Origin of the sequence: Sulfuriferula thiophila (assembly GCF_003864975.1) — a bacterium.
GTDB classification, from domain to species: Bacteria; Pseudomonadota; Gammaproteobacteria; order Burkholderiales; family Sulfuriferulaceae; genus Sulfuriferula; species Sulfuriferula thiophila.
Window position 1 is genome coordinate 57,672 of record NZ_BHGL01000033.1, and the last position, 57,671, is coordinate 115,342.

The 57,671-nt window shown below is 53.3% G+C and carries 49 protein-coding genes, 1 tRNA gene and 1 pseudogene (2 of these 51 cut by a window edge); 28 read left to right on the top strand and 23 right to left on the bottom strand.

The features are described 5' to 3' along the window. The 5 genes from EJE49_RS10095 to EJE49_RS10115 all read left to right on the top strand — a co-directional run. On the top strand, positions 1 to 196 hold the 3' portion of the coding sequence (locus EJE49_RS10095) for a hypothetical protein (RefSeq protein WP_124950416.1). Its footprint begins 728 nt before the window's first position; the window shows 196 of its 924 coding nt (coding positions 729-924); its start codon lies off the left edge, out of view; its stop codon occupies positions 194 to 196. A gap of 11 nt (positions 197 to 207) precedes the next feature. After that, entirely contained in the window at positions 208 to 3,483 is a 3,276-nt protein-coding gene (locus EJE49_RS10100) for a type VI secretion system Vgr family protein (RefSeq protein WP_189941829.1), read from the top strand. 76 nt (positions 3,484 to 3,559) lie between these two features. After that, the gene (locus EJE49_RS10105) at positions 3,560 to 4,012 is read left to right on the top strand and encodes a hypothetical protein (RefSeq protein WP_124950420.1); all 453 of its coding nucleotides are present in this window, start codon (positions 3,560 to 3,562) and stop codon (positions 4,010 to 4,012) included. Between the two features lie 35 nt (positions 4,013 to 4,047). Next, the gene (locus tag EJE49_RS14370; RefSeq protein ID WP_124950422.1) at positions 4,048 to 5,646 is read left to right on the top strand and encodes a TIGR02594 family protein; all 1,599 of its coding nucleotides are present in this window, start codon (positions 4,048 to 4,050) and stop codon (positions 5,644 to 5,646) included. Next, positions 5,646 to 6,158 (top strand): hypothetical protein, encoded by a 513-nt coding sequence (locus EJE49_RS10115; RefSeq protein ID WP_124950424.1) that lies wholly within the window; start codon positions 5,646 to 5,648, stop codon positions 6,156 to 6,158. Before EJE49_RS14370 ends, EJE49_RS10115 begins: the two co-directional genes overlap by 1 nt. Before the next feature lie 43 nt (positions 6,159 to 6,201). Here EJE49_RS10115 and EJE49_RS10120 read toward each other — a convergent pair whose 3' ends face one another. The 7 genes from EJE49_RS10120 to EJE49_RS10150 form a co-directional block, all read right to left on the bottom strand. Next, positions 6,202 to 7,665 carry a BatD family protein gene (locus EJE49_RS10120; RefSeq protein ID WP_124950426.1) on the bottom strand — a complete coding sequence of 488 codons (1,464 nt, stop codon included), beginning with the start codon at positions 7,663 to 7,665 and terminating at the stop codon, positions 6,202 to 6,204. Next, positions 7,659 to 9,551, bottom strand: a complete 1,893-nt coding sequence (locus EJE49_RS10125; RefSeq protein WP_124950428.1) for a vWA domain-containing protein — start codon at positions 9,549 to 9,551, stop codon at positions 7,659 to 7,661. Before EJE49_RS10125 ends, EJE49_RS10120 begins: the two co-directional genes overlap by 7 nt. Beyond that, on the bottom strand, positions 9,470 to 10,459 hold the full coding sequence (locus EJE49_RS10130) for a VWA domain-containing protein (protein ID WP_124950430.1): 990 nt from the start codon (positions 10,457 to 10,459) through the stop codon (positions 9,470 to 9,472). The genes EJE49_RS10125 and EJE49_RS10130 overlap by 82 nt, the downstream gene beginning before the upstream one ends. Further along, the gene (locus EJE49_RS10135; protein WP_124950432.1) at positions 10,453 to 10,902 is read right to left on the bottom strand and encodes a hypothetical protein; all 450 of its coding nucleotides are present in this window, start codon (positions 10,900 to 10,902) and stop codon (positions 10,453 to 10,455) included. Before EJE49_RS10135 ends, EJE49_RS10130 begins: the two co-directional genes overlap by 7 nt. Then, positions 10,899 to 11,870, bottom strand: coding sequence for a DUF58 domain-containing protein (locus EJE49_RS10140; protein ID WP_124950434.1), 972 nt, complete (start codon positions 11,868 to 11,870; stop codon positions 10,899 to 10,901). The genes EJE49_RS10135 and EJE49_RS10140 overlap by 4 nt, the downstream gene beginning before the upstream one ends. Positions 11,871 to 11,895: 25 nt before the next feature. Then, on the bottom strand, positions 11,896 to 12,852 hold the full coding sequence (locus tag EJE49_RS10145) for an AAA family ATPase (RefSeq protein ID WP_124950436.1): 957 nt from the start codon (positions 12,850 to 12,852) through the stop codon (positions 11,896 to 11,898). Between the two features lie 121 nt (positions 12,853 to 12,973). Continuing rightward, positions 12,974 to 13,405, bottom strand: a complete 432-nt coding sequence (locus EJE49_RS10150) for a hypothetical protein (protein ID WP_124950438.1) — start codon at positions 13,403 to 13,405, stop codon at positions 12,974 to 12,976. An 81-nt stretch (positions 13,406 to 13,486) separates the two neighbouring features. On the opposite strand from EJE49_RS10150, the gene EJE49_RS10155 reads away from it, so the two are divergent. The 7 genes from EJE49_RS10155 to EJE49_RS10185 all read left to right on the top strand — a co-directional run bounded on the left by EJE49_RS10155 (position 13,487) and on the right by EJE49_RS10185 (position 19,723). Then, a complete protein-coding gene (locus EJE49_RS10155) occupies positions 13,487 to 14,020 on the top strand; it encodes an RNA pyrophosphohydrolase (RefSeq protein WP_124950440.1) in 534 nt (177 codons plus the stop codon). After that, complete coding sequence (locus EJE49_RS10160) at positions 14,021 to 14,632, top strand: hypothetical protein (RefSeq protein ID WP_124950442.1); 612 nt, start codon at positions 14,021 to 14,023, stop codon at positions 14,630 to 14,632. A 31-nt stretch (positions 14,633 to 14,663) separates the two neighbouring features. Then, entirely contained in the window at positions 14,664 to 15,752 is a 1,089-nt protein-coding gene (gene apbC, locus EJE49_RS10165; RefSeq protein ID WP_124950444.1) for an iron-sulfur cluster carrier protein ApbC, read from the top strand. A gap of 2 nt (positions 15,753 to 15,754) precedes the next feature. Continuing rightward, the gene (dcd, locus tag EJE49_RS10170; protein WP_124950446.1) at positions 15,755 to 16,321 is read left to right on the top strand and encodes a dCTP deaminase; all 567 of its coding nucleotides are present in this window, start codon (positions 15,755 to 15,757) and stop codon (positions 16,319 to 16,321) included. 124 nt (positions 16,322 to 16,445) lie between these two features. Beyond that, positions 16,446 to 18,686 (top strand): arginine/lysine/ornithine decarboxylase, encoded by a 2,241-nt coding sequence (locus EJE49_RS10175; protein WP_124950448.1) that lies wholly within the window; start codon positions 16,446 to 16,448, stop codon positions 18,684 to 18,686. A gap of 29 nt (positions 18,687 to 18,715) precedes the next feature. Further along, entirely contained in the window at positions 18,716 to 18,937 is a 222-nt protein-coding gene (locus EJE49_RS10180) for a hypothetical protein (RefSeq protein WP_124950450.1), read from the top strand. Between the two features lie 42 nt (positions 18,938 to 18,979). After that, positions 18,980 to 19,723, top strand: coding sequence for an HPP family protein (locus tag EJE49_RS10185; RefSeq protein WP_223246914.1), 744 nt, complete (start codon positions 18,980 to 18,982; stop codon positions 19,721 to 19,723). Here the strand turns inward: EJE49_RS10185 and EJE49_RS10190 are convergent. Then, a complete protein-coding gene (locus tag EJE49_RS10190) occupies positions 19,720 to 20,619 on the bottom strand; it encodes a DMT family transporter (RefSeq protein ID WP_124950454.1) in 900 nt (299 codons plus the stop codon). The genes EJE49_RS10185 and EJE49_RS10190 overlap by 4 nt on opposite strands. Before the next feature lie 97 nt (positions 20,620 to 20,716). On the opposite strand from EJE49_RS10190, the gene gcvA reads away from it, so the two are divergent. Both gcvA and EJE49_RS10200 read left to right on the top strand, forming a co-directional pair. Next, on the top strand, positions 20,717 to 21,607 hold the full coding sequence (gene gcvA, locus EJE49_RS10195) for a transcriptional regulator GcvA (RefSeq protein WP_124950456.1): 891 nt from the start codon (positions 20,717 to 20,719) through the stop codon (positions 21,605 to 21,607). Between the two features lie 194 nt (positions 21,608 to 21,801). Then, the gene (locus EJE49_RS10200; protein WP_124950458.1) at positions 21,802 to 22,794 is read left to right on the top strand and encodes a sensor domain-containing diguanylate cyclase; all 993 of its coding nucleotides are present in this window, start codon (positions 21,802 to 21,804) and stop codon (positions 22,792 to 22,794) included. 86 nt (positions 22,795 to 22,880) lie between these two features. On the opposite strand, the gene EJE49_RS10205 is transcribed toward EJE49_RS10200, so the two are convergent. Continuing rightward, on the bottom strand, positions 22,881 to 24,377 hold the full coding sequence (locus tag EJE49_RS10205) for a helicase HerA-like domain-containing protein (protein ID WP_124950460.1): 1,497 nt from the start codon (positions 24,375 to 24,377) through the stop codon (positions 22,881 to 22,883). 148 nt (positions 24,378 to 24,525) lie between these two features. Between EJE49_RS10205 and grxD the strand changes: the two genes are divergently transcribed. Beyond that, positions 24,526 to 24,834, top strand: coding sequence for a Grx4 family monothiol glutaredoxin (grxD, locus tag EJE49_RS10210; RefSeq protein ID WP_124950462.1), 309 nt, complete (start codon positions 24,526 to 24,528; stop codon positions 24,832 to 24,834). A 183-nt stretch (positions 24,835 to 25,017) separates the two neighbouring features. Here grxD and EJE49_RS10215 read toward each other — a convergent pair whose 3' ends face one another. The 5 genes from EJE49_RS10215 to EJE49_RS10235 all read right to left on the bottom strand — a co-directional run bounded on the left by EJE49_RS10215 (position 25,018) and on the right by EJE49_RS10235 (position 33,283). Beyond that, complete coding sequence (locus EJE49_RS10215; protein ID WP_124950464.1) at positions 25,018 to 26,481, bottom strand: hypothetical protein; 1,464 nt, start codon at positions 26,479 to 26,481, stop codon at positions 25,018 to 25,020. A gap of 2 nt (positions 26,482 to 26,483) precedes the next feature. Continuing rightward, a complete protein-coding gene (locus EJE49_RS10220; RefSeq protein WP_189941831.1) occupies positions 26,484 to 27,773 on the bottom strand; it encodes a ParA family protein in 1,290 nt (429 codons plus the stop codon). Between the two features lies 1 nt (position 27,774). Beyond that, complete coding sequence (locus EJE49_RS10225) at positions 27,775 to 28,182, bottom strand: SAM-dependent methyltransferase (RefSeq protein ID WP_124950468.1); 408 nt, start codon at positions 28,180 to 28,182, stop codon at positions 27,775 to 27,777. Positions 28,183 to 28,539: 357 nt separating this feature from the next. Further along, positions 28,540 to 31,110: a cyanophycin synthetase gene (gene cphA / locus EJE49_RS10230; protein ID WP_124950470.1), complete on the bottom strand. Its 2,571-nt coding sequence runs from the start codon at positions 31,108 to 31,110 to the stop codon at positions 28,540 to 28,542. 19 nt (positions 31,111 to 31,129) lie between these two features. After that, positions 31,130 to 33,283 carry a cyanophycin synthetase gene (locus tag EJE49_RS10235; protein WP_124950472.1) on the bottom strand — a complete coding sequence of 718 codons (2,154 nt, stop codon included), beginning with the start codon at positions 33,281 to 33,283 and terminating at the stop codon, positions 31,130 to 31,132. A 138-nt stretch (positions 33,284 to 33,421) separates the two neighbouring features. On the opposite strand from EJE49_RS10235, the gene EJE49_RS10240 reads away from it, so the two are divergent. The 4 genes from EJE49_RS10240 to EJE49_RS10255 all read left to right on the top strand — a co-directional run bounded on the left by EJE49_RS10240 (position 33,422) and on the right by EJE49_RS10255 (position 38,451). Then, the gene (locus EJE49_RS10240; protein ID WP_223246915.1) at positions 33,422 to 35,695 is read left to right on the top strand and encodes a cyanophycin metabolism-associated ABC transporter; all 2,274 of its coding nucleotides are present in this window, start codon (positions 33,422 to 33,424) and stop codon (positions 35,693 to 35,695) included. Then, positions 35,676 to 36,140, top strand: coding sequence for a cyanophycin metabolism-associated DUF1854 family protein (locus EJE49_RS10245; RefSeq protein WP_124950474.1), 465 nt, complete (start codon positions 35,676 to 35,678; stop codon positions 36,138 to 36,140). Before EJE49_RS10240 ends, EJE49_RS10245 begins: the two co-directional genes overlap by 20 nt. A gap of 132 nt (positions 36,141 to 36,272) precedes the next feature. Then, positions 36,273 to 37,460, top strand: a complete 1,188-nt coding sequence (locus tag EJE49_RS10250; protein ID WP_124950476.1) for an S-methyl thiohydantoin desulfurase domain-containing protein — start codon at positions 36,273 to 36,275, stop codon at positions 37,458 to 37,460. After that, positions 37,432 to 38,451, top strand: coding sequence for a sensor domain-containing diguanylate cyclase (locus EJE49_RS10255; RefSeq protein WP_189941833.1), 1,020 nt, complete (start codon positions 37,432 to 37,434; stop codon positions 38,449 to 38,451). Before EJE49_RS10250 ends, EJE49_RS10255 begins: the two co-directional genes overlap by 29 nt. 17 nt (positions 38,452 to 38,468) lie before the next feature. On the opposite strand, the gene EJE49_RS10260 is transcribed toward EJE49_RS10255, so the two are convergent. The 9 genes from EJE49_RS10260 to EJE49_RS10300 all read right to left on the bottom strand — a co-directional run bounded on the left by EJE49_RS10260 (position 38,469) and on the right by EJE49_RS10300 (position 47,578). Further along, positions 38,469 to 39,296 carry a PhnD/SsuA/transferrin family substrate-binding protein gene (locus tag EJE49_RS10260; protein ID WP_189941835.1) on the bottom strand — a complete coding sequence of 276 codons (828 nt, stop codon included), beginning with the start codon at positions 39,294 to 39,296 and terminating at the stop codon, positions 38,469 to 38,471. A 10-nt stretch (positions 39,297 to 39,306) separates the two neighbouring features. Then, positions 39,307 to 40,584 carry a sensor domain-containing diguanylate cyclase gene (locus EJE49_RS10265; protein WP_124950482.1) on the bottom strand — a complete coding sequence of 426 codons (1,278 nt, stop codon included), beginning with the start codon at positions 40,582 to 40,584 and terminating at the stop codon, positions 39,307 to 39,309. Positions 40,585 to 40,819: 235 nt separating this feature from the next. After that, complete coding sequence (locus EJE49_RS10270; protein WP_124950484.1) at positions 40,820 to 41,809, bottom strand: 2-hydroxyacid dehydrogenase; 990 nt, start codon at positions 41,807 to 41,809, stop codon at positions 40,820 to 40,822. Positions 41,810 to 41,931: 122 nt separating this feature from the next. After that, positions 41,932 to 43,635 (bottom strand): ABC transporter ATP-binding protein/permease, encoded by a 1,704-nt coding sequence (locus EJE49_RS10275; protein ID WP_124950486.1) that lies wholly within the window; start codon positions 43,633 to 43,635, stop codon positions 41,932 to 41,934. Further along, positions 43,632 to 43,826: a hypothetical protein gene (locus tag EJE49_RS10280; protein WP_124950488.1), complete on the bottom strand. Its 195-nt coding sequence runs from the start codon at positions 43,824 to 43,826 to the stop codon at positions 43,632 to 43,634. Before EJE49_RS10280 ends, EJE49_RS10275 begins: the two co-directional genes overlap by 4 nt. A gap of 233 nt (positions 43,827 to 44,059) precedes the next feature. Continuing rightward, positions 44,060 to 44,593 (bottom strand): GNAT family N-acetyltransferase, encoded by a 534-nt coding sequence (locus tag EJE49_RS10285; RefSeq protein ID WP_124950490.1) that lies wholly within the window; start codon positions 44,591 to 44,593, stop codon positions 44,060 to 44,062. A gap of 7 nt (positions 44,594 to 44,600) precedes the next feature. Continuing rightward, entirely contained in the window at positions 44,601 to 45,758 is a 1,158-nt protein-coding gene (locus EJE49_RS10290; protein WP_124950492.1) for a DUF1501 domain-containing protein, read from the bottom strand. Positions 45,759 to 45,776: 18 nt separating this feature from the next. Further along, positions 45,777 to 47,225 (bottom strand): DUF1800 domain-containing protein, encoded by a 1,449-nt coding sequence (locus EJE49_RS10295; protein WP_223246916.1) that lies wholly within the window; start codon positions 47,223 to 47,225, stop codon positions 45,777 to 45,779. 8 nt (positions 47,226 to 47,233) lie between these two features. Then, the gene (locus EJE49_RS10300; RefSeq protein ID WP_124950494.1) at positions 47,234 to 47,578 is read right to left on the bottom strand and encodes an EF-hand domain-containing protein; all 345 of its coding nucleotides are present in this window, start codon (positions 47,576 to 47,578) and stop codon (positions 47,234 to 47,236) included. A gap of 159 nt (positions 47,579 to 47,737) precedes the next feature. Here EJE49_RS10300 and EJE49_RS10305 point away from each other — a divergent pair, with 159 nt between their 5' ends. The 9 genes and pseudogenes from EJE49_RS10305 to EJE49_RS10350 all read left to right on the top strand — a co-directional run. Continuing rightward, the gene (locus EJE49_RS10305; RefSeq protein WP_124950496.1) at positions 47,738 to 49,126 is read left to right on the top strand and encodes an FAD-binding oxidoreductase; all 1,389 of its coding nucleotides are present in this window, start codon (positions 47,738 to 47,740) and stop codon (positions 49,124 to 49,126) included. Positions 49,127 to 49,202: 76 nt separating this feature from the next. Beyond that, positions 49,203 to 49,278: transfer RNA gene (locus tag EJE49_RS10310), tRNA-Ala, on the top strand. 259 nt (positions 49,279 to 49,537) lie between these two features. Further along, positions 49,538 to 50,185 (top strand): GTP-binding protein, encoded by a 648-nt coding sequence (locus EJE49_RS10315; protein WP_124950498.1) that lies wholly within the window; start codon positions 49,538 to 49,540, stop codon positions 50,183 to 50,185. Between the two features lies 1 nt (position 50,186). Then, a complete protein-coding gene (locus tag EJE49_RS10320; protein ID WP_189941837.1) occupies positions 50,187 to 51,428 on the top strand; it encodes an ATP-binding protein in 1,242 nt (413 codons plus the stop codon). A gap of 68 nt (positions 51,429 to 51,496) precedes the next feature. Continuing rightward, a complete protein-coding gene (locus EJE49_RS10325) occupies positions 51,497 to 53,731 on the top strand; it encodes an ATPase, T2SS/T4P/T4SS family (protein ID WP_124950502.1) in 2,235 nt (744 codons plus the stop codon). Between the two features lie 326 nt (positions 53,732 to 54,057). Further along, positions 54,058 to 55,860: pseudogene (locus EJE49_RS10330) on the top strand (putative bifunctional diguanylate cyclase/phosphodiesterase). Positions 55,861 to 55,880: 20 nt separating this feature from the next. Continuing rightward, on the top strand, positions 55,881 to 56,684 hold the full coding sequence (locus EJE49_RS10340) for a response regulator (protein ID WP_223246931.1): 804 nt from the start codon (positions 55,881 to 55,883) through the stop codon (positions 56,682 to 56,684). Between the two features lie 29 nt (positions 56,685 to 56,713). After that, the gene (locus EJE49_RS10345) at positions 56,714 to 57,565 is read left to right on the top strand and encodes an HDOD domain-containing protein (protein WP_189941839.1); all 852 of its coding nucleotides are present in this window, start codon (positions 56,714 to 56,716) and stop codon (positions 57,563 to 57,565) included. Positions 57,566 to 57,580: 15 nt separating this feature from the next. After that, a protein-coding gene (locus EJE49_RS10350; RefSeq protein WP_124950510.1) for an ATP-binding protein crosses the window boundary here: on the top strand, positions 57,581 to 57,671 show its start. 1,325 nt of this gene lie beyond the right edge of the window; the window shows 91 of its 1,416 coding nt (coding positions 1-91); its start codon is at positions 57,581 to 57,583; its stop codon lies beyond the right edge, outside the window.

Consider the following 57,671-nt stretch of genomic DNA (forward strand, 5'->3'; position numbering starts at 1 on the left):
CAGCCGTAATCAGGATGTGGTTGAACGCAAGCCAGGTGACAGCACCGCAGGTCTGCTTAAGCGCTGCAAAAAACTTGGCATTATTGAAGGTGAACTGTGCCGCTGGCGTATCTGTTCCGAGCGCTGGGATACCGACCTGGCGTGCAAAGCCAATGCCCAGCCAAAATCACCCGCAGCAGATAACACCCCCCAGTAATGGTGCCAGATATGACGAACTTTATCGAATCCATGTCCACGCAGATGGCGGATAGCCTAACAGCCTTTACCGGCTACGGCAGTGACACCCGTTTATATGAATTCACTCTCAGGGACAGCGACGACCTGACCCTGTGGTTTAATAAAGGCAGCCTGCTGGTAGAGGCATTCAGTAGTCAGGATGGCCTGCATCAGTTGGCGCACACCGATGTGCTGGTATTATCCCGCCGTCCCGACCTGCCCATTGCCAAACTAATGGGGCGCAATGCCAGTTTGCATATCAGTCAGGCCGACGCCAGCCGTACCCGCATCACCGGTATCATCAGCCATGCCCAAAGTCTGGGCAGCGATGGCGGCCTCTCGCGTTATCAGTTGCGTATCAGCCCATGGCTGGGCTTGCTTGATCAGAATGCACACAGTCGCGTCTGGCAGGAACAACCTATAGAAAGCATCATCGACAGCATCCTTACCGACTACGCCCCGCACGCCCACTGGCAATGGAGCGAAGACACCCACAGCCTGCTGCAGCAACTCCCCGCACGCAGCTACTGCATTCAGTACCGCGAAACCGACCTCGGCTTCATCAGCCGCCTGCTCGCCGAAGACGGCCTGAGCTGGCGCATGGAACAGGATGACCCCAATGCGCCGGACGGCCACAGTCTGGTGATCTTCGCCGACAGCACCCACACCAGCGCCTGCCCGGCCAACCCCGACAACGGCGCCACTGGCCTGCGCTACGCCGGCACCGGCTCGCAACAGCAAACCGACAGCATCACCGCACTCAGCGTCGCGCACAGCCTGCAACCCGCACGCCTGACCCTGGCCAGCTATGATTACAAAGCCAAAGCCATCACCACGGCCAGCACCCCCACCGACCTCAAACTCGGCGGCCAGCACTACAGCCAGCTACCTCCGGTCGAGCATTATGACCACCCCGGACTATACGCCTTTACCGATAATGACCAGGCCACCCGTCATGCCGCCTTGCGCATCCAGGCCCATGAACTCCGCCACCAGTATTGGCAAGGGCAAAGCACTGTACGCAGCCTGCGTGCCGGCCAGCGTTTCCAGATCGACGGCAACCCGCGGCTGGAAAGTGAAGCCACCCCTGACACTTTCATCACCAGCCACGTCACCCAGCTCGGCATCAACAACCTGCCTGACACCGTCGCCGAGCACGCCACCCTTGCCTTTGGCCGTCTCAGTGACTGGCTGCGCAGCACCCTGAGCCAGGCGCAAGCAGACAGCGACCCGCTCACCACCCGCCCAGAGCAGCTGGATAAACTCATCGCCACCACTGAACGCCTCGGCTATGCCAACGCCTTCACCGCCATCGACGCCACCCGCCCATGGCGCCCGGCACAGACTCAACAGCTCAATCATCGCCCCACCGAATACGGCAGCCAGACGGCCCGCGTCGTTGGCTTTGACAACAACCACAGCGACAACCCCGAGCAACTCGGCAACGACGAAATCTGCACCGACCAGCTAGGCCGCATCCGCATCCGTTTCCACTGGCAAGACCCGCTCGACCAGACCAATAGCCGCGCCAGCTGCTGGGTACGCGTCGCCCAGCGCAGCGCAGGGGGCGGCATGGGCAGCCAGTTCCTGCCGCGCATCGGCCAGGAAGTGCAAGTGCAATTCCTCGAAGGCGACATCGACCGCCCTGTCATCATCGGCGCTCACTACAACGGCCAGGGCGAAGCCGGCACCGCCGCCAGCCCCAACGGCCAGCAAACCGACAGCGACACCAGCGCCTTTACCCAGTCCAGCGACACCCGCGCCAGCGCGCAGAGCAACCTCACCGCCGGCAACGCCCCCGTCTGGCACGGCGCCAGCAGCGCCACGGACGAACACAACAACGCCGCCGCCCAATGGGGCATCCGCAGCCAGGAATACAACGGCAGCGGCTACAATCAGCTCGTCTTCGACGACAGCGACAGCCAAGGCCGCATCCAGCTCAAAACCACCCAATCCGGCACCGAACTCAACCTCGGTCACCTTATCCACACCGCCGACAACCGCCGCGGCAGCTATCGCGGCAAAGGCATCGAACTGCGCACCGACGCCTGGGGCAGCCTGCGCGCCGGATCCGGCTGGCTCATCACCAGCTACGGCGTCAGCCACAGCCAAAGCCAGCGCCAACCCGCAGGCGACCTGCCCGCCAGCTACGGCCTGTTGCACACCGCCAATAAACTCGGCGCCAGCCTCAGCCAGCTTGCCGACAGCCACCTAAGCGTCGGCATCGCCGCCCTCAAAGGCAGCAGCAACGCCAACGCCAGCAGCCTCAATGACAGCGCCGCACCGATCCCCGCATTAAGCAAAGTCATGCAAGGCATGGTCAACGCCAATCAGCTCGACGCCGCGCAAGATGACGCAAGTACCCAAAACACGCAACCATCAGACCAGCATCTGCCGCACCACACCGACCCCATCATCAGTCTCATCGCCAAAAATGATTTAAGCCTAACCGCAAGGCAAAACATACAATTCAACACCGGCGAAACCCTCAACCTGCTCAACGCCGCAGACAGCCAGCACAGCACTGGCGGCACCTGGCGCATCCACAGCGGCCAGGCCATCGGCCTCACCGCTGGTGGCATGCAAAAGAACGCCACCGCAGGCTTGCAACTCATCGCCGCTCAGGGCGACACCACCCTTCAGGCACACAGCGACAGCATCAGCCTCAAAGCCAAAGACAACCTCGACATCAAAAGCGCGCAAGACAGCATCGACTTTGCCGCCGCGACCGACATCACCCTGCGTACCGCGGGCGGTGCCAGTATCAAGATAGCGGGTGGTAATATTACGGTGCAGTGCCCGGGCAAGATACTGGTGCAGGCGGGGCAGAAGAGTTTTACGGGTGGGACGAGTATGAGCTATCCATTAGCAACATTACCTACCGCAGAATGGATTAACAAACAGAGTGTGAGATTCTGTTTTGCAGGAAGCGATGAGCTGGTAGATGATATGGCGCTGGTTGATAAGGCATATCGGATTGTTGATGCTGAAGGTGCAGTGCTGGCGGCAGGAAATATACCTAAAGATGGGCGATTGCCTCGGATAGTGACCGATAGCAATAAAGCTGTGAATATCGAAATAGGCGAGAATAAGTGGCAACGATCTTTCTCAGTGGTTAGCCAATCAAGAGACAGTGAATTCACCAATGATAATGTTTCTGTTGAATATGACCCTTATATAGCCAGATTACAAAAAGACCAAAATGAAGCTTTTTTAAATAAAGAGCAGTTGTTGAAACTGATTGGTAACATCCAAGGAGAGGCCTAAAATGTTTTCTATTTTCATTAAGTTAGATTATTTATTACGTTTGGTAATAATGTTTGGTTTCATGAGTTTACACATTATGACCGCACAAGCTGAGGAATACTCTACAGGTTCACATAATGTCAAATCTGAGCAAGGTACTCTGTCCATTAATGTAGGTCATGTAAATCATTTTAATGACCATGATTTTTATGTATACAGTTTTTTATTCCAGCCTAAAGGCAGTAATGATTGGAATCAAGTTCCTAGAATAGAAAAAGCAGACGATCCTAAAATGCTGTTTACGGTTCAAACAAAACATTCGGCTGATTTACAGTTCTTTGATGCAAAAATAATTAATGATAAGAAGATGCAATTGATTACAGTCAATATGGAAACGGGTGAAACCTTGGCTGATAAAGGTCCAATAACTGTAATTACTTATACGTTGGTTAAGCTTGATGATTATGATAGATGGGTTTTTTTACGTACAAATGTTAAAAAAATTGAGTCCAAGTTAACCGTTGAGCAGATATTGAAAAACACAAAATAACCCAACAAAAAGTCATTTTAAGGAAATGGTTTACCATGACTAAATTTATAAATGCTATTTACTATCCTGATATATTGACCGTAGAGTATATCGCGGATAATGGTGATCATCTTTTACGCTCAGGTGGAACGATCGCGTGGCGTTTTAACAATCCAGGTAATTTACGACCAGGTTCAAAATATACTTTGCAAATTGGCAAGGGGAAAACTAAAAGCGGTGAATTTTTAATTTTCCCAACAGTGGAGGCCGGTCGTGCTGAAAAAAAAGGCTTGTTGTTACGCAAATATAAAGGTGACACCATAATTCAGATGATGAAGCAGTACGCACCGCCTAGCGAAAATGATACTGCTAAATATACAGATTACATCACTACAAAATCAGGATTAAGCAAAGATTCAATAATTGGTGACTTGACTGAAGCGCAGCTTGATTCATTGATGAACTCAATGGAACAGTATGAAGGCTTTAATGCGATGATTGATACTCGTAAAGAAAAATGGATCAAAACAACAATAATAACCTTGTCTGATGGCGCTCGCCCAATAGCAGAACATGAAGTCATAATTAAACAAGATGGAAATGAAGTAAAGCACAAGACAGATCACTATGGTCAATTACCAGCAATACCTCACCTGAAAAAAAATGATGAGGTTGAGCTATGGGTAATTAATGCCAAACAAAAACTTGAGAAAATAGATAGTTTTATACTTGGCAACGTATCGCAATCATTTAATTATTTCACCGATTTTTTTAGTGCTAATGCCGCTACACAACCACATGTTGCTTTAGTAAAACAGGACAAGAAAAAACCAGAGCCATACTCCTATGTAATACAGCCAGGCGATACATTGGGGAAAATTGCCAAAAAATTCAAAACAAGTGCCGATAAAATTCAAAAGGAAAATCAATTACGCGACCCTAACAAAATCCTTCCTGGACAACGTTTATCTATTAATGGCTCAAGTTCAGCGCCAACTGGCATGCCTACGGTAGCTAAAGTTCACAGTAATAAATCAACAAAAATTGCAGCCATTCCAACACGAAGTAAGGAGGCTCAAGGACAGCCCTTAGCTGTGATGCCATCAGACCAAAAGCGTGCACCTTGGATGGAAGTGGCAATTAAAGAAGCAATTAAATGGGCTGGTAAAAAAGAAACCATAATTACCAAAACTGATAATTTTCATGAAGAAATCGGACTTGGCGGCGATTTAGGGAATACGCCATGGTGTGCGTCATTTGTTAATTATTGTCTGATGGAAAGCGGAAATCCATATGAGCGTTCTGCTAGCTCGCAATTTGCAACACATAGTAAAAAATTTACCAAGATAAATTCTCCAATCTATGGCTCAATCATTGTTTGGCAAAAAAGTGGAAAAGGTCATGTCGCCTTTGTATATGGCAAAGATTCTATTTCCTTAAAGACTATTGCCTTAGGCGGAAATCAAAATGACAAAATTACGTTCATGTTAGAAACGGATACCACGAAGACTCTGGTTGGTTATTTTGTACCAAATACATATCTTGAATTTAGCAAAAAAGAAAATGTACTTTCAGAATTTGATGTGGTTAATCTGAACCGAAGTATTGGCAATACTGCCTACAGTAGAAAAAAACAAATTATTAAGGATCGTTAATGGACTTACGCACATATTTTATTTTTTTTATTGCGTTGTTTGTGTGTAGTGAATCAGCATACTCAGGTAATAGAGGGTATAAAGTCGTTTTTTTTGACAGTAATAAAGTCTTCCAAAACAAAACATTATTTAAAAAATATCGGAATCAGTATGGTTTTGATACATTGGGTTCGTGTTGGAAAGAGCGTAATGGGAATTGGATTGACATAGCTTATATAAATAAATTGCCTACCGGTATAAACGAAAAATTAATTTACGATGTGCAGCATCAGTTGCCTGGCGCGATTGGAAAATTAAAATATATCCTTAGTAATTATAAAGATGATGAAATCGATAATGGTTTTGATGGTATCTATATAGCCGAAAATAAAAATAACACTCTAGTCATTCAAGGTATTTCAAGTTCTGGAGAATCTGTTATTACTAACAAACAACTACCCATTTCTCTTAAACAGTTTGATCTACTTATTTGTAAAGCGAGTAAGGCTTTTGATAAAAAATTCAATCCATAGCTTCTTGGATAATCCCCCGTTTGCAGTTCCTGGCTACGCGATTTTACTTAGCGATAGTCTGCATTTCCCGTATTAGCGCTTGTTGCAAATTCTCCCAGCCAGACTTCTTATCTATCGGGTCATAGCAGGCTGATTCCAGCTGCTGCACCAGCTGATTTAGCGCGGCGTGGTTACCATGACTATAGTCCAGTTTGCTTAGCCACGCTCGCAGGGTGTTGGCTGGTAGCGGACCGCTGCCCCAATCGAAATCCAGCAAAGCCCGGCTTAACTGCTGTGGCGTCGTGGCCGCTGCCATGCGTTGCAGCGATGCCTGGCGGATGCGTTTGCGTCGATACAGGCGCAAGCTGATTTGGGCTAACCAGGCGATTAAAACCAGGCTGGCAGTGATGGTGATAAGTTTAATCACGGTGTGCCATAGCGGGTTGGTTACGGTACTGACGGTTGATGCGGCTGTGGCTGATTCAATAAGGCCGGTGGCCGGGTTGTAGTAGGGCAATATAATTTCAGGCAGCTGGACAGAGCCCGCGCGTAGGGGCTGGAATGGTAACGTCACCAGTAAGGTTTGTTCCAGTGATTTGTCATTTCCATCGGCAAAACGTATTTGCGGCGGATAAAAATGCACTGAGTCACTACCCATCATTTCCGGCAGCAGTTTGCGCAGCCCTTCTGCACTGATGCCGGTGCCGCGCACGATCAGATTCCAGTTGGCGGGGCGATTCAAGATCAGTTCGCCTGTGGGCGGTTGCGAGCTTACGCTGAGTTTGCCGATGGGGACATATACCGGCAGGTAGCGTGGTGCCGGGGTGGCTGCAAATTGCAGCGGCGGCACCGCATAGCGTAAGCGATTGCCAAATTTGACGGCGTTCATTATTGGGAAAGTTAGCGTCATGTTACCCGAATTTAACGGCATGATAGCCCAGGTCATGCGGTGAACGGTAAATGCGCTGCCGTTGAGCGTGGTGTCCCACTGGGATTGCGCCAGTTCACGGACATAAGTTCCGGCGGGGGTGGGTAATTTCGGGGGTGTCCACTGCAGGCTGCCGTCGTCGTAGATATCCAGGCTCAAGGTGGCCACTTCGCGGGTAAGCGGGTGCGCCGGAGTCAGGCTGGGCTTGAATATGACTTGCGGTGTCTCGGCGTCGGAATCATGCACGGTGATGCTAACTGGCCGGCTGGTGCTCGTGCCAAAGGTGAAGGCAGGTAGTTGCATCTGTCCGCTACGCAACGGGTAGAGGATCAAGTTTGTCGTTTCGATGGTGCTGAGTTTGCCTCTGACCAGTTCAGTTTGCTTGCTGCTGGAGCGGCTGTAGATATCAAAATCCGGTTTGAGCGCATCGAGATTAAGCGTGTCCAGTGCGGCGTCGGTATCCTGGGCACGGATAGTGACGGTAATGGCGGCGCCGAGGGCGATATCGTGTTTATCTGCCGTTACGCTGAGTTGTGGCTGCGCCCAGGCTACAGTGCTTAGCAGGGTCAGCCACAATGCGATCAGCAAGCGCCTTACCATGACAGCATCTCCCCAGTTTCTGCGCCGTTACGCGGCACATCCAGTTTAAGCATTTCCTTTTGCAGTTGGGCGGGCTTGTCGGTTGTTAGCTCGAGTTTTTTTAGTGCTGCACGATAAGCCAGCTCGGACTGGGTAGCGTTGGCAGATGGGGGGCTGACCTGGCTGCGCAGGCGGGCTTGATCAACGGCTAACTGGCGGTTGGACAGATCAATTTGCGGGCCGCCCTGTTCTTGTGATTTTTCCATGGAGACGGGCTGGTTGTTGATGTCCTGATTCAGATCGCCGCCCACCTGCGTGCCGCGCCGTCCGGGTATGCCCGCGCTGCTGGCGTTTGGTTTTCTGGCGGCGGCGAGACGTCCTGCGGTCAGCGCCAGATTGGCAAGTGCATTGGCATCGCGTGGGCGCTGTTTGAGCACGCTCTGATAGGCATCAGCCGCGCTGAGGAAATCACCGGCGGCGAAATAGCTGTTGCCCAGGTTGTACAGTGCATCGGCACGTTGCGCAGGGGTAGGCGCTGTGAGCATGGCCGCCGTGAACTGGCTAACCGCATCGGCATAATGGTGGCGCCGATAGGCTGCGGCCGCGCTGCCCATGCGCGCTGCGTAGCCGGGCAGGCGCTCATACAGCGCTTGTGCTTCGATGTAATTGCCTTGCCGATATGCGCTATAAGCGGCTTGTGCCAGGTTGTCGTCAGCGGCGTGAGCAGTCTGGATGCCTGCGTGGTAGATCAGCACACCTGCCAATAACCAGCCGGCCACCTCCGGGCGGATACTGCGGCGCGTTAGCGGGAAATGGACGTAAAGCAGCAGTAGCCATGCCGGCAACAGGCACCATGCATACAGTTCATGCCATGCCTGTGCGGGTTCGGCGGTATGCGGATTGCCGGGCAGGGTCAGGATACCGTGGTCATACAGCGCTTTCAAGTCAGTGTTGCCATCTGCTACGTGGGCATAGCTGCCGGCACCCAGCTGTGCCAGCCGCTTGAGCAGTTTGGCGTCGAGTGCGCTGGTGATGGCGCTGCCATTGTTGGTGAGCGTGCCACCCTCAGCCAGCGGGATAGTGGCACCCGCTGATGTGCCGACGCCGAGTACATAGAGAGGCAACCCAGCCTGTGCGAGTTTGTGTGCAGCGGTTTGAGCGGCAGATAGCTGCGCTGCAGAAAGTGCGCTGCTGTCACCATCACTGAGCAGCAGTACTGCGCCGTGTCGGGTGGTAGTGGCTGGCGTGAGCAGGGTCTGCCGTGCCAGTTCGAGTGCCGCAGCCAGATTGGTGCCGGGCGTGTCAAACAGGCGCGGTTCGGCGAGCGTCAGATAATACGGCAGCGCAGCCTGATCACTGGTTAATGGCATCAACAGGCCGGCATTGCCGGAAAACGCAATGAGGCCGATGCGCTCGCCGTGCAGGCGTGGCAACAGGTCGAGCAGTTTGAGCTTGGCGCGTTGCAGGCGCTGGGGGGAGATATCCTCCACCAGCATGGAGGGCGACACATCCAGCACGATCATTAGGTCCAGATCATGGCGGGCTACGGTGGCTGGCTGCTCCGTTGTGGTGACCAGAGGCAGGCGCGGTCCGGCGGCAGCGCAGGCGAGCAGCAGCCAGGCCAGGATGTTGGCCAGATTGCGCCACTTGCCGGATGTGGCATCCAACGTGCCGCGCAGTACCCACGGCAGCAAATGCGCATCGGCATAGTGGTAGACCTTGCTGCGGCGCAAGCGCAGCAAACCCAGCATCAACCAGGGTTGCAGCGCCAGCGCCAGCCACCACGGGTTGCGCCAGTCCAGCTGCGTCAGTTCGGTCAGGCTGATCATGTTGCCATCCTGCGTAATTGATAGAGGCGGCTGATGCTGAGCAATGCGCCAGCCAGCAACAGTGGCAGCAGATACCATTCCTGCACCTCGCGGCGCCGGGCGGGTCGCACCACGGTTTTTTCCAGCTGGCCGATATCGCTGATCACCTGCTGCAGGGCTTTGCGATTATCGGCCTGATAATAATGCCCACCGGTGAGGGCGGCAATCTGTGCCAGGCCGGGTTCGCTAACCTGAATCGTGGCTGTTGTTGGTCGCCCGGCGGCAAACAGGTCGCCGCCTATCTGTACGGTGTAGATGGATACGGCCATGTGTCTGGCCAGCGCCACGGCTTCGGTGGGCGTCATGTCACCCGCTGTACTGTCGCCATCGGTAAACAGGATCAGGGCAGGGCGCAGGCGCTGCTGCTGGTGCAACTGCTTGAGGGCGAGGCCGATAGCATCGCCCAGTGCAGTATCGTCTCCGGCGATGCCGATCTGCATACGCCTGAGCATGCTGTTGACCAGCTCGCGGTCGAAGGTGGGCGGTACCAGCGTGCCGGCGCTGCTGCCAAATGCAATCAGGCCGAAACGGTCGCCCTGGCGTCCGGTTACAAAGCGGGTGACGAGGTCTTGCAGGACGGCGAGGCGTTCCACCGGCTGGCCATGCACTTCGAAATCGCTGATGCTCATGCTCTTGGAGGTATCCACCAGAAGCATGATTTCGCGGCCTTGCGGCGTTTCCGGTATCCAGTTGCCCAGCCATTGCGGTTGCGCCAGCGCCACGACCAGGCAGCTTAGCGCCAGTAAATCCAACCCGGGAACCAGCCGGGAGTTGGTGGGTGCGGCAGCTTCGCTGTGCGCGAGCTGGTCGAGGTTGGGGTGCAGCAGCGACACTTGTGCAGTGTCATGCGTCGCGCCTGTGCTGGCTCTGCGCCGCCAGAACACGAGGGCGAGTACCGCCACTAGTGGTAACAGGGCGAGCCAGCCGGGCTGGGCCAGCGTCAGCATGGGCCGCTCCGGCGCAGGCAGGTGTCGGCCACGGCGAACAGTTGTGACCAGCTGGCGGTATCCATGCTGGCATCTGCCTGATAGCGCAGCTGATCCAGGGTGTTGAGCAGGGTGGTCCAGTCTGCATGCAGGGTTGGTGGCAACAGCTGTGGCGGCTGCTCGGCCTGCAATTGCCGGAGCCGGTAAGCCTGAGCCAGTTCGTTTGCCAGTGCATAGGCGGCTTGTTGCTGACTGGTGTTGCCGGTCTGCAGGTTGTGTTGCAACTGGTGCAGTCGTTTACGTGCGGCACGCTGGCAGCGCTGGCGTCGCCACGATATCGCGCCGCTGATCAGCAGCAGCAATGCCAGTGCCGCCGCCAGCCAGATGTAGGGCAGGTTGCTAGTGCTGACTAGCGGAGCCGTGGGCTCAATAATGTCGATCAGACCACTGGTGGCATCGTTCATGCTTGCGCCATTTCCTGCAGCAGGTTGAATGGATCAGCATCGGTCATGCATTGCAGCAACGGGATGCCGCAGCGTCTTAATTGGGCCTGAAGGTCGCTGTGCTGGCGTGCCGCCTGTTGCTGATAGTGGGTGCGTACCGCGCTGCGGGCAGTATCGACCCAGCGTGTCCGAGTGGAATCGGTATCCTGAAAGCGCATCAAGCCGACGTCAGTGAGTGTGATTTCGCTCGGATCGAGCACTTGGATTGCCTGGACGTGATGATGGCTGGCAAGGCGCAGCAACAGCGTGGCGTCGGCGGGCTGCAGATGGTGGAAGTCGCTGATCAGCACCACTCTGGAGCCGCGCGGCAGCAGGGTGTCGAGCTGTTCCAGCACTTCGGCAAATGGGTGCATGGTCTGTGCCGGCATCAACGGCGGACAGGGTGTGATCGCCGCCTGTATCAGTTGCATCGCGCCGGTTTCGCCGTTGCGACAGGGCAGGGTGTAGCCATCGGGTTGCCACAGCGTGCCGCCGATACAGGTGTTGCTGGTCGCGGCGCTCAGGCTCAGGATGCTGGCGATGCGGGCGGCTTGTGTCACTTTTAGCTGGCTGCGGGTGCCAAAGCGCATGCCTGGGCCGCGGTCGATGACGATATGCATTGCGGGCTGATGTTCTTCGCGATAAATTTTGATGTGCGGTTTGTTGGTACGCGCCGTGGTGCGCCAGTCCATGTCGTGCACATCATCTCCCGCCTGATACAGCCGCGCTTCCTCGAAATCCAGGCCGCTGCCCAGATAGGGTGAGCGCAGGTCGCCGGCATGACGCTGGTAGGCTTCCCTGAAGTAGGGCATGTTCTGCAGCGAGCGGGTGCGGCGCATGAGCTCGGCCAGTTGCGCGCTATCCAGCAACGGGGCTAGTGTTGTGGCTGGCGCTGGCTGCACAGCAGCGCCAGCAAGCCATTGCTGCCCGCGTGTGAGCAGTTTATGCAATGACGGTTTCACTGCGTTCAGCGGTTCACGGCACCGGTACCACGGCCAGCAAGGCCAGTATCAGGTCGTTGCGGGAGAGTTTTTCCATGCGCGCGTTGAAGCTGAGGATGATGCGGTGGCGCAGGCAGTCTGCGGCGATGGCGAGAATGTCGTCGGGGATGACGTAGTCGCGGCCCTGCAAGTAGGCATGGGCGCTGGCGGCATGGGCAATGGCGAGTGAAGCGCGCGGGCTGGCGCCGACTTCCAGCATGTTGGCATGATCCGGCAGCCATGCCCCGATATTGCGGGTAGCGCCCACCAGCGTCACGATGTAGCGTTCCAGTTCGGTGCTGATATGCACTTGCTTCACTTCGGCGCGTGCCGCCAGTACGCTGTGGACATCGATACCGGGTGCTGCGGTAGTGCCATTGGTATGGCCGGTGCGATCACGTTGCAGGATCAGCAGTTCTTCTTCCGCAGAAGGGTAATCCAGTTCGATATGCAGCAGAAAACGGTCGAGCTGTGCTTCCGGCAACGGGTAGGTGCCGGATTGTTCCAGCGGGTTCTGCGTGGCCATCACCATGAACAGCGGCGACAACGCGCGGGTCACGCCGCCGACGGTGATCTGGTGTTCCTGCATGGCTTCCAGTAACGCCGACTGCACTTTGGCGGGTGCGCGGTTAATCTCGTCGGCGAGGATGATGTCGTGGAACAGTGGCCCTTCTATGAAACAGAAGCTGCCGGCCTGCGGGTTGTAAATGTCGGTGCCGGTCAAGTCGCCAGGGAGTAAATCAGGGGTGAACTGGATGCGCTGAAAGCTGGCATGCACGCTGTTGCTCAGCGCTTTCACCGCCGTGGTCTTTGCCAGCCCGGGCAGACCTTCCAATAAGATATGCCCGCCGGTGAGCAAACCGATTACCAGCCGGTCCAGTAATGCGGTCTGGCCGACAATGGCATCTGCCAGCGAGCGGCGCAATTCGATGATTTTCGGCTGATTCAACATTATCCTGGTCCTGATGGCGGGTTATCGATTTGTGGTCATGATCGTTTAGCGCAGTATAAAGAGCGCACTGGAAATTCAGTATGGTTGATATGAACCAAGTTGCTGGCGCTGGATGTCAGTATTATTTAATGACCAGTGTTTGCCCCGGACGTTGACGGTATTGGGTTTCTTTCGGGCCTTTGCCAGCGGCGCGTGCGACCAGTGGATCGATATCCTGCAATAATTGCTGGCGCTGTGCTTCGGTGATTTTCGGATTGCGTGAAATGGCATGCCGGACGTTAGGGTCACGGTCATTGACACATTGCGCGATCATTTCTGCGGTCAAATCCGGGCGTTTGGCAATGCATAAGCGAATGACATGATCCTGGTCTTCAATCAGCGCGCTGATTTCGGCTAAATTTAGGTCAGCGCGACGGGCAAAATAACATTTAATTACCATCCATTGTTCACGCACCATGAATGGGCGGTAATCCAGCGGCAATGCCTCACTCAGGGCTAAATCCAACCGTTCCGCCAGCGGTAAGGCTTTATATTGTTTTTCTAAATCAGTCATTCTCTAAATCCCGGCTTTCCAATATGAACGAACTATGAAAAAATGCACCTAATTGTAACGGATTAAACTTGGGTGGCGAATATGATCGACAAGGACGGGTATCGGCCCAATGTCGGCATCATTCTTTGCAACTCCCGAAATGAAGTGTTTTGGGGCAAACGGATACGGCAACATTCTTGGCAGTTCCCGCAGGGCGGCATTAACCACGGTGAAAACCCGGAGCAGGCGATGTACCGGGAATTAATGGAAGAAGTCGGCCTGGAACCGCAGCATGTGCGGATTTTAGGGCGTACACGAAACTGGCTGCGTTATGATGTGCCGCGTCACTGGTCACGTCGTGATTGCCGCGGTCATTACCGTGGACAGAAACAGATCTGGTTTTTGTTGCGCTTGACGGGACGGGATTGCGATGTGTGCTTGCGTGCATCGACGCATCCGGAATTTGATGCTTGGCGTTGGAATGATTACTGGGTAGCGATGGAGACGGTGGTGGATTTTAAACGCGAGGTTTATCGCGCGGCACTGTCGGAACTGTCGCATTATTTGGATCGCGATCAGGCGCATCGTCAAGGTGCGCAGCGTGAGCACGGGGTTACCCTGCAAGTGAGTAAATAAATGCAGTTATTGTTTGAATCGTTCGATAGAGCGGTGTATTACCTGCCGGGCAGCCGCCCGGCGGTTTTTTTTCTGGCGGATAAGGAAGGTGGCGGTATTCTAATCAATACCCCTGTTTATACTCCTGAATTACTGGCGGAGATTAACGCCATCATGCCGCTGAAATTTATTTTTTACCCCAGTTATTTCGGGGCGACGGATGTGAATGCCTGGCGTGACGCCAGCGCTGCACAGACCATGGCTTATGGCCATGAAACGCGGCGTATCAATGGCACAATAGACCTGGTGCTGGATCGCGAGAACAGGTTTTCACGCACTATCGATTTTTTACCGATGTCGGGACGTACCGAAAGCAGTTGTGCATTGCGCTGCAAGAACAAACCCGGCATGGTGTTTTTCGGGCCGATATTGTCGATGGGTGAATCGGGCTGGCCTACACTGACTGAACAGAGCGACGATTATTCATTCGAAAACCGTCTGTTTGGCACGCTGGGGCTGCAGGATGTCAAATTCGAATATGCATTTACTGATGACTTTGACCCGAAAGTCAGTCAATTTGGACCAGGAGCTGATGTTGCTATTCAGCGCGAACTCGCAACCGTGTTCGATTAACTCAGCCTTCTACAGTTAAAGGAAATACCTAATGGCAATCTCGGAATTACAAGTACAAACAGCTTTAAAAGCCGCAATCGATCCTAATACACATAAGGATTTTGTTACCAGCAAAAGCATACGCAATATCCAGATCAGCGGCGATGATGTGTCGCTGGAAGTGATGCTGGGCTACCCTGCGCAAAGTCAGGCCGCCATTATTCAGCAGATTGTAACTGCTGCGCTGAAGACTATCTCCGGCATCGGCCGCATTGAAGTAAAGGTCAATTTCAAGATCGTGTCGCATAGCGTGCAGCGCGGCGTGAAGCTGATTCCGAATGTGAAAAACATCATTGCTGTTGCTTCTGGCAAAGGCGGCGTGGGTAAATCCACTACCGCCGTGAATCTGGCGCTGGCGCTGGCTGCAGAAGGCGCCAAAGTCGGCATGCTGGACGCGGATATCTATGGCCCGTCACAGCCGACCATGCTGGGTGTGCAGGGTCGTCCGGAATCACGTGACGGCAAGAGCCTGGAGCCGATGGAAGCGCACGGACTGCAGATCATGTCGATCGGCTTCCTCATCGATGCGGAAACGCCGATGGTGTGGCGCGGCCCGATGGTCACGCAGGCGCTGGAGCAATTGCTCAACGATACGCGCTGGCGCGATCTGGATTATCTGGTGGTGGATTTACCGCCGGGTACCGGCGACATTCAGCTTACCCTGGCGCAACGTGTGCCGGTGACCGGTGCGGTGATTGTGACCACGCCGCAGGACATCGCGCTGATCGACGCGCGCAAAGGCTTCAAAATGTTCGAGAAGGTGGGTATTCCTATCCTCGGTATTGTCGAGAACATGAGTATTCATATCTGCAGCAAGTGCGGTAATGAAGAGCACATTTTCGGTGAAGGTGGTGGCGGTAAAATGGCCAGTGATTACGATGTCGAATTCCTCGGCGCGTTGCCGCTGGATATCCGCATTCGCCAGGAAGCCGATGCTGGCGCACCTACCGTAGTGACTGCGCCGGATAGCCGTATTTCCGAGATTTACAAACAGATCGCCCGTCGTGTTGCCGTCAAAGTCGCCGAGCAGGCGCAAGACCATAGCAATGCTTTCCCTAAAATCGTGATTCAGAATACCTAAACATGAGCATTAAAGCCGATAAGTGGATACGTAAAATGGCGGAGCAACACGGTATGATCGAGCCGTTTGAGCCGGGTCAGGTACGTGAAGTCAATGGCAACAAGATCGTGTCTTACGGCACATCAAGCTATGGCTACGATATACGTTGCGCCAACGAATTCAAGTTGTTCACCAACATCAATTCCACGATCGTTGATCCGAAGAACTTTGATCCCAATTCGTTTGTGGACGTGACTGGCGATTCCTGCATCATTCCGCCTAACTCGTTCGCGCTGGCGCGCACCGTCGAATATTTCCGTATTCCGCGTAATGTGCTGACGATCTGTCTGGGTAAATCCACTTATGCGCGCTGCGGCATCATCGTGAATGTCACGCCGTTTGAGCCGGAGTGGGAAGGCTATGTCACGCTGGAATTTTCCAATACCACGCCGTTGCCTGCGAAAATTTATGCCAACGAAGGCGTCGCGCAAGTGCTGTTCTTCGAAAGTGACGAGGTATGCGAAACCTCGTATCGCGATCGCGGCGGTAAATATCAGGGCCAGAGTGGTGTCACATTACCTTCTATGTAGCTTGGTATGATGTAAGTAATGACGAAGCCGCCAAGACAACAATGTCATCAAGTTTGTCTTGGCGGTTTGTATTTTTTCAGGATGTTGTCCATGCCGCCCAAAAGTCGGCGTTGAGGAGTATGCAATGAAATTCCGTTTTCCTATCGTAGTGATTGATGAGGATTACCGTTCTGACAATGCCAGCGGGCTGGGTATTCGTGCCCTCGCCAAAGCGCTGGAGGATGAAGGCAGCGAAGTGCTGGGTGTTACCAGTTACGGCGATCTGTCCAGTTTCGCGCAGCAGCAGAGTCGCGCTTCGGCCTTCATTCTGTCGATAGATGATGAGGAATTTTCGTCACCGGTTGCCGCCGATCAGGCGGTGGCGCAATTACGCAGCTTCGTCGAAGAAATCCGCTTCCGCAACAGCGAGATCCCGATTTTCCTGTATGGCGAGACACGTACCTCGCGGCATATTCCCAATGATGTGCTGAAAGAGTTGCACGGCTTCATCCACATGTTCGAGGATACCCCAGAGTTTGTTGCTCGCCACATTCTGCGCGAGACCAAGACCTATCTGGATTCACTGGCGCCACCGTTCTTCCGTGCGCTGACCCATTACGCTTCGGACGGCTCCTATTCCTGGCACTGCCCCGGTCACTCCGGCGGTGTCGCATTCCTGAAAAGCCCGGTCGGGCAGATGTTCCACCAGTTTTTCGGTGAAAACATGCTGCGTGCCGACGTCTGTAATGCAGTGGAAGAGCTGGGTCAGTTGCTTGACCATACTGGGCCAGTAGCGGCTTCCGAGCGCAATGCGGCGCGTATTTTTGGTGCAGATCATCTGTTCTTCGTTACCAACGGTACATCGACTTCCAATAAAATCGTGTGGCACTCTACCGTGGCGCCAGATGATATCGTGGTGGTCGACCGCAACTGTCACAAATCGATATTGCACGCGATTATCATGACCGGCGCGATACCGGTATTCCTGACCCCGACCCGTAACCACTACGGCATTATCGGGCCGATTTCGCTGGACGAGTTCAAGCCGGAAAATATCCAGAAAAAGATCGACGCCAATCCGTTTGCGCGCGGTGTCAAAACCAAACCGCGGGTGCTGACTATCACTCAGAGCACCTATGACGGCGTGCTGTATAACGTCGAAACTATCAAGGAGTTGCTCGACGGTCAGATCGATACCTTGCATTTCGACGAGGCCTGGCTGCCGCACGCAACGTTCCATGATTTCTATCAGGGTATGCATGCTATCGGCCGTGATCGTCCGCACTGCAAGGAATCCATGCTGTTTTCCACGCAATCCACCCACAAGATGCTGGCGGGCCTGTCACAGGCGTCGCAAATTCTGGTGCAGGATTCAGAGACGCGCAAGCTCGACCGCGATGTCTTCAACGAAGCCTTCCTGATGCACACCTCCACCAGCCCGCAATATGCCATTATCGCCTCGTGCGACGTGGCTGCCGCGATGATGGAGCCGCCTGGTGGTACTGCTCTGGTGGCAGAATCGATCATGGAAGCACTGGATTTCCGCCGAGCCATGCGCAAGGTGGATGCAGAGTTCGGCGATTCGTGGTGGTTCAAAGTGTGGGGTCCGGATCATCTGGCAGAAGAGGGTATAGGCGAGCGTGACGACTGGGTGTTGCGCGCCAACGAGCGCTGGCACGGTTTCGGCGATCTGGCACACGGTTTCAACATGCTCGATCCGATCAAGTCCACCATCATCACCCCGGGGCTGGATGTGGATGGCGACTTTGCCGACAGTGGTATGCCGGCAGCCATTGTCACCAAATATCTGGCTGAACACGGCGTGATCGTGGAGAAAACCGGGCTGTATTCGTTCTTCATCATGTTCACCATCGGCATCACCAAGGGCCGCTGGAATACCATGCTCACCGCATTGCAGCAGTTCAAGGACGAATACGACCGCAACCAGCCGTTATGGCGGGTATTGCCGGAGTTTGTGATCAAATACCCACGCTATGAGCGCATGGGGCTGAAAGATCTGTGTGACGCGATTCATGGCATCTACAAAGCCAATGACATTGCCCGCCTCACTACCGAGATGTATCTGTCCAACATGGAGCCGGCGATGAAGCCGACCGATGCGTTCGCCAAAATGGCGCACCGCGAGATTGACCGCGTGGAAATTGACAAGCTGGAAGGTCGTATCACCAGCGTGCTGTTAACCCCATATCCGCCGGGTATCCCGTTGCTGATCCCGGGCGAGCGTTTCAATGCCACCATCGTGCGTTACCTCAAATTTGCTCGCGATTTCAATGAGCGCTTCCCCGGCTTTGAGACTGATATTCACGGTTTGGTGAAAGGCGAAGTGGACGGCAAAGCGGTTTATTATGTGGACTGCGTGCGCTAACTGGCTGGCGCAGGAGAGAGGATAAAGATATGAACGCAGTAAAACTTGTCGCAATCGTGCTGATTGCTGCAGGCACTCTGGGCCTGGCTTATGGCAGTTTCAGTTATACCAAAAATACCGACGCAGTTAAATTAGGCCCGGTTGAGTTTACGCTCAAGGAAAAAGAGACAGTAGACATTCCGGTCTGGGCGAGTATTGGTGCCATCGTGGCAGGCGCAGGTTTGCTGCTGTTTGCAGGTAAGAAAAATTAACCGCTGGTGCTGCGGGAATAGCACAGTGCTGCTGGGATGAAAATGTTACGGAAATTATTAGCCATTGCGGGCGTAGACTTTACCCCGATAAGCCATGCTGAGCGCTGGATTTCAATCAGCGGTGCGTTTGTCGGGATATTTTTTGTCTACTTATGTTCGAGTTATTTTTTGCATGGACAGAACGTGCCGCTGGTCGTCGCCTCGATGGGGGCATCCGCGGTGCTGTTGTTCGCCGTGCCGCACGGGGCGTTGTCGCAGCCCTGGGCGCTGGTCGGTGGTCAACTGATTTCAGCATTGATTGGCGTAACGTGCAATGAACTGATTCCGCAGGCGCTGATTGCCGTGCCGCTGGCAGTCGCACTGGCGGTGGGGGCGATGCATTATTTGCGCTGCATACATCCTCCCGGCGGGGCAACTGCACTGGTTGCAGCCATGGGTGGTGCAGATATGCATGCACTTGGTTACGGCTTTGTGCTGGAGCCGGTCTTGCTGAATGTGGTGATTATCCTGATCGTTGCAGTGGTGTTCAGCTGGATGATCCCGTGGCGGCGTTATCCGGCGTACCTGTCCGAGGATAAAGTCGAGACGCCGAGTGAAGTGATAACCGCATATCCCGCCATTTCACATGAAGATTTTCTTTATGCACTAAAGCAGATCGATTCGTTCATCGACGTCAACGAGCATGACCTGATGCGGATTTATCAGCTGGCGACCAAGCATCATACGCTGGGCGCCGAGCTGGCATCCACGTCCCGTAAAAAAACACGGCTGTTCATAAGCACTTAATCGCGGGCAACTGTGCTGGCCTTGCTGCGCGGCAGCATTGCCAGGCTCACGCCACCGATCACCAATATCCCGCCGATGATTTGCACCAGCGTAGGCATGGTGCCCATGATGGCGGCCGTCAGCATTGCAAATACCGGTACCAGATTAAGGAATAAAGCCGTGCGTCCCGCACCCAGATGGGCGATGCCGGTATTCCAGAACAGGTAGGCAAGCACGGTGCCAGCCGTGACCATGATGGCCAGTGCTATGGCGGCATGTACGCCGGGCATGGTCAGCTGTTCGCCACTGCTGATGGCCACTATCAGTAATAACATCGCGCCGGCCGACATCACCAGCGTGGTGTTGGTGAGTGCCGGCAGTTTCGGCATCGCGCTGCGGCTTAGCACGTTGTAAGCGGCCCATGCAACATTGGCGCCGAGCATGAGCAGGTCGCCGCGCACATCTTGTAAATGAGCCAGTTTGCTCATGTCGCCGCCGGTGACCACTACGAATACGCCTGATAATGCCAGTGGCAGCGACAACAGCAGGCGTCCGCCAGGGCGCTCGCCCAGCGTCACGGCAGCAAGCAAGGTGGTCATTAACGGGTTGGTCGCCATGATCAGTGCCGCATTGCCTGCCGAAGTGGTTTGCAAGGCATAGAAAAACAGCAGATTAAAACCGCCAATGCCAATCGCGCCAATCAGCAGGTAAACACCGGCATGGCGCCGTGCTGGCGCAATGAGGCTTTCACCGCGCCAGCTGACGAAGGTGATCATGATAAGCGCGCCCAGTGTAAAACGCAGTGCTGCGGCCCATAACGGCGCAACGTCATGTAGTATCGGCCCGGCCAGCGCGAAATTCGCCCCCCAGAACACGGTTGCAACGATAACAAGCAGATATACCGAGTTGGTCTTCATGGCATGGGTTTAAGAAAGTCTTGTGATTGACGGAGTCTAATTGACAGAAGTAGTCTGCACAAACTAGACTTTCTAACATGAGGATTAAGAAAATCTAATGTCAAGACGATTGCCATCATTGAATGCATTGCGTGCCTTTGAAGCCGTCGCGCGGCATCTGTCATTCGCCCGCGCCGCCGAGGAGCTGCACGTTACTCCGGCGGCAGTGAGCCAACTGGTCAAGCAACTGGAAGCGCATCTGGATATGAGCCTGTTCAAGCGCGGCAAAGTGCTGGCCCTCAGCTCATCCGCCAGCGCCGCGCTGCCGTTGATTGCCGAAGCTTTCGACCGGCTGGAGCGGGCAGTGGAACAGCTGCGTATCGATAACGACAGTGGCACACTGGTGGTTTCGGCACCGCCGGCATTCGCCGCGCGCTGGCTGATTCCGCGCCTGGACGATTTTCAGACCTTGCATCCTGATATCGAGATACGCTTGCTGGCAACGCGCCGTGTCATTGATTTTGCATTGGAAGATGTCGATGTGGCGGTGCGCTTCGGCTCCGGTGTCTACCCCGGTTTGTTCAGTGAACGCCTGATGCAGGAGACCATCGTCCCGGTCGCGGCACCTTCGTTGGCAGCATCTATCCATCATCCGGCGGATTTGCTGAAATGCACGCTGCTGCAAGACGATGCCTATGAATGGGATCCGGCATTTCCGGATTGGGAAACCTGGCTGGCAACACTGAATGTGCCGGTAAAATTACCGCTGCGCATTCGCCATTTTGGCGACGTCAATCTGGTAGTGCAGGCTGCAACGGCCGGGCTGGGGGTGGCACTGGCATGGCATACGCTGGTCGTGGATGAACTGGGTAGCGGCAGGCTGATCCCGTTATTTGATACGATGTTGCCAACCGATCGCGCCTATCATCTGGTCACGCTTAATCATCGGCAATCTTTGCCTAAGGTGCGGGCATTTCGCGATTGGCTGCAGGCTCAGGCTGCCCGATAAATAAAAATCGGGCTGAATGAATTTATCCATGTGTATGTGGTCTGCAAGTACTAACATCGCCATATTCAAGCCGGACAAAACTGTTTATCATTGATTAGCAATGCTACGTTTGAGTCACTGACGGTCGCAGTGCTCCAGGCGTGCTGAAGTTAGCATAATTTCGTTTATAACCCAACCAGATTCAGGATCGCCCCATGCTCGATTGCATCAAACAATGTCCTATTCCTGAAAATGAAGTACAACGACTGCAAGCTGTGCGTTCTTACGATATTCTTGATACGCCGCCAGAGGTGGATTTTGATACGTTAACGCGGGTTGCAGCGCATGCATTCAATGTGCCCGCAGCGGTGATCGGGTTAATGGATGCTGATCGACTCTGGTTCAAGTCGGAAATCGGGCTGGGGACGCAGCAGCTCGACCGTCAGATTGCGTTTTGCGCGCACGCCGTGATGCGGCCGGAAGAACCGCTGGTGGTGGAAGATTTGCAGCAGGATCCGCGGTTTCTGGGAAACCCGCTGGTTACCCAGCTCCCACATCTGCGCTTTTACGCCGGAGCGCCTCTGATCGACCGCCATGGTTATGCGCTGGGAACCATTGCCGTAGTGGACACCCAGCCACGTACATTCAGTGAATCCCAGCGTGCATTGTTACGCGATCTGTCTACGTTGGCGATTACTGCGCTGGAAAACCGCCAGCGGGCAAATCGGCTCAGCCATCTGGCCATGACGGATCATCTGACCGGCCTTGCAAACAGGGTGCAATTCGAGCGAACACTGAACTCCGAGTTGGCGCATGCCCGACGTACGGGTGAGCCTTTTACCGTGTTTTACATGGATTTGGACGGTTTTAAAGACATCAATGATACGTTCGGTCATTTCTCCGGGGATGAAGTGCTATGTGAAGTCGCAGCGCGTATGACGCAACAGATACGTACTGAAGATCTGCTGGTGCGCTTGGGCGGTGATGAGTTCGGTATCTTCATGCGGCAAAGCGCGGGTGCGTCAGCCGAATCTTTAGTAAAACGCATTATGGAAGTCGTATCGGCGCCTATCATGCTTGCCACGGGGGACAAGGTCAGTATCGGTATTTCGATTGGCTTTGCGACGTACTCAGACGCTACCGACTCTATCGCTACCCTACTAGCACAGGCTGATCAGGCGCTGTACGCGATTAAGCGCAAGGGCTGACAGCGCCTTCACCGAGGTTAGCGAGAGCGTGCTATTTTAAACGCATCCAGTCAAGGGTTATTGACTGGATGCGTTGTTGTCGTGCCCTATTTTTTACCACCCAGCAATGAACCTAATACCCCGCGGATAATGCTGCGTCCGACTTCCGAGCCGATCGCGCGTGCCGCACTCTTGGTCAGCGCTTCCAGCGCGTTTTCACGCCGCCGTGTGGCGCCGGGCTGATTGTTGTTGCCGAATATGCCACCCAGCCAGCCGCCAGTGGATTCAGGCTGTGTCTGTGTATCTGTTAGTATGGTAGTTGTGCTGGCAACGGCGCGCTGTTTGAGTTTCTCGTAGGCAGATTCGCGGTCGACTTCCTGTTCGTAATGACCGACCAGTAGTGACTGGCTGATAATGTCTTTGCGCTGTTCCGGGCTGATCGGGCCGATTTGTGCGGTAGGCGGCAGGATCAGTGCGCGCTCGACGATACCGGGGCGGCCTTTTTCGTCCAGGCATGACACCAGTGCTTCGCCTACGCCGAGCTCAGTGATGACAGCGGCTTCGTCCAGCGCCGGATTGTCGCGCATGGTTTCGGCAGCGGCCTTGACTGCTTTCTGGTCGCGCGGGCTGAAGGCGCGCAGGGCGTGCTGGATACGGTTACCAAGTTGGGACAGTACCTTGTCGGGTACGTCGGCCGGGTTCTGGGTGACGAAGTACACGCCAACTGCTTTGGAGCGAATCAGACGCACCACCTGTTCGATTTTGTCCACGAGTGCGGTAGGCGCATCGTTAAACAGCAAGTGGGCTTCGTCAAAGAAAAATACCAGTTTGGGTTTGTCCATGTCGCCTGCTTCCGGCAGATTTTCGTACAGCTCGGATAACAGCCACAGCAGCAGGGTGGCATAGACCTTGGGCGCTTGCATCAGGTCATCGGCAGCGAGGATGTTGATCATGCCGCGCCCCTGAGCGTCGGTCTGGATCAGGTCATCAATGTTGAGCATGGGCTCGCCGAAGATATTTTCTCCGCCTTCGCTTTCCAGTGCCAGCAGTCCGCGCTGAATCGCACCGATACTGGCCGTGGAGACATTGCCGTATTCCGTGGTGAAGTCTTTGGCGTTATCGCCGACGTATTGCAACATCGCGCGCAAATCCTTGAGGTCGAGCAGCAGCATGCCGTTATCATCGGCGATTTTGAATACCATGTTCAGTACGCCAGCCTGAGTATCATTCAGATTGAGCATGCGCCCCAGCAGCAGTGGCCCCATGTCGGAAATGGTGGCGCGCATCGGGTGGCCTTGTTTGCCGAAGGCATCCCAGAACGTGACCGGGTAAGCGCTGTATGCGAAATCGGTCAATGCCAGCTGAGTGACGCGCGCTGCGACTTTGGGGTTGTTGCCACCCGCCACGGCCAGGCCGGACAGATCGCCTTTGATATCGGACATGAACACAGGCACGCCGATACGCGAAAATTGCTCGGCGAGTACTTGTAGGGACACAGTCTTGCCGGTGCCGGTAGCGCCGGTAATCAGGCCATGGCGGTTAGCCATTTGCGGTAACAGGTAAATAGGGTGTTGTGCTTGCGCGAGATAGATAGGGTTGGTCATATTAGTGAGTGATTAAATCAACAGTGACTTACGGAAGTGTAAGTTTACAATCTTTTTCGGCACTGTGTTCAGCTTGACGATATACCTTACGCGCGAGTATCATACCTGATAGATTTAGTCGGGTATTTAATTTTCAGGAGTATTAAAAATGAGTGTGCAAGATACCATTCGCGAACAGGTTACAGGCCATAAAGTCGTGCTTTACATGAAAGGCACACCGCAGTTTCCGCAGTGTGGTTTTTCGGCCAACGCAGTACAGATTCTGAAATCATCGGGCGTGACCGATTTGTTCACCGTGAATGTGCTGGCAGAGCCTGAAATTCGTCAGGGCATCAAGGAATTTGCCAACTGGCCTACCATTCCTCAGCTTTATATCAACGGTGAATTCGTTGGTGGTTCTGACATCATGAAAGAAATGTTTCAGAGCGGCGAATTGCAAAAGATTATTGCTGCGTGATGTAGGCTCCGTAGTTTGCTGGATTGCGTAAGCAAGCCCTTGCCAGTGTGACTGGTGAGGGCTTTTTTGTGACCGGTTTGTGTGAACTATACGGTCAGGCGGCGGGTGTTCAGCAAGGACTGTTGTCGAGACAAAACAGATATTCAGAAGACCTGTGAAAGCCGTGAAGTCCAGATACCTTACTTAACCTTTCAGGGGTTTAACGCCGCCTCGACGTCCCATGCCATATCCAACCCGGTACACATCAGGCAAATTGATTCGCTTATCCTTTAATTGCTCGACAAGCCCCAGTGCAAGCAAATCGATCAAGATGCCATCTTCTCCATTGTCTATATGCACAGGAGGAAGTCGGACAGATGCATCCTGAATGCCATTTCGAAGCGATGTCACGATATTATTCTTCAGCCATTCGGATCGAATATCTTCAAATGGACAAGGCACTGAAATACCTCTTAGCGGTTCAAATAGCTTGCTTATCCAGGGGTAATCCTCTTGGAGCTCACGTACCCTAATTGCTGATGCTTCTTGAACTCCGCGCTTAATACTCTCGTAATGAAGAACGTACTCCTGTTCATTTCGAACTTTATCCTCAGCCGCAAACCTGAGTGCAGCAAGAAAACTACGCGGGCTAACTTCACCGCTAGCATCGCCAAGATGACTTGGTAGCCATGAGTAAGGAAAGCCTCGCCGTTTATCTTTACCCATCCATGGACCTGAGATCGCGTGGAATAATTTTTTCTGGAGTTCTTCATCGCTTCTAATAACTTCAGGTACTCTCCAAATATTTCCTATCTGCTCCCATTGAATAGTCGGCGATACCATACGAGCCCCTTCTCTAAAGGGTTCACCAAATTCAACATTATTCGCTAAGTATTGCCAAAGCAGTCCGTATAGCTCACGACGCGGCCAATCGAGATTAACCTTCTGATTCATGACCTTTGATGCATCTGGAAAAGCAGCAACAGATGGGTCGTCCAATTGATCAGGACGCGCAAAAACTTTAAGGCGAATACGTCGAAATGAGCGCGTATCTAACACCACTTGCAACAATCCTTTTATGAGCTTATTCATTGTTAGCCAATCATCGGCGGTACGATCAAGTGCATCAAACAGCACGATGTGGAACTGTTTCTGTTCGTCTAACTGCATATCAGCTTTGTACCAAAGCTGATCAGCGGATTCAGGGTGATTTACAACCCAGTCAATACGATCCTTCCAACTGGTTATACCCCGGAATTCATCTGGGGCCTGATCACCAATAACCTGCCGAAAAACCACCGCTTGCCAAATACGACGAGGCTCATATCCTGCTGTAATCAAAGAAATTAACGTATCTTTGCTTGGATACTCATTACCACCCGATGCAGGGGAAAAGCCAACTGATACACGTGTGTCTGCATCCAACCCAACCTGCACTCCCAACAAAGCCCGTAAATCACGGTTCTGGAGCGACTGAAACCAAAAGCTCTTACCCGATCCTCGCATACCTTGAATCAGTGTATTGTTTGGGTGTAGCGCCTTGGCATGCGTGCTGGGTAAATAGACATGCCCTGCTTGCGGCGTTTCACCATGTTGAGAAGTTTCCTCAGGTAATGCGGCAACAATCCCTGCACGAAGAGTTTGTGGGAATTTATATTCACTATTCATGTTTAGTCTTGTCCTGCAGATGCTAATAGACGATCCGCTTGTTCAAAGAATATACCTAGAGCTTCCGCTGCCGTTTTAGTATCTATGCCGCCTACATTTGGGTTAAATTCTTGCAGCGCTCTATGCCAGAAAATCGGCACAGGTGCGTGTGGTGCAGTTTCATCGTCAAGGTCAAAAGAGAATGCATCGCTATCGTCAGGGCCAGCAGAATCATAAAGGTGATCCCTGAATAAATCCCAAGCATGCTCCCGGAAGCTCTTCAGATAGTCATCCCTGTTTGTCTCTGGCACCATGCTTGCAATGATTTGCAAGCGAGACCGAAATGCCCGCACACGAGGGTGATTGTGCCAATGTTTGAAAAGCAGCGAATAACCGTCCCATGTTTGAGGAGTATTGATGGCAAACAAAAGTGTATCCGCATCCATACGTGTCGCTAATACGGCAGCAATATCATGTAAACCCGCGCGACTATCTAGAATGACCACATCGGGGTTCACCAAACTTTCCATGCGTTCGACTAGTCTTTGCAGACGCTCCGCCCATGAAATGGGTGCATTGCCACTGAATTCGGCGTAGCAGCGAGAGAGCTTTGGCAGATATTCACCTGTTTTACTGCCATAAGCAGAAATAACATAGATCTCGCCTGCTAACCCTTGATCTAATGGGCTTTTACCCAGAATTTCTCCCTCAATAACATCAGCTTGGCCGACTCCATCCTCAACAAACCAGTCGACGATGCCGAAATCTGGTAAATGGGAGGTCGGTAGTAAAGAACTGCTTGCGCCAGGTGATTCGAGATCAAGATCAAATACCAAAACTTTCTTACCTTGCTCGGCGAGATGCCAAGCCCAATTTACTAGTGCGGTGGAGCGCCCAACGCCTCCCTTAATTCCGTAAAAAGTCACGCGTGGGTTGGTTGTGGTGCGATTCAGAGCATTACGCATCCAGTCTTGACCAATTATTTGGCGATCAAGCAAATAAATGTTTAAACCATTTAGACTAGGCAACAATCGCCGATCATCGAAGATAGTATCTCTTTCACTCAATTCATCAGCAAACACGACTGAACGGCCAGAGCCAAATCCATATACCCCCAGACTTGTTGAGATCTTCGCCTCAAACATTTTAAGATTATCTACATTTTCCGGCTTGGACTTCAATACAACCCGAATTCGTCCGCGTAAATCACGAACCAAAGTAAATTCGTCAGCCAATGACGTACCAAATTCACGCACGACCACGAGTGCAAGATCTAATGCATCACCAAATAGAATGTTTTCTGATTGCCTCATCTCACACCACTCCATCCACAATCGCTTGAGCTAGACATCCATATGCTAGTTCTGCTGCATTTCTATGATCAGTAACAACTTGAGCATCCACAACGGTAGTATTTTCATACCTGTCCTTAACATTCCAATTAATAAAAGGATTTGTAGTACCCAAGGCTGCTGCATAGCGCGCCTGACCTTTACCGTTCGCGAAGGTAATAAACTCATCCCAAAGCACATTTACATGCCCATGTCTCCGGTCCATTGGCTTGCCATTTGTCATTAACATACCAAGAGGAAGCATAATAGCCTTTAACGCACATTCAGCTGACAAACCAAACAGCTGGTCTGCATTCGGTAATCGATCTTGAGAAAACAGCTGGTTCGCATCATCCCAATGACGTTGCGCAGCATCATAATAATCTGGCATTAGAACTTATCCTTATCTTTGCCGGTGCTTTCTTGAATTTGGCCTCTGGCCCAGCGTACAGATTTTCCAAGCCTTGAGCATTGGCGGTAATTTGCATTTCAATGTACAAGCTAATGTTAACAGCTTTACCCTCTATAAAGTAAGGTGTTACTCATTCGAAAATCGTACCTGAACTTACAAATTCATTCCTGAAAATCTTCGATCCTTGAATATCTCCTTATAGCACATCTGAGATATGTAGGCTGGTTGTCTGATGAGGTCTTCTTAAAACCATACTACCCCGTAACGCTTGACCGTTACGGGGTAGTATGGGGTGAAAATATAGATTTAATGGCTTATGCTGAAGAGCGGGATTTTTTATTTTTCGTTGATGCGCCCGGCAATGTGTGCCAACGCTTCTTCCACCTGATCGATCAGTATCAGGCATACATCCCCCGGCTGCACTTGTGACAGTGCATGGTCAATGGCATTGAATTCGCCATTGATTTCGCTAACCTGCTGGGCGCGGCTGGCATTGGTGAGGCCCTGGCGCAATAACGCCAGTACTTCGCCGTCAGCTCGTCCACGCTGGCATTGATCCTGATAGAGGATGACATTGTCGAAGGCGGCACCGAGGATTTCGGTTTGCTGGCGGATGTCTTCGTCGCGACGGTCGCCGGCGCCGCTGATGACGACGTGGCGGCGTTGCGCGGGAATCTGGTCGATGGCGGCTACCAGTGCCAGGATGGCATCGGGGTTGTGACCGTAATCGGCGATCAGTGTGGCACCGCGATAATCAAATACGTTGAAGCGTCCCGGCGCAGTCTGCGCGTCATTGATAAAGTCGTTTAAACCCAGGCGGATGATGTTCCAGTCTAGCCCCAGGCCCCATGCTGCGCCGATGGCACCCATGGCATTTTCGATCTGAAAGCCGATGCTGCCATTGCGAGTGAGCGGGATGTCTGCCAATGCGATGCGTTGTTCAAATTCACCTTCGCGGGCGACGATGTGCTGATCGTCGGTAAACAGGACGCGCAGGCCGCGTGCGCAGTGGGTGGAGATAACCGGGTTTTGCCGGTCCTGCGCGAAAAAGGTAACGTTGCCCGGGCAGGCGCTGGCCATTTTGACTACAACCGGGTCGGCAGCATTGAGCACAGCGACGCCGCCCGGGGCGAGGTTCTCGACGATGACGCGTTTGACTACGGCCAGTTCTTCGGTGGTGTTGATGAAATTCAGGCCCAGATGATCGCCGATGCCGATATTGGTGACGATAGCCACATTGCAGCGGTCGAAGGCGAGGCCTTCGCGTAATACGCCGCCGCGAGCGGTTTCCAGTACGGCTGCATCGACTTCGGGGTGGAATAATACATTGCGCGCGCTTTTCGGGCCGCTGCAGTCACCGGTGTCGATGCGCTGTTTTTCGATATAGACGCCATCCGAATTGGTCATGCCGACGCGCAGGCCGCTGTGGGTGAGCAGGTGTGCGGTGAGGCGTACGGTGGTGGTTTTGCCATTGGTACCGGCTACTGCCACCACGGGAATGCGTCCGTCTTCACCGTCAGCGAACATCATGTTGATCACCGCAGCACCGACATCGCGCGGTTTGCCGAATGATGGCGCCAGGTGCATGCGCAGGCCGGGGGCGGCGTTGACTTCGACTATGCCGCCGCCTTGTTCTTCCAGCGGTTGGTGTACGCTGTTGCACAGCACATCCACGCCGCAAATATCCAGCCCTATCATTTGTGCAGCATCAATCGCACGGGCTGCCAGTTCCGGGTGCACATCGTCGGTGACGTCGGTGGCAGAGCCACCGGTACTCAGGTTGGCGTTGTTGCGCAGGGTAACGCGCGCGCCAATTTCGGGGATGCTGTCGGCGGTATAACCTTGCGTGCTCAGGGTCGCGAGCGCAATTTCGTCGAGGCGGATTTTGCTCAATGCAGTGGCATGCCCGTCACCGCGACGACTGTCGCTGTTAACGATGTCCACCAGTTGGCGAATGCTGTGCTCGCCGTCGCCAAATACGTGCGGCGGGTCGCGGCGTGCGGCGGCAACAAGCGTTTTGCCCACAACCAGCAAGCGGAAATCATGGCCGGTGATGTAGCGTTCGACGATCACCGGCGTGCTGATTTTGGCAGCAGCGTGGTAAGCCGCAATGACTTGTTCGCGGGTTTCCAGGTTGACCGCAACACCCTTGCCCTGATTGCCAAACTGCGGCTTGACCGCGACTGCGCAGCCGATTTCACGTGCGGCTGTCCACGCATCTTCCGCATTGGTGACCGGGCGGCCGAACGGTACCGGTACGCCGGCGGCATTGAGCAGTTTTTTGGTCAGGTCTTTATCCTGAGCGATGGCTTCAGCGACTGCGCTGGTGGTGTCGGTTTCGGCGGCAAGGATACGGCGCTGTTTGCTGCCCCAGCCGAATTGCACCATGCTGCCGGCAGTCAGACGCCGGTAAGGGATGCCGCGTTTGATGGCGGCTTCGACGATAGAGCCGGTGCTAGGACCCAGACGGATGTCTTCATCGAGATTGCGTAATTCATTGAGAGCATGCTGGGCATCGAACGGGGTGTCATTGGCAGCGGCGAGGCAGAGTGCAAGGGCGTAATCCAGCGCTGCGCGGCCGACGGCTTCTTCACTGTATTCGATCACGACCTGATATACGCCAGGCTCTACGGTTTGCGTGGTACGGCTGAATGTGACCGGGCAACCTGCGTGTGCCTGCAATTCCAGCGCGACCAGTTCCAGTGCGTGTGCCATGGGGATATGGGCGTCGCTACCTATGGGTTGCAGTGCGCCAATTTCCGGGAAACGTGCGCGTAGCCGGGTTTCAAATTCAGGCAGACGGGCAAGGTCCGATTCCAGCGTGACGCAACGTACGATTGCCTCGATTGCCGTGTGCCGGCTCCAGAGGTTAGGGCCACGTAGGGCGCGAATGCGTGAGACTTCCATGGGTTGATCCTGTTTTTATCTAGCTTTGGTTATCAGTAAAAGCCTGCAAGCCGGCACGAATCAAATCGAAGTCCAGACCCAGTGCCCAGGCGGCAGCAATGCCGGCCAGTAACTGATGCGTAGCCATGGCCATCGGCGGCAATTGCGCGAGGGAAATGAGCTGTGTGGTGCTTGCGCCATGTGCAAGTATGATTTCCTCGTTGTCAACGATGACGGCACGGCCTTGTTTGGCGCGGTGCTCGGCAATGACGGGGAGGCTGGCGTCGGTGGCAAAATACAGCACTTCGCCATCGCACAAATCATGCATTGCGACCAGTTGCGGGTCGGCGGCATTGAGCACGGCTGCGCCATTAGGTAACACGACGTCGACCAAGGTACGGTAGACGTTATAGCGCTTTTCATCCGTGGATATCGCATATTCGGCGAGGTCTTCGTTGGCGTCTATACCGCTGAGCACAGCAATCTGGCAACGGTCGAATGCTAGGCCTTCACTTAACAGCTCGCGGCCGCTGGTTTCGATGACGGCGGTTTCCACGGTAGGGTTGAGCAGGAGTTTGTGCGCGGCGGCCCAATTGGCGCGATTACCGGTTTCCACCTGACGCCGGTTGACGAACATGCCATTGCGGCAGGCGAGGCCGACGCGCTGGTTGTTCAGGCATACCAGATGGGCAATCAGTCTGGCGATGGCCGTGGTGTCGGTACTGCCCGATACGGCAACAATAGGGATGCGGCCGCTAGCATCTGCCGGGAACAGGTGTTCGACGATGGCTTGCCCGACCGGGCGCGGCTGACCTTCAGCCGGCTTGAGGTGCATGAGCAGGCCGGGGCCGGCATTGACTTCAACAATGGCGCCGCGCTGTTCGAGCACCGGGCGGGAAATGTCTTCGACCACCAGATCAATACCGGCGATATCCAGCCCGACGATCTTGGCGGCCAAAGCGACCATGGCGGCAGTGCTGGGGTGAACAATGTCGGTTACGTCAAATGCCACGTTGCCGATGCGCTGGATGACAATGTGGGTGCCGGCAGCGGGAACGGATTCGGCGGTGTAACCTTGGCGAGCCAGTTCCAGGGTGGCGGCAGAGTCAATGCGGATAGGGTTGAGCGGGTGATCCTCGGTATTGCCGCGGCGTGGATCGGCATTGAGCTGCACAGTGACCAGATGTTCGATGGTAGAGCGACCGTCGCCGACTACGCTGGCGATCTCGCCACGGGCAGCGGCGACCAGCTTGCCGCCGATGACCAGCAGGCGATGCTCCTGGCCCGGCACAAAGCGTTCAACGATTACGCCGCTTTCTTCTTCCAGGGCTACCTGATAGGCAGCTTCAACTTCTTCACGCGTGGTCAGGTTGGTGAATACGGCACGGCCATGATTGCCGCTGCATGGTTTGACCACGACCGGCACGCCGATGTCTTCGGCAGCTTCCCACGCGGCGGCAGGGCTTTCCACATCATAGCCTTCAGGGATAGGAATGCCGCAATCCTTGAGCAATTGTTTGGTGAGCGATTTGTCGCGGGAGATGGTTTCGGCGATGGCGCTGGTGTGTTCGGTCTCTGCTGTCCAGATGCGGCGTTGTGCTGCACCGTAGCCCAGTTGTACCAGATTGCCCGCATTCAGACGGATAGAGGGGATATCGCGGTCATCTGCGGCATCGACGATGCTGCGGGTGCTGGGGCCCAGTAGTCTGGATTCCGCCAGGTCGCTCAGGTCTTCGATGGCGGCGGCTACGTCAAACGGACGATCATCCATTGCCGCCAGGATCAGTGTGCGGGCATGGTGCAGGCTGGCGAGGGTGACATCTTCGTGCCAGGCTCGTACTACCACTTTATAGACGCCGCGGGTGTCCATTTCCCGTGCTTTGCCAAAGCCGCCAGGCATGCCGGCGAGATTTTGCAGTTCCAGCGTGACGTGTTCGAGAATGTGCGCCGGCCAGGTGCCATCGCGCAAGCGCTGAATAAAACCACCGCGTTCACCGATGCTGCAACGATGCTCGATCAGGCTGGGTAGCCAGGCAATCAGTCTGTCGGTGAAGCCGGGAATAGTATTGGAGGGCGACTCTTCCAGTTCGCCTATATCTACCCAGACTTCCAGGACTGGACGGTAGGTCCAGATATTAGGGCCCTGCAATGACATGATGCGGAGAAACTTCATGTCGCGTTTTGTGTTATTCATTGGCGGCTCAGTAGTGTGATTCTATTGATATTGTAATAGGATTACAGATTGCTTTCAGCAAAATGAAAGCAAAGTGCTGTACTGTTATATAACGCACAAGTAGAATTTACGTTTACTTGTGTCTGCAAATTATTCTAAGTGCCCCATAATTCGAATCCTCTTATTGCCATTCCCGTTGACCTCCCCGAAATCTGGCGGGATACGTTAACGCCTCAACTCCTGCCTGGTGAACACGTGCTGGCAAGCATGCCGCTGGACCTGGATGCGAATCTGCACTTTGTGGCGGGTATTCTGGTCGTGACCAATCAGCGTCTGTTAGCCAAATCGCATGCCGAATCGGACTGGCAGAGCTGGGATTACCGTGTTGGCATGATTCTACATCGTCGTGACCATGCGGGTGTCGGGAGTCTGGATCTGGATGATGACCATGGTCGTGTGGTGAGCTGGCATTATACCTTGGCGCATAATAATGCCGCCCAGCGCCTGATTGCACAATTTGATGTGCAAATGGCAGCGACCATGAGCGGGCAGGAGGCGGTGCAGCATCATCTGGCGGTGTGCGTGAAATGCCACGCACCTTTGCCTGAAGGCGAAGAAGAGTGTCCGCTGTGCGAGCAAGCCACGCAATCCGCACCGTCAACCTGGGCGTTGCTGCGCTTGTGGCGTTTCGCGCAACCGTATAATGGCTTGCTGCTGCTTGGTTTTCTGTTGACGCTGGGGGCTACTGCAGCCACGCTGGTACCGCCGTATCTGACCATGCCGTTAATGGACAATATTCTGATTCCTTATCAGAACGGCAAGCCGATTGATCAGGGGCTGGTCGCATTGTATCTGTCTGGGTTGCTGGCTTCGGCGCTGTTTGCATGGGGGCTGGGCTGGGGGCGCACCTATCTGTTAGCGCGCGTCAGTGAGCGCATCTGCATGGATTTGCGGCTGACCACCTATGAGCACATGCACAAGCTGTCACTGGCATTTTATGGCGGCAAGCGTACCGGTGATCTGATTGCGCGGGTCGGTAGCGAGACCGATCGTATTTCCATCTTCTTGTCGCTGCATCTGCTTGAATTTGCCACCGACGTTCTGGTGATCGTGATGACGGCGGCGATACTGATCTCCATCAATCCATGGCTGGCGCTGGTCACACTGGTGCCGTTGCCGTTCATCGTGTGGATGATCCATGTGGTGCGCGACAAGCTGCGTTTCGGTTTTGAAAAAGCCGATCGCATCTGGGCAGAGATCAGTAATGTTCTGACTGATACCATCCCCGGTATTCGCGTGGTCAAGGCGTTTGCTCAGGAGCAGCGTGAGATCGCACGTTTTCGCGATGCCAATGAGCGTAATCTGGCGATCAATGACAAGGTCAACGCGGTGTGGTCGCTGTTTACCCCGACGGTCACGCTGCTGACGGAAGTCGGGTTGCTGATAGTGTGGGCGTTCGGTATCTGGCAAGTGGCGCATGATCAGATTACTGTCGGTGTGCTCACTGCATTTCTGGCCTATATCAGCCGGTTTTATGCGCGTCTGGATTCCATGAGCCGAATTGTTTCGGTGACGCAAAAAGCGGCCGCCGGCGCCAAGCGGATCTTTGATATTCTTGATCATGTTTCCAGTGTGCCGGAACCTGTGCAGCCGCAGCATCTGCCTGCGGTACGCGGTGAAATCACCCTGCACCAGATCGGCTTCCGTTACGGCAATCGCGGCGTTATCCGCGGTATGGATCTGACCATTGCGCCAGGGGAGATGATCGGTCTGGTCGGGCATAGTGGTTCCGGCAAGAGCACGCTGGTAAATCTGATCTGCCGTTTTTACGACGTGACTGAGGGCGCTATTTTGATCGATGGCGTCGATATTCGCGCGTTACCGGTCTCGGAATACCGGCGCAATATCGGACTGGTGTTGCAGGAGCCGTTCCTGTTTTTCGGCACCATTGCCGAAAATATCGCTTACGGTAAACCCGATGCCAGCCGTGAAGAAATCGTGGCGGCAGCACGTGCAGCGCATGCGCATGACTTTATTCTGCGCTTGCCGCAGGGCTATGATTCGCTGGTGGGAGAGCGCGGCCAGGCCTTATCCGGTGGCGAGCGCCAGCGTATTTCCATTGCGCGGGCGCTACTGATTAACCCGCGCATCCTGATTCTGGATGAGGCGACGTCTTCGGTGGATACCGAAACCGAACGTGAAATTCAGGGAGCGCTGGAAAATCTGGTGCGCGGGCGTACCACGATAGCCGTGGCGCACCGCTTGAGCACCTTGCGCCATGCCGACCGGCTGGTGGTGCTGGATCGCGGCAAGATCATCGAGGTCGGCAAGCATGAGGAATTGCTGGCGCGTAACGGTGCTTACACGCAGCTGTACGAAGCGCAGGCACGGCAAGTGGATAGTGAGGGTGAAGATGATAGCGTTACAGCTTAGCCGCAATGCCTACGGGCAGTTGTGCTATACCGATGCCGATGGCGTAGTGCATGAACAAGTCACACCGGTGCGTGCGTTTCCCATGAGTGCGCCGGAAGCAGGGGTGAGTCTGGTGAATATGCGCGGCCATGAGCTGGTGTGGGTGTCTCACCTCAATGAACTGGACGCCGCATCGCGTGTCATGGTGGATACGGCGCTGGCCAGTCGTGAATTCATGCCGGAGATTCGCAGTATCCGTCATGTTTCCAGCTATGCCACGCCCAGCGTGTGGCAAGTCAGCACTGACCGGGGTGATACCGAATTTACCCTGAAAGGCGAGGAGGATATTCGCCGTTTATCCATCTCGCGACTGCTGATTGCCGATAGTAATGGCGTACAGTTTTTGATAGAAGACATCCAGCAGTTGGATAAAGCCAGCCGCAGGCGGCTGGACCGGTTCCTGTAGCGTAAAGATGCGACAGAAGTCAAATGCTGCAAGCCCTGGTAGCTATATGGTTATCCGCAAGAAGTGATGTTAGACTGAGCACGATCAACTCAGAAATGAGGCTTTTGTAAGTGTATTGCGAAAGAAAATAACATGACAGTTTGCCAATACAGTCTCGCTGATTTCCAATATATTGCTGCAGGGGCCGCCATTCTTGCCAGCGGCGGAGGTGGCAGCTATCAGGATGCTGTCAGTGTGCTCAACGAGTTAGCCAGCACCGGCTGGAGCGGCTCGGTACAGGTGCGGGATTACGACGGCGTGACTAATTGTTGTGTGCTGGCATTAATGGGTTCGCCGGATGCTGCCGACAGTCTCACGCTGACTGATATCGAATATGCCATCACCAATACCCTCAATCTTTTTCAGGCTACAACCGGTGCTGCGCCGGGTTGTGTCATTCCGGTTGAAATAGGGCCGATCAATTCTATAGTGCCGCTCATCGCAGCAGCCTTGTCCAGTAATGCAATTCAATGGGTGGTTAACGGTGACGGTGCCGGGCGCGCTGTGCCGGAACTGCCGCAGACTACTTATAGCGGCAGCGCTGTTCTAGCTGCCAGCCCGTGTGCATTGGCTAACGATGCTCAAGCATCAGTCGCCATCCAGTCTGCCGCGCTGAGTGCGTCGACAGCTGCGCAGGTTGAAACGCTGGCAGGAGGCATTGTATCTGCTTTTGGCAGCTTTTCCGGCATCGCGCTATGGCCCTCTGATGCGAGCAATGGTTATGCGCTGACAGGAAGTTACATTGCCGGTACCTTGGGGCAGGCGTGGGCACTGGGGCAATATCTGCTGCTCGCGGCAACGCCTGCTTCGACGGCCGATGTGGCTGCGCAGATCAATGCGCTGACAGGGCGCGGGACGACGCCTGTCATTACCAATTTTTACATCACTGCCGTGACGCAGTCGACCACCAGCGCTTCGCTGGATGCGGGTGTCATTCGTCTGGATAACACACTTGATCAGGCTGACAGCACTGAAACACATTACATCTACAACCTGAATGAAAACCTGATTATGTACTCGAGTCTGAGCAGTGCGCCGGACATAATCGCACCGGATTCAATTTGCTATTACTCCGAAAGTACAGGCTTGGGTTTTTCCAATGCGACGGATGATCTGGCGGTATATTTCGATGCGAGTTCGGGTAAAAGTACCGGCAATCGCGTGAGTATCATCAAAGTCGACGCTGCTACTCAGCTCTGCAAAGCTAATGGCGTTGTGGCCTCGTTTGCCGGGTTGTTGCGCAAAATCGGTTATGCCGGCTCGATGCCTTACCCTGGTTGAGATAGACACATACATGGATGAACAGGATATCTACAAAGAGCGGCTGGAGCTTGCCCTTGAGGCTGCCGGGCTGGATTTGTGGGAAAACGATCTGGTCACTGGAGATGTTCCCTGCAAGGTGACTAAAATCTTTACCGAACTCGGTTACAGTGCAGAGGAGACTTCCTGGTACGTCGATGATTTGTTCAGCATTATCCACCCCGATGATATCCCGATGTTAAAAACCGCCATCAGTGAGCACTTGACCGGTGTTACTAAGCAGTATCGCTGCGAATTCAGGATACGCGCCAAATCCGGCGCATGGGTGTGGTATGCGAATTATGGCAAAATCATGGACCGGGATGGCGTCAACGAGGGGCGACGGTTTATTGGTGTGACATTTAATATCGATGACAGAAAATGCAAGGAGGATGAGCTGGCGCAAGTCAACCGCAAGCTTATCGAACAGAATGCAATGCTGGAGAGCTTGAATGCCACGCTGCAATCGCTGGCGACGAGCGATCCGCTTACCGGTGTTGCCAACCGGCGCAAGCTGATGGAAGTGGGTGCCAGTGAAGTTCAGCGCGCGCTCCGTTTTGGTGATCCGCTGTCACTGCTGATAGTCGATATTGATCTGTTTAAGCTGGTAAACGACACCTGGGGTCACATGACAGGCGATCTGGTGATCTGCGCCATTGCGGAAGCGTGTGTGCAATACGTACGCAGCAATATTGATATTGTCGGTCGTATCGGTGGCGAAGAATTTGCCATTATCCTGCCCCAGACTGATGGTGTGATTGCCAGCAATCTGGCAGAGCGCTTGTGTCAGGCCGTGGCGGGATTGCAAATCGCAATTAATGATGCAACCAGTCTGAATTGCACAATCAGTATTGGTATCGCGACGCTATCTGCCTCTTCTACGTCGTTCAAACATTTGTTGATCAATGCAGACAAAGCGCTTTATCAGGCAAAAGATGCCGGCAGAAATTGTGTGCGCTGTGTGCAATCATGATGCTGATTGGCGGTTAGTTATTTAAATGGCGCAATCAGTTTGCGCACCGGATCATAGTCTTTGTCTTCAACCGTAACAAAGCCATCGTAGGTGTGATCGAATGCCTGCAATATGGCAGCATCAGCACCTTGTTTCTTCAATTTCAGAAAAGCGGCTTTCAGTTTTTCCACTACTGGTTTCGGGGTGTCTTTGCGGACAGCGAAAACATAAGAAGGCAGCGGTGGTGTAGTGCCTATGATTTTAATGCCCTTGTTTTTAAATTCGAGCGCAACACTGTCTTTTAAAATGCCGCCATCAAAATCCCCGGCAATAATCGCTTTGGCAATATTGTCATAGTGTTTTAGATAGGCTATTTGCGAAAAATCCTCAGCCTTCAGCCCCATGCTGGCAACAGCCGCCTTCTGCAACAATGCTTTTTCGTCACCAAAGGCGAAGCGTTTACCTTTTAAATCGCCGGGTGTTTTTATCTTGCCGGGATTACGTGCGGCAATAACCAGAGAGAAACTGGGTTTGCCATTGACGGTAGGTGCTACCAGTGGCACTACCTGATATTTTTCATGCGCCTCCAGATAGGCAACCGGAGTTAAATAGCTGATTTGAGTCTGGTTGTTACCCAGGTCTTCCATTGCGGCGGCTAAATTAGGCGACGGCTTGAAAGTGACATCGATGCCGGTAGTAATAGAGAGGTAGTGTGTTAATGGCTCAAAGCGTTTGATCATCTCGACAGGAATGTCCATGGCCGCCGAGCCTATGGTCACCGATTCGCTGGCCTCGGCCGCCGGTAGCCAGCAGAGGCTCAATAATGCCATCAGTGTCGTTGTTATGCGTTGTTTGTTATGAATCATGTAATCCTCGTTACTCATTATTTATCAGTTGTGAATACAGTGTATAGCGGTTACGGCCGCCTCGCTTGGACGCGTAACATGCTTTATCGGCAGCAAAATACAGACCTTCCGGAGAGAGCATGGACGGGTCAAATTGTGCGATACCTATGCTGATGGTACAAGGGATAGGCTTGTCTTCGTATATAAAAGGATGCGCTACCAGGGCAGCTCTGAGATTTTTGACGAAAATTTCAGCCAGGGCTTCATCTGCATGGGACAGGATGATGGCAAATTCATCTCCACCAAGCCGTGCGGGGATATCCGCTTTGCGCGCGTGGTCGCGCAAGATGGCCGCCACATGTTTGAGCGCTGCATCACCGGCAGGGTGACCGAGGGTGTCGTTAATATCCTTGAATTTATCCAGATCAAACAGCACCAGGCTGAGCGGCTCCCCGTAACGTTCATTTTGCGCAACGCTGACGGCTATCATTTCGTCGTAATATCTGCGATTGGGTAGTTCAGTGAGGCTGTCGGTGGTGGCCATGCGCTCAACCAGGGCAAGTGCTTTTTCCAGTTCTTTATTTTTTTCTACCAGCGCCTGATCGGCCAGGTCAATCTTCTGGTGCAGCTTGTCATGGTAATCCGACAAGGTGACTGTCAGGCGGTTATAAACCTGTACCATCTTCCCGATTTCGTCATTGAATTCAAACGGCAATGCTTCGCCTAAATTGCCATTGTCGGTTTCGGCTGATTCCATTGCGCGTGTTAAACGCTGCACAGGCGCTACAACTGCCCTTGATACCAGTAAGTAAATAATGAATGACAGCAGCAGTCCACCCAGTATCTGTTCTATCGTGATGCGTAGTGCTGCTGCTGAAGATGCTTGCTCCAGGGCTTTAGTGGAGACCGTGAGTGATGCTTGTCCAATTTCCTTGTTGTTCAGTTGTATAGGCGAATCGAACCGCAGTCCTTTTTCTGGTGTGGCTTTGCTGAAATCAGCCATGGCGCGGCCATTAATGTTGCGAATGCTTACCGCGAGGACGTCAGGCTGGTTCAGCAGGTTTTTGGCCAGTCCTTCCAGGTTGCCATAATCATAGCCCGCAACCAGATTGGCGGCACCGGCGGCGAGCGCTTTGGCGCGACCCGCACCGGCAACATTGATAGATTGCTGCAGGTGATCCTGTTCCGTTTTTATTCGTACCCATCCGAAAAATATGGAAATCATCACTATGCCGAGAAATAGCGCCAGTATCAGCTTGCCTCTCAGGCCGATATTTTCAAAGAATAAAAAATAGTTTTTATGTTTCATGCGAGTTCAAATGGCGTGGTTGGGCTATGAGCAAAGGGTACGCACGCAGTCGTGCAACACTCAGGAACATGAGGCTGGTTTTGTGGTGGCAAGATTGGCTGGCGGCATATTTCAAACGCGTGCTCCCCGCGGATTTTTATAGTTGTGTATGTGCTAATAATAAACTGATTCAGTCGCCATGTCAGCTGAATGATCAACCGTAGTGATATACGCAACCAATGCATATTTCTGGGATTTAAAGAAAGTTTCCAGTACCTCGTCCAGCAGAAAAATCTGTTAGATTTTGCTCAGTCGCGGTTGCGATGGCTTCTAGTGCTTCAATGGTGAAGAATGCCTGATGCGGGGTTAGTAACACATTAGGCATATTCAGCAGTTCCTTAAGTAAGGCATCTGTATAACCACTTATTGAACAATCGCGGAAAAACAAACAGGATTCATTTTCGTAAACATCTGCCCCGTAAGCAGCCAGTTTTCCATGCTTTAGTGCGGCTAACACCGCGGCCGTATCAACTACCGCACCTCGGCTGGTATTGATCAGGATGGTATTGGGGTGGCACTTTTCTAAGATGGCAGCATTGATGATGTGTCGGGTCTCTGGCAATAGCGGGCAGTGCAGCGAAATAACTCTGGCACGTGTAACGCCGTCAGCCAGATCGTCTATATATTCAATCTGGGGAATTCTATGTGCCAGTGGCATGGCCGGGTCATATGCTAATACTACACAACCAAATCCTTGCATGATGCATGTAAATGCCTGACCTATGCGACCTGTGCCGACCACCAGTACAGTTTTTCCGTGCAGATCAAAACCCATCAAGCCTTGCAGGGAAAAGTTGCCATGCAGTACTCGTTGGTATGCGTGATGAACATGTCGATTCAATGATAACAATAGCGCGACCGCCTGTTCAGCTACGGCATATGGTGAATAGGCAGGAACACGGGCAATTTGTATTCCTACCTGATGCGCCGCAGCGAGATCGATATTATCGATACCCGCTGCGCGCTGGGCAATCAGTTTGACGCCTGCTGCTGCTAATGCGCTGATGACTGGGGCAGATAAATCATCACAAACGAAAGTTACCACCACTTCAAACCCTTGCGCACGCTGGACTGTTTGCATATTGAGCATATCGGATGTGGTTTCTATATCGTGACCAGCTTTGGTTAGTACAGGGATTAGCGTATCCAGATCATGCTGTGCGACGCCGGTAACAAGAACTTTCATATGCTGTACCTATGGGGTATTTTGCGGAAAAAGTCAGTATTTCAACTCAAGCTATAGTTACGCTCTATGCATGTTATTCTACTATTGTGTGAGCGATTTATTTGGTGCTTATAGGGGTAATGTCATTGTTCAAAACAGTAATCTTTGGCTGCATATAACTTCCACCCGCCATTTCCGTCGAGTTCCAGTACCTGCGGGTGATATTTCAGTATGGAAGGGCGATGGCCGACGCTGACCATGGTGGTGGCGCTACCTGCCAATTGCCGATACAGATTGTCTTCGTTATCGATATCCAGCGCGCTGGTGGCTTCATCGAGGATGGCGTATTTAGGAGCGGCGAGCAGCACCCGTGCAAAAGCCACGCGTTGCTGCTCACCCACTGACAACACCTTGGCCCAGTCCAGCTCGGCATCCAGTCCGCCCGAGCGTGCTGCGATGTCTGGCAGGTTGACGCGTTTCAGTAACTGCAGCAGTTCTTCGTCCGTGATTTCTTTGTCCTGCTGCGGATAGAGTAGCTGGCTGCGCAGGCTGCCCAGCAACATGTAGGGTCGTTGCGGCAGAAACAGCATGTCGTCGGTATCCGGACGGATGATGCAGCCGCTGCCAGCGTGCCACAGACCAGCAATGGCACGCAATAACGAGCTTTTGCCGCAACCGCTGGCACCCACGATCAGCACGCCCTCGCCTGGATTGATAGCCAGGGAGAGTTCTTTGATCAGTGTGCGTTCGTGGTTCGGTGTTTCCAGGGTCAGGTTTTCGATGACCAGTCGGGAATCCTGAACCAGCGCGATACTGTCTTCAGCCTGCGGTAGATTGGCGTTATTGCCGCTGAGGTACTTGGCGAAGCTGTCGAGACGATCTATTCCTGCGGCAAATCGGCTGAAACTTTCAAAGTTGTCTACTATCACCGTCAGTGCGCTCAATATCGCTGCAAACGCACCCGCCGCCTGAATTGCGCGACCGACTTCCAGTTCGCCTGACAGCACCCGTCCGGCGATGATTGCGCTGGGCAGAATGATAGTCAGGAAGCTGTAGCCATATTGGAACAGATTCAGATGCAGCTGGGATTTAATGAGTTTGTTGTAATTGGTAAAGGCTTCATTGAAATGCTGGTTGACCTGCCGTGATTCCTGCTCCTCGCCGCGATAGAAGGCGATGGCTTCGGCATTCTCGCGGATGCGTACCAGGCTGAAACGGAAATTGGCTTCGCGCCTGAGCTGGTAGAAATTAAGCCCGATCAGCACCTTGCCGAATACCAGTACAGTAACTGCCGTGCCGACTATCGCATAGACGATCAAAAAATACACCAGATCCGTGGAAATCGACCAGAGCACACCAGAGAAGGCCATGAGCTGCAGCAGCGCGCCGATCATGATTAGCAGAAAATAGAGTGAACGCTGGGTGAAGGTATTGATGTCTTCAGCAATACGCTGATCCGGGTTGTCGATCTCGGCATTACCATTCAGCGCATAGTACGCACGGTTGCTGAAATAACTGCCGAGGAAATTTCGGGTCAGCCAGCGCCGCCAGTAAATACCCAGCTTGTCGCGCACATAATAGTAAAACGCATAAATCGGCACGGCGATAACCAGGATAGCGAAGCACTCTTTGATCGCAATCCAGAATCGGTCGGCGTCTTTTGCTGCCAGCGCCGAAGTGAATTCGCCAGTGAGCTGGTTGAACAGTACAGCGAATCCGGTCTGTCCCAGCAATAGCACCACCAGCAGGAACAGCAGGCTTCTGGCCTGCCACTTTTCTTCGCGGGACCAGTAAGGCGCTGCAATTGTTTTGAAACGCCGCCATAAATGAAGATCAAATTGGATCATGCGGGTGTGTATGGGTTGGATTTTCCGGGGGAAAGGTAGGCTCGGCGTTCCGCCGCTGAATAGGCATCGATACGCTGGTTATGCCCATCCACGATGACCAGGGATTCCATCTGTGTAACGATTGCACCATGCATGTCGCATGTTTGCGTGGGCAAATCATCAATAGGTAAGTGGTAACCGGCGCTGGACATGGCTTTCTCCTGATCATGGTGGGGTGTTGATGAATCATGACTGATGCTGGAAGTATGTTAATCAGGCAAGCCTGATCATAGTCCGTCATCGGTCATTTTTGCACTTCGCACAGGGTCAAACCTGATTAATTGTATGTAGACTTCAGGTATGTATGCAAGTCTAGCAGCAGGATTCGGCGCGGTCGGTACGCTTGCGTACACAAAATTATTTGGGTGGGTGAACAGCAGAGAGTTTAAGCCGGAATGTTCAACGATTTTTCTAATAAGGTCAGTTGCAGGCCGGCAACGCGAGGTATACCGAATCGGGGTGAAGTAGGGAAGGGTTGGAGCAGGCCGGTATTGCGGTAGCCGCGCCGTTCATAATAGGCGATCAGTTCGAGACGCAGGGTGATGACAGCCATCTGCATGGTAGTGACGCCCCACAGCTGCTGCACGAGATTTTCGGCTTGTTGCAGGCATAGTTTGCCAATGCCTGCGCCCTGCAAACCGGGCTGGATGGCAAACATGCCGAGGTGGGCATGGCGGCCCTCCTGTTGCAGATGCAGTGAGGTGATAATTTCCTTGTCGCGCACGCCCAGCAAAATGACGGAATTCACGGATTCAATCAGGCTGCTGATTTCATCGGTATCAGTGCGTTGCCCGTCGAGTAAATCGGCTTCAGTGGTCCAGCCGACCCGGCTGCTGTCGCCGCGATAGGCTGAATTGACCAGGTTGGCGATATGTTCGATGTCCAGAGTGTTGGCGAGACGGAAGTTCAGGGGTGACATGCGGCGCTCAGGTACGGATGATGTTCAGGTTGCTAAAGTGCCCGCCCGGTATGCTGCTGGCAGGAAGTCGCCACCATTTTTCGTGGATGGTGCTGTACAGGCTACGAAAATCCACGCCGTAGGTCAAGTTGCCGTTTTCCAGTTGCTGCAATGCAGGTGGCTTCCCATACAGTCCGCCCTTGACCTTGCCGCCGATGATGAAATGCGGGGCGGTTGTGCCGTGATCAGTGCCGTTGCCGGCGTTGTCTTGCGGGCGGCGACCGAATTCGGAGTAGGTCATGAGCAGGCTGCTGTCCCAGCGGTTGAGCTCGGTCAGTGCGGCTTTGAGAGCGACCACGCCGTCTGCGAACTCCTTAAGCAGGCGTGCCTGAGTGGGTTGCTGGTTGGTGTGAGTGTCGAAGCCATTCAGCGAAATGCGCACCACGGCCACGCCGGACTGGTTGGCAATGATCTCTGACGCAGTGTGAATAGCGTTGCCGAAGGTGGTTTTGGGGAATTCAGTCGTGAACGTGTAGTGTCCGCTCAGATGGCTCGCGGCGTGCTGAATATCGTTTTCGACTTTGAGGATATGCGCCAGTGCGGCGTTCCCGGAACGGATCAGCGCATCGTCTGCCAGTTTGGCCTGGCGCGAGAACTGGTCGGCATTGTTGAGGATGATGGCGCGGGCACCACCGGCGAGCGGGCCGAGGTCGGCGGAGCCTATGCTGACACCTTCTGCAATGTAGCTTTGAGGCGGCGGGAATTGCGCGAATGTGCGGCTGAGCCAGCCCTGCTGCAGGTATTCGTTGCTGGCAGAAGCCGTATCCCAGATTTCAATAGCGCGGAAATGCGACATGTTAGGGTCGGGGTAGCCTATACCTTGCACCACTGCCAGTTCGCCTGCCTGCCATAATGGCAACATTGTTTGCAATGCCGGGTGCAGACCGGTGCGTTCATCCAGTTGCACAACCTGGTCGCGAGGGATGGCGATGCGCGGGCGCAGGGCGTAGTAGGCATCATCGGCGTAAGGTATCGCCATGTTCAGACCGTCGTTGCCTCCCTTGAATTCGATCAGGATCAGCAAGTTCTGGTATTGACCTGTCGGTGAGGCCGCGATGGCGAGGTCGGGCGCTGTGCAGATCAGTGGGACACAGCCAAGGGCTTTAAGAAAATCGCGACGCAGCATGATGTCATTGCCTCCAGGCTACTTGAGTTGATAAACCGGATCCAGCAACAAGGTGCGGACGTAATCTGCCGGCGGCAAACCGGACGCAACCGGTTCGCTAGGTGTGCTGGCAAGTAACAGCCGTTCGGCATGTCTGTATTGTTCTTGCGGATGCGTTGCGAGAGTGCCGATCCAGTTGTCGGGCGCGTAGTCGATACGGTTCATGCTGCGATCGGTCAGTCGCGCCAGCCGTTGTTGCGGGGTGGGTGGCTGCATCATGTATTGCTCGGGTACGGGCATATCGGCACCACGCGTGAGTTTATCCAGAAACTGTTTGCGGTTGAGTAGCGTGGTGCTGTTAATCCAGTTGTCGTTACCTGGCCAGCCTTTGACATTGGGCGGTGCGAACAGGTCCTGTTCGAGCTGGCGCGAGGTCAGTGCCAGCACACGTGGGTCGAGTTGATGGATGGAGAGCTGTCGTACGCTGCCGACCAGTAATTCCACCGGAGATTTGACCAGGTTGCCGCGATGTCGGGGTGCCCAGAAAGCATCGCTGAGCAGCATCGCACGCAATAGTGGGCGGATTTCGTAGTGCTGGTTGCGGAATGTCGCGGCGAAACGTTTTACTTCAGCCGGGTCGGGGTTTGCGGAAATCAGATCGCGCCACAGTTTTTGCGTGATAAATTCTGCGGTAGCGGGTTGCTGGAGCAGAATATCCAGCACATCGTCGCCGTTGAAATTTCCAGTTTGGCCGAGTATGGTTTTCACGCCGTTATCATGCTGGAACGGGCGGTCCAAGAATGTGCCGGTATCGCGATCCAGGCTCCAGCCGGTGAAGGCGCGGGCAGCTTCCCTGACGTCTTGTTCAGTGTAATTGCCGATACCGAGGGTGAACAGCTCCATGACTTCGCGCGCGAAGTTTTCGTTGGGCTGGGCTTTGCGGTTTTGCAGGTTATCCAGATAAATGATCATTGCCGGATCTTTGGCAACGGCATGCAGCATATCGCCAAAATTGCCCAGCGCATCGCGGCGCAGCAACTGGTTTTGCGTCAGCATCAGGGCAGGGGATTTGACTTTCTCCATGCTGGAGACGAAATGGTTGTGCCAGAACAGAGTCATGTGTTCAGTTAATGGCGAAGGGGTGGCGACCATTTCCTGCATCCACCAGGCGCGTAGTTGCATGCCATACTGGGCTTGCTGGCGTTGCAGTTGTTTTTTCTCTGCTTCGGACACGTCCTGCAAGCGCGGCGGAGGCGAGTATGCGGCCAGTTCTGCTGGAACAGGAGTGACTGCTTGCTGTGTGCTTTGAGCCAGTAGCTGATCGACGGCTGCACTACGGCTCAGTCGGGCATAGGTTGATAGCTCTGCAGGGCTGGGCGCGAATCCGGTACGCGCCAGTAAATGCCATGCGTCAGCTTCGCCCATGCCTGCGGCTTGCGCCAGTGTAGCGGTAAACAGGAACGCCAGGCCCAGGCAGTAATAACGCATGGTGTAGTTTACTGAGTCATGGCGCCATTTTGTTGGGTATGAGCCTGTTTGCCCATCTGCTGCTGGAATGCAGCCTGCATTTCAGCTTTGGTTACCTGCCCATCATGGTTGGTGTCAACTTCGTCGAAGTGCATTTCCAGCATAGGCATGTTGCTGGCCTCGGCTTTGCTGATTGCGCCGTTATGGTCTTTGTCGGATGCATTGAAGCGGGACATCATCATGCTGTACATCTGGCTGCTGTTCATTTGCGGTCTGGCACCTATGCTGTCCATGGGCGGAGTGGTCGAATCGGCAAATGCAGGTGCTGTAAGAGCCAGGCCTAAAAGGCAGATCAGGGTTTTGGTGGGGTGCATGGTGCGCTCCTTGCTATTAAGAAATAGGGTTATTGATGTGTGATGATAAACAAAATCAACGAACTGGATATTTCTATTTCTGTTTAAATTGTAACAAGGTGTAACCAGGTAATAGAATGCTGTTTTGCAGTTGTGTAGTTATTTAGTTAAAGGTTGTTCATGTTACTCCCAGAAATAGAGCAAGGTTTTGTGGCGGCACTCAGTCGTGAACAGGTCATCACCGATACGGATGTGCTGGTTTTGTATAGTCACGACGAAACACCGCGCGCGTGCATGCCGCTGGCTGTGCTGTTTCCTCGTGAGCAAGATGAGGTCGTGGCGCTGATGCAGGTGGCGATAACGCATGGTGTGGTGCTGATTGCGCGTGGGGCAGGGTCAGGCAACGTCGGCGGGGCGCTGCCTGCGCCGCAATCGGTGGTAGTGAGTTTCGAATGCATGAACCGCATACTGGAAGTGCATGCGGCGGATCGCTACATGGTGGTGCAACCGGGCGTCATTACCTCTGAAATTGATAGAGTGGCTCGCGAGCATGGATTGTTTTATCCGCCAGACCCGGGCAGTGCTGCTTATTGCCGTATCGGCGGCAACCTGGCGATGAATGCCGCCGGGCCACGAGCGGTGAAATATGGGGTAACGCGCGATTATGTGCTCGGACTGCGCGCGGTAACCGGTGCGGGGCAGTTGATCCAGACCGGTTGTCGTACCACCAAGGGGGTGATGGGGCTGGATTTGACCCGTCTGCTGGTTGGTTCGGAAGGCACGTTGGCGCTGATTACCGAAGCGACGTTGAAACTGCTGCCTGCACCCGAAGCACGTGCAACCTTGCGTGTGTGTTATGCCAGCAATGCCGATGCGTGCCGTGCGGTTGCGCGGGTGATGAATCAGGCCGTGGTACCCTGCGCGCTGGAGTTCATGGATCGGCAGTCAATCACGGCGATACAGGCCGCGGGCGCGGCAACCGATTTGCCCGCGGGTACTGCAGCGCTACTAATGGTTGAGGCGGATGGGGTGAGCGCAGATTTGCCGCGTCAGGTCGAAGCGCTGAAGCAGGCTTTGGCAGGCGAGGGTATGCTGGAACTGCTGCAAGCAACTGATAAAGAGTCGGTAGCGGCATTATGGCTGGCGCGTAAATCGCTTTCACACGCAGTTAAGTGCATCGCACCGCTGAAGATCAATGAAGACGTAGTCGTGCCGGTGTCGCGTCTGGCCGAACTGGTGATTTATATTGAGTACCTCGCTGCTGAACATGCTCTGCCCATTGTCAGTTTTGGTCATGCCGGCAATGGCAATCTGCATGTGAATATCATGGTTGATCCGGCCAATGCGGTGCAAATGCAGCAGGCCAAGCAGGCGTTACGTGCGCTGTTCGCTCAAGTGCTTGCGCTAGGCGGTACGCTGTCAGGCGAGCATGGTATCGGCAGCGAAAAGCGGCCGTATGTGGATATGGAAATCGATGCGGCGAGTATGCATATCATGCGCCAGATCAAGCAGCAGTTTGATCCGGATAACTTGTTGAACCCGCTCAAGCTGTTGCCGGATGTGAGCTAAGCGAACGGGATTCTTATTTATTTCGCTAGCCAGGGTTTACAACAGGGGTTAAATCCACCTATAATTGCCGTCTTTCGGGGGTATAGCTCAGCTGGGAGAGCGCTTGCATGGCATGCAAGAGGTCAGCGGTTCGATCCCGCTTACCTCCACCAAGTATTAACTCAACGCCTCGGTTTGATTGATTGAAAAATCAGTTGAACCGGGGCGTTGTGCTTTCTGTCAGTCTTCAGCCTCATCGCGTCGCAATGTTTGGTGACGCTATCTGATATCCAAATCGCAATACAGCCTTGATGTTTCTACGTCGCATCCGCCTGGAAAATTAGTGGAGCTCTGCACGCTTTTTGAGGTATTCTGCAAAAGAGGATGTTTCCAGTTGGTCTGCACAGCTTGATATAAGGGATGGTTGCGGCGATGGCGGAATTTGACGAAACCAATAAAAAAATTACGATAAAGCTGGTTTATTACGGCCCGGCCATGAGTGGCAAGACCTCTAACCTTATGCGCCTGCATGATATGCTGGCACCCGATTTAAAAGGCGAGATCATGACGCTGGAAACGCAGAATGATCGCACGCTGTTCTTTGATTTGCTGCCGCTGGGGTTTCGTACGCCGTCAGGGTGGCTGATCAAACTCAAGTTATATACTGTTCCCGGTCAGGTTGTCCACGATGCGACGCGTAAGGCAGTGCTGTCACGTGCCGACGGGGTGGTGTTTGTCGCGGATTCGCAGCAGTCGCAAGGTGTCAATAATTCCGAAGCATTCCAGAATCTGGAAGAAAATGTCAGCCGTGTAGGGCTTGATTTTGAGACACTGCCTCTGGTGGTGCAATTTAATAAGCGTGATCTGCCAAATATCCTTACTGAATCCGAGATAAAAACGCGCTGGGCTGCCGCGCCCTGGCCGCTGGTGCTGGCTTCTGCACTGGACGGAACGGGTATCAAGGAAACATTCATCCAGTTGCTGCAAGCGGTTTATCCTATACTGAATCAGCAGGTCGCCCTGGATGACGTTCATGGCATGGATATGCCTGCTTTTATCAGCGCTGTGGTGGGAGATTGACTTGGATCTGCGTTCTGGAAATTTCGACAGTGAATTGAGCTTGCATGAACTGCTATCCGGGGTTTCGCCGGAGCGACTGACAGCGATACTCACGCTGATACTCGGTACGCCATTTCGGTTGGTGTCAACACAGGGCGAACTGGTGATGGGTATAGCGCTGCCTTTTGAGGGGGATGTCAGTCGCGCTCCGCTCAGCCATGATCTGGAAACAATCGCTTATATAGAATCACCATCCGCCGAGCCTGACAAACTGAGTGCGGCGGTGATTTTGCTGGAGTTGTTGCTGCAATCCGGTGCCCGCTATTTCATGGCGGCCAAAATGCATATCGAAGTCGTGCAGTCAGATTACGAGGCGTTGCAGCGTAAGCATACCTTATTGCAGGAATCGGAAGCCCGCTACAAAATACTTGCCGCGCATCTGGAAGAGCGGGTCGAGGAGCAGGTAAAAACCATAGATGCAGCGCAGAGGCAGTTGTATCAGGCAGAAAAGATGGCTTCAGTTGGTCAGCTGGCTGCCGGGGTGGCGCATGAAATCAATAATCCTATCGGTTTTATCCGCAGCAACCTGAGCACTGCCCAGTCTTATGTGCAAAAACTGGCTACTATGGCAGGCATGATGCAGTCGCAAGGGTCGGCGCAACTTAACGCGGCCTGGCGGGATGCCGATCTTGATTTTGTACTGGAAGATTTTGCCGCGCTGCTTGAGGAGAGTGTGTCAGGTGCGGACCGGGTGGCACGCATTGTGGCTGATCTGAAAGGGTTTTCCAATGTCGATCATGCCGAGGAAGAAATCGTTAACCTCAACGATAATTTACGTTCGGTTTGTAACGTGGCTGCCAGCCAGTTGCAGGGGCGTGCTGATCTGGAGCTGGAGTTGGGTGAATTGCCACCATTGCGCTGTTTGCCTGGTCAGTTGAACCAGGTGTTGCTGAATCTGCTGCTCAATGCGGCGCAAGCGATGACTACGCCGGGTAAGATACGCATACGCACAGCAGTGGATAATGCGCAAATCAGCGTCACTATTGCCGATACCGGCAAAGGTATCCCCGCAGAGGTGTTGCCGCGTATTTTCGAGCCGTTTTATACGACCCGCGACGTCGGGCAGGGAACAGGGCTTGGGCTAACCGTCAGCCGCGATGTCATCGTAGCTCATGGCGGTCACATCGAGGTGGAAAGTCAGCTTGGTGCAGGAACGACATTTACCATTTATCTGCCTGTGGCGAATGCTGATCATCCACGATGAGAGGGTAATATCGGTGTGGGCTGTTTGCCATGGCTTCGATTTAAGTAACTATTCCAAGAGAGACGCAAATGTTCCATTATTCATCCTTGTTTACCGGTGCGCCACCCGATAAGGAGCCGAAATCCGAGCAGGCGAAATCGACTAAATACCGGATACTGCTGGTCGATGATGAGCCGAATGTGCTGAAGGCCTTGCAGCGTGTTTTTCGTCAGGAAAACTATTTCATTGCCACGGCCGCCAATGGCCAGGAAGCCATGGAGTTGCTGCGTTCGGAAACCTTCCAGCTGATGATCTCGGATTACATGATGCCGGTCATGAATGGGGCGGATTTGCTGAAAAAAGCCAAGGCTATCCGTCCGGAGATGATCCGTATCATGCTTACGGGCCACGCGGATACCGGTGCGGTGATGGGCGCTATCAACGAAGGGGCGGTATACAAATTCATCCTCAAACCCTGGAATGATGATGACCTGCGGATAACGGTGGCGTTGGCGCTTGAGCAGTATGATCTGATACAGAAAAACAAGGCGCTGCAAAAAGATAACAAGGATAAATCCAAGGAAATCACTGCGCTGTCCAAGCTGACGGTTACCAACCGCAGTCAACTTGCCATCATGCTCAACAAACGTAATTTGCTGAATGATCATCAGGTACAGGAGCTGTACCGGCAACAGCAGCAGCGCAAGGAGCCGATGATCAAGTTGCTGCTGGAACATGACTGGGTGGCTGAAAAAACCATACGCGACATCATGCGTAAAGAGTTTCTGATGGAGGAAGTGTCGCTGGCCGAATTCCAGGTCGATCCGGCGGTTGCTGCATTGATACCACACAGCTTTTGTGAGCGGCAGCTGGTGGTGCCGTTGCGGCTGGAAGGCAAGCGCCTGTTGCTGGCGCTGGCAGATCCTATGGATATGGGCCTGATTGATGATCTGCGCTTCGTTTCCGGGCTGGAAATACAGCCGGTCATGGCGGATATCGCTGACATTAAAGCCAAATATGCCGAGGTTTATGGTGTCGGGGAGGGGGTTGATTTCAGAGAGCTGGAAACGCTGGTTTCCAGCCCTGATCCCTACGAAGGTATCGAGATTGTTATTGAAGAGGAAGATAACAGAACGCTGGAAGATCTGCTGCGCGGCACCGATGAGCCACCCGCTATTCGTCTGGTGAATGCCGTTATGCTGGAGGCGATCCGGCTGGGGGCCAGCGATATTCATATACAGCCGCGTACCAAGAGCGTGGTAGTGCGCTATCGCATCGACGGCGTGCTGGTAGACAAGATACAAATTCCGCACCATTTGCATCAATCACTGGTATCGCGGCTCAAAGTCATGTCGGAGCTGGATATCAGTGAGCGGCGCAGACCACAGGATGGACGTATTACGGTAAAAACGCCGATGCGGATTGTGGATCTGCGCATTTCCACCTTACCTACGATCAATGGGGAAAAAGTGGTGATGCGTATTCTTGACCGCAATTCAGCGATTGTCGGTCTGGACGGACTGGGCTTTTCGCCGTCTGATCTGGAAAAAGTGCTGAATATGGTAGACAAGCCGCAGGGTCTGATTCTGACCACCGGCCCGACCGGCAGCGGCAAAACGACTTCGCTGTATGCGTTATTGCAGCACAATGCTACCCCCACCAAGAATTACGTCACTATCGAGGATCCGGTCGAGTATTACATGGATCAGGCCGGGCAGGTTCTGATCAAGGAAAAAATCGGTCTGACTTTTCCTGCGGTGTTACGCGCCATCCTGCGGCAGGATCCGGATGTGATTCTGCTCGGCGAGATTCGTGATTTTGAAACCGGTGAGGTGGCTTTCCATGCTGCGTTGACCGGGCATTTAGTGTTTTCCACCCTGCATACCAATTCGGCGGTGGCGACTATCTCGCGGCTGTTCGATCTCGGACTGAAACCCTATGTGGTGGCGACAGCGCTGGAAGGTGTAATCGCCCAGCGTCTGGTCAGGAAAAATTGCATACATTGCAGCGAACCGGAAGAGCCTACACCGGCGTTGCTAGCCAGGTTGGGGCCGTTGTTCAGTCCGGAAAAAATTACCGCATCAAAAGGCAAGGGCTGCAGTCAGTGCAATGGCAGCGGATACCGCGGGCGGCTCGGTTTGTATGAAGTGCTGGTGCCCAATGATGAGATGCGTCATCTGATTGCCAGCGGCGCCACCATACTGGAGATTACCAATCTGGCAAAAAAAATCGGTACTTCCTCGCTGCTTGAGGATGGTCGCGATAAGGTTAATCAGGGGCTCACCACCATTGATGAGTTGTTGCGTGTATTGGGGCCGCAGTAGCTTTTTTAATTGCACTGGTGCAGATACATCAGTGAGTTGAGCGGAGGGTATAGGCAGAGATTGTTTTCAATCCTATACCGAAATATTGAATGTATGTTCTGTTTAGTGCATAGCGATTACATCGCGTTCTGGATCGTGATGCGTTTGTTTGTACGAACGGTCGAAGCTAAATTGGGTTAGTGCTTGCATATCTAATATTAAGGTATTGCACCTGAAAATACTCGGTTATTGTTCCGGAAATAGGGGTGTAAAGTTACATTCGGGCTGGATGCTGGTTTGTACCTCTGTGTTAAGGGGGCTAGGTATTCGACAAGTCAGGAGGATGGATGAATAGAACATTGCTGTTGGTTGATGATGAAGAAAATATCACCTCATCGCTAGTGCGTTTGCTGCGGCAGGATGGTTATCGCGTGTTGACAGCCAATAGTGGCAAAATCGCATTGAGCCTGTTGGCAGAGCATGCTGTGGGTGTCATATTGACCGATCAGCGCATGCCGGAAATGACAGGCGTGGAGTTGCTGACGCAAGTGAGAGAGCGCTATCCTGAAACAGTGCGTTTGGTATTGAGCGGATACGCGGATATTGATTCTGTTAAAGCGGCAATCAACCAGGGTGCAATTTATAAATACCTGACCAAGCCGTGGGATGATGAAATATTGCGCGCCAATGTGCATCAAGCTTTTTTGCAGTTTGAATTGACTCAGGAAAGAGCGCGACTCACGCACGAAATTGAAGCTGCCAATCAACAGCTGGCACAAATTAATCAAGAGCTGGCAACGCAGATAGACGAGAAGAATAGGCGCATCGAGCAAGCCGTGAATTATGATGTTACGACGCATCTGCCGAACCGTTTCTTGTTTGTAGATCGTTTGCAACAAGTTCTGGCACAGGCTGAACGCACTCAAACTCCGGTTGCTGTCATGATGCTGGATCTGGATCTTTTTAAAAAAATAAATGAGTCGCTGGGTCATCCAGTCGGCGATAAAGTGCTTGGTGCTGTTGCGGAAAGGCTGCTCGGGGTGGTGCGTAAAGGAGATGCCGTTGCGCGGGTCGGAGGGGATGAGTTTTGCTTCATGATGAGCGGTTTCCATGATATTCATGAAGTGAGCGACAAGGCTCAGGCATGCCTGAATCTGTTGTCAACTCCCTTTGCAATAGAGAAAGACGAGATCTTCATTTCATTCAGTATCGGTATCAGTGTTTATCCGGTGGATGGGGTGAACTCGACTGAATTGCTCAAAAATGCTGAAACCGCTATGTACCACGCGAAAGCTGAAGGCAGAAATAATTTTCAGTTTTATACAGAGCAAATGAATGCAAGCGCGCTGCAGCGACTCATGTTTGAAAGCAGTTTGCGTCGGGCATTGGAGCGCAACGAGTTTGTGCTGCATTATCAGCCACAAGTTGATCTCGGGAGCGGACGGGTTTTTGGTGTGGAAGCATTGTTGCGCTGGCAGCATCCTGAGAAAGGATTGATACCCCCTGCAGCGTTCATACCATTACTGTAGGAAAGCGGGCTAATTATCCCGGTCGGAGAGTGGATATTTCGTACCGTAGCCGCGCAAATTAAAGTTTGGCAGGCAGAAAAATTGCCGCCGTTGCGCGTGGCGGTCAATTTGTCTGCGGTACAGTTCAGGCAAGCGGGATTGGGGCAAATGATCGCTTCGATTATGTCTGAGGTCGGACTCGATTGCGCCTCGGGTTGTCTGGAGGTGGAGCTAACAGAGAGCCTGGTCATGAAGGATATGGAAGGTACGATTGGCGTATTGCAGATGCTGCATGATATGGGTATAAAAATTTCTATTGATGATTTTGGGACGGGGTATTCGTCGTTAAGCTATCTGAAAGGTTTTCCGATTGATACGTTGAAAATAGACCAGTCTTTTGTGCGCAATCTGTCCAGTGATGAAGATGATGTCGCTATAGTTACGGCAATTATCGCGCTGGGGCACGGGCTTAAGCTAAGAGTAATTGCTGAGGGTGTGGAGACGGTTGAACAGTTGGCGTGCCTGAGAGAAATGAAATGCGATGAAATGCAAGGGTATTTGTTTAGCAAACCCGTATCTGCAGAAAATGTGACGCGTTTGCTGCAGCAGAGCGAGTATCTGCTTAAACCGATGGAGGTATGATGGAACGAACTTTGCTGCTGGTGGATGATGAAGAAAATATTGCTTCCGCATTAGTGCGGCTGCTGCGTCGTGATGGTTATAACATTCTGAGAGCAAATAGCGGTAAAGCGGGCCTGGAGTTGTTGGCGCAGCATGAAGTAGGGGTCATTATTTCAGACCAGCGGATGCCGGAAATGACCGGAGCTGAGTTTTTGAGTAAGGTGAAAGAGCTCTATCCAGATACAGTGCGCATTATGCTAAGCGGGTACACCGATCTTAATTCTGTGACAGATGCGATTAATCGCGGGGCCATTTATAAATTCCTTACCAAGCCGTGGGAAGATGATTTGTTGCGGGAGAATGTAGAAGAAGCTTTCAAGCACCATGAAATGAAACTGGAAAATGCACGGCTGACGCAGCAATTGCAGACAGTCAATGATACGTTATCCAACGTTAATCATGAGCTTGAGCGACGTGTGGCAGAAAAAACCGGTGAAATTGTGCGGAATTTGCATATCTTGCAGATTTCACAGGACATTCTGGATTTTCTGCCCGTTGCAGTATTGGGAATCGGTGACGATGGGCTGATAGCGATTGCGAATCAAATGGCGCACAAGTTATTTGGAAACTTGGAGGAATGCCCTTTATTGGGTGAAATGGCCAGTGATGTTTTGCCTGCGGAGTTGTTGACGGGGGTGGCTGCCAGAGAGTGTTGCAAGCAAGCCGAAAAAAAACAGGTGCGTTTGGCAGACGGTCAGAGTGTTAATTACTGGTGCTATTCGATGGGCGAGCTGTCTCATGCGAAGGGGGTGGTACTGGTGGTTGATCCAGGTGCGCCTTCCTGAAAGTTACCCGATCTCTAATGACTGTGTTTATGGGAGATAAAACGAAAATGGTTACTGCGGTCAGTTTGGACGAAGCTCTCGCCAAGTTACATCAGCTTCCTGTTATCCCCGTTGTGGTGCAGGAGGTGATCAGCAGTTTTAATGATCCTGATCTGGATAGTGTGCTGCTTGCACACAAGATTGAGCAGGATCAGGGGTTAACTGCAAAAATCCTGCGTGTTGTAAATTCCGCATTTTATGGCTTGTCACGCCGGGTCAGTTCCATACATGAGGCCGTGGTCGTGATGGGCTTTAACAGCGTTCGTTCGCTGGTATTGTCGACAGGCTTTGTAAAGGCGTTTGCAGTTGCCGAGGCAAGTGAATTTGACCGTCATGCTTACTGGCGGCGCAGCTTCCGGGTAGCGGCTTATGCCAAGGCGTTGGCAAAGTGTCTGAGGCATGATCAGGATATGGCATTTACCGCGGGCATGTTCCACGATATCGGGCTGCTGGTGCTGGATACCTGTATGCAGGCACAGTTTGCGGGCGTGCTTACGCAGCAAAACCAGTCAGGTGAGAATTTGTTGACGCTAGAGCGCTCTGTGCTGGGGTTTGACCATGCCCAGATTGGCGCAGAGGTGGCCAAACGCTGGAATTTCCCGCCATCCATCGAACATGCTATCCGCTATTGCCACACTCCCGAGCATGTTCCGTTCGAGCCGGTTACTGGTATTGTCTATGTTGCGGCATTGATTGAAAGTGGGATAACGGGTGAAACGTTGATTAGCCAGTTGCCGGGCAGTTTGCGGGATCATCTGCACTTGACATGGGAGAGTATTGAGGCAGGTTTACCGGATGCTGAGCAGATTGATGCCAGTGCTGAACTGCTGCTGACAAGCTAGCGCGAGGGAGGGGGTATGGCTTTTGGCCGGATGACAAAACTATCCTGGATTTACGATTTATACCGTCTTGGGCAAGATGTAACCATGCGGGAAAATACGGCAGCCA

Coding starts and splice junctions, on each gene's coding strand:
- EJE49_RS10100 (WP_189941829.1), top strand. CDS start 208: ATGACGAACTTTATCGAATCCATGTCCACGCAGATGGCGGATAGCCTA.
- EJE49_RS10285 (WP_124950490.1), bottom strand. CDS start 44,593: ATGTCACCCCTGAACTTCCGTCTCGCCAACACTCTGGACATCGAACAT.
- EJE49_RS10300 (WP_124950494.1), bottom strand. CDS start 47,578: ATGCACCCCACCAAAACCCTGATCTGCCTTTTAGGCCTGGCTCTTACA.
- EJE49_RS10105 (WP_124950420.1), top strand. CDS start 3,560: ATGACCGCACAAGCTGAGGAATACTCTACAGGTTCACATAATGTCAAA.
- EJE49_RS14370 (WP_124950422.1), top strand. CDS start 4,048: ATGACTAAATTTATAAATGCTATTTACTATCCTGATATATTGACCGTA.
- EJE49_RS10120 (WP_124950426.1), bottom strand. CDS start 7,665: ATGGTAAGGCGCTTGCTGATCGCATTGTGGCTGACCCTGCTAAGCACT.
- EJE49_RS10235 (WP_124950472.1), bottom strand. CDS start 33,283: ATGAATAACACAAAACGCGACATGAAGTTTCTCCGCATCATGTCATTG.
- EJE49_RS10180 (WP_124950450.1), top strand. CDS start 18,716: ATGAACGCAGTAAAACTTGTCGCAATCGTGCTGATTGCTGCAGGCACT.
- EJE49_RS10270 (WP_124950484.1), bottom strand. CDS start 41,809: ATGAAAGTTCTTGTTACCGGCGTCGCACAGCATGATCTGGATACGCTA.
- EJE49_RS10305 (WP_124950496.1), top strand. CDS start 47,738: ATGTTACTCCCAGAAATAGAGCAAGGTTTTGTGGCGGCACTCAGTCGT.
- EJE49_RS10150 (WP_124950438.1), bottom strand. CDS start 13,405: ATGACTGATTTAGAAAAACAATATAAAGCCTTACCGCTGGCGGAACGG.
- EJE49_RS10155 (WP_124950440.1), top strand. CDS start 13,487: ATGATCGACAAGGACGGGTATCGGCCCAATGTCGGCATCATTCTTTGC.
- dcd (WP_124950446.1), top strand. CDS start 15,755: ATGAGCATTAAAGCCGATAAGTGGATACGTAAAATGGCGGAGCAACAC.
- EJE49_RS10250 (WP_124950476.1), top strand. CDS start 36,273: ATGACAGTTTGCCAATACAGTCTCGCTGATTTCCAATATATTGCTGCA.
- EJE49_RS10160 (WP_124950442.1), top strand. CDS start 14,021: ATGCAGTTATTGTTTGAATCGTTCGATAGAGCGGTGTATTACCTGCCG.
- EJE49_RS10345 (WP_189941839.1), top strand. CDS start 56,714: ATGGGAGATAAAACGAAAATGGTTACTGCGGTCAGTTTGGACGAAGCT.
- EJE49_RS10315 (WP_124950498.1), top strand. CDS start 49,538: ATGGCGGAATTTGACGAAACCAATAAAAAAATTACGATAAAGCTGGTT.
- EJE49_RS10255 (WP_189941833.1), top strand. CDS start 37,432: ATGCCGGCTCGATGCCTTACCCTGGTTGAGATAGACACATACATGGAT.
- EJE49_RS10115 (WP_124950424.1), top strand. CDS start 5,646: ATGGACTTACGCACATATTTTATTTTTTTTATTGCGTTGTTTGTGTGT.
- EJE49_RS10205 (WP_124950460.1), bottom strand. CDS start 24,377: ATGACCAACCCTATCTATCTCGCGCAAGCACAACACCCTATTTACCTG.
- EJE49_RS10295 (WP_223246916.1), bottom strand. CDS start 47,225: ATGCGTTATTACTGCCTGGGCCTGGCGTTCCTGTTTACCGCTACACTG.
- apbC (WP_124950444.1), top strand. CDS start 14,664: ATGGCAATCTCGGAATTACAAGTACAAACAGCTTTAAAAGCCGCAATC.
- EJE49_RS10215 (WP_124950464.1), bottom strand. CDS start 26,481: ATGAATAGTGAATATAAATTCCCACAAACTCTTCGTGCAGGGATTGTT.
- EJE49_RS10135 (WP_124950432.1), bottom strand. CDS start 10,902: ATGAACGATGCCACCAGTGGTCTGATCGACATTATTGAGCCCACGGCT.
- EJE49_RS10220 (WP_189941831.1), bottom strand. CDS start 27,773: ATGAGGCAATCAGAAAACATTCTATTTGGTGATGCATTAGATCTTGCA.
- EJE49_RS10275 (WP_124950486.1), bottom strand. CDS start 43,635: ATGATCCAATTTGATCTTCATTTATGGCGGCGTTTCAAAACAATTGCA.
- EJE49_RS10260 (WP_189941835.1), bottom strand. CDS start 39,296: ATGATTCATAACAAACAACGCATAACAACGACACTGATGGCATTATTG.
- grxD (WP_124950462.1), top strand. CDS start 24,526: ATGAGTGTGCAAGATACCATTCGCGAACAGGTTACAGGCCATAAAGTC.
- EJE49_RS10175 (WP_124950448.1), top strand. CDS start 16,446: ATGAAATTCCGTTTTCCTATCGTAGTGATTGATGAGGATTACCGTTCT.
- EJE49_RS10190 (WP_124950454.1), bottom strand. CDS start 20,619: ATGAAGACCAACTCGGTATATCTGCTTGTTATCGTTGCAACCGTGTTC.
- EJE49_RS10325 (WP_124950502.1), top strand. CDS start 51,497: ATGTTCCATTATTCATCCTTGTTTACCGGTGCGCCACCCGATAAGGAG.
- EJE49_RS10265 (WP_124950482.1), bottom strand. CDS start 40,584: ATGAAACATAAAAACTATTTTTTATTCTTTGAAAATATCGGCCTGAGA.
- cphA (WP_124950470.1), bottom strand. CDS start 31,110: ATGGAAGTCTCACGCATTCGCGCCCTACGTGGCCCTAACCTCTGGAGC.
- EJE49_RS10225 (WP_124950468.1), bottom strand. CDS start 28,182: ATGCCAGATTATTATGATGCTGCGCAACGTCATTGGGATGATGCGAAC.
- gcvA (WP_124950456.1), top strand. CDS start 20,717: ATGTCAAGACGATTGCCATCATTGAATGCATTGCGTGCCTTTGAAGCC.
- EJE49_RS10130 (WP_124950430.1), bottom strand. CDS start 10,459: ATGCTGACGCTGGCCCAGCCCGGCTGGCTCGCCCTGTTACCACTAGTG.
- EJE49_RS10185 (WP_223246914.1), top strand. CDS start 18,980: ATGTTACGGAAATTATTAGCCATTGCGGGCGTAGACTTTACCCCGATA.
- EJE49_RS10200 (WP_124950458.1), top strand. CDS start 21,802: ATGCTCGATTGCATCAAACAATGTCCTATTCCTGAAAATGAAGTACAA.
- EJE49_RS10145 (WP_124950436.1), bottom strand. CDS start 12,852: ATGTTGAATCAGCCGAAAATCATCGAATTGCGCCGCTCGCTGGCAGAT.
- EJE49_RS10290 (WP_124950492.1), bottom strand. CDS start 45,758: ATGCTGCGTCGCGATTTTCTTAAAGCCCTTGGCTGTGTCCCACTGATC.
- EJE49_RS10280 (WP_124950488.1), bottom strand. CDS start 43,826: ATGTCCAGCGCCGGTTACCACTTACCTATTGATGATTTGCCCACGCAA.
- EJE49_RS10125 (WP_124950428.1), bottom strand. CDS start 9,551: ATGGTATCTGCTGCCACTGTTGCTGGCTGGCGCATTGCTCAGCATCAG.
- EJE49_RS10245 (WP_124950474.1), top strand. CDS start 35,676: ATGATAGCGTTACAGCTTAGCCGCAATGCCTACGGGCAGTTGTGCTAT.